This window comes from Catellatospora sichuanensis, from assembly GCF_007483665.1.
Classification (GTDB): Bacteria; Actinomycetota; Actinomycetes; order Mycobacteriales; family Micromonosporaceae; genus Catellatospora; species Catellatospora sichuanensis.
In genome coordinates this window covers 460,398-518,068 of record NZ_VIQO01000001.1, presented here as the reverse complement: position 1 = coordinate 518,068, position 57,671 = coordinate 460,398, and the positions used below count along the sequence as shown (strand labels likewise).

Sequence of the window (57,671 nt, the reverse complement as noted above, 5' to 3'; positions counted from 1 at the left end):
GTCGGAGGCGTCCATCAGGTCGTCGTGCATCAGCGCGCTCGCCTGCACCAGCTCCAGGGCGGCCAGCGCGGACACCACGTCGTCGCGGTCCTCGCCGCCCGCTCCGCGGTAACCCCAGTAGGCGAAGGCGGGGCGCAGGCGTTTGCCGCCGCCCAGCACGAACGCCTCCACGGCGTCTGCCAGCGGGCCGAGGCCGGCATCGATGCCCGCCATGTGCGCCCGGCGGTCGGCCAGGAAGACCGCCAGAGCCTTCTCGACCCGCGGACGCAGCGCGGCCCGGTCCACCGGGTGAATGGTCATGGGACGAACTTAGTTCACTCCCGGCCGTGTGGATGACCCCGGGAGGTATGACGTGAGCTGGGTGATCAGCTCACTCAAGTCACGCACCGCGCGGGTCTGCGTACGGGCCGCCAGCCGCACCGACAGTTCGCGGGTCTGCTCGGCTGCCCGCACCGACCCGGCCCGCACCGCCTCGACCGCTGCGTCCGCGCCGACCGCGCAGGCCTGCTCCACCTCGCCGACGCCGAGCAGGGCACGCGCCAGCCAGCCCGCGTAGACCGCGCGGGTGCGCGGCTGACCGCGGCGCGGCCGCCGCAGGCCCGGCTGCTCCAGCAGCGGCAGCGCCCGCACCGGCCGGTCCAGCACGACCAGGCAGCGGCCCGTCATCGCGGCCAGCTCGGTCTGGTCCAGCCAGTACAGCCAGGAGGGCTCATGCTCCGGCCGCACCCGGTCGCCGAGCCGCCGGGCGACCAGCAGCCCGTCGGCCGCGGCACGCCCGTCTCCGGCCCGCGCCGCGGCCAGCGCCGCCCGGTGCGCGAGCAGCGCCCGCAGACCGGGGCTGCCCACCCGGCGCGTGCCCGCCGCGGCGATCCGGGCCAGCCGCCAGGCCGCTCGCGGATCCGCCTCGCAGAGCAGATGGCTGGCCCCGCCCAGCACGTGCCCGCCCAGCGCAGTGTCGTCAGCCTCCATCGCCAGCACCAGCCCCGCCCGGTATGCCCGCAGCGCGGTCGCCCGGTCCCCGGCGTCGGCGGCGGTCCACCCGGCGAGCTGCGCCAGCTCCGTCGTGGGCCGCAACAGGCGCCGTCTGTCCGCGCCGCGCGCGCGGTGCAACCGGTCGGCCGCCTGCGACCAGCACCGGTGCGCCACCGGGGCCAGATCGGCCCCGCCCACGAGATCGTCCATCCGCCGCAGCTCGGCGATGTGCCGATCGAGCTGCGCGGCCTCCCGGTCGCCCGGCCGTACGAGGAACCGGCCCCACCCGGTGTGCACCGATCCGGCGGCAGCGTGGCCGGATCCGGCCGGCGATCGTGCGGCGCCCAGGTCTGCCAGGCGCCAGGACTCGCCCGGCGCGGCGTCGCCGTGCACGGCATGGCGCAGCCACTGCTCGGCGAGCCGGTGCAGCCGGGTGACGCCGTCGGTGGGAGCCGACCGGTCGACCGGCCGCGCGGCGGCGGCCAGCCAAGCGGGCGGCAGGTCGAGCACGAGCGCGAGCCAGGCCAGCCACTGCGCGCCGGGCAGCCGGTCACCCCGCTCCCAGCGGCTCACCTCGTGCCTGGTCACCGTGGTGACCTCAGCCGCCGCGCAGAGCAGCGCGGCGAGCCTGGTCTGGCTGTACCCGCGACGGCGTCGGGTCTCAGCGATCAGTCTGCCCAGTGGTGGACGGGACACGGCGGCCTCCAGGCTCGTCCCACGGCGTTACCGGACACAGCCGACCCCCGGCGCAGGCCCCCATGCGCCGACCCGTTTCTACCGTCCGCGTACGACACCGCGGCCTCGCCCCGAGATCGCCGCTTTCGCGATCGCTGTCTCGTGTCGGAAAACGCGCTCCGGCCTCACTTTCCGACACGCGACGGCGATCATCGCGCTGCGAGCCGCGTCGCCGCGAGTTGCCGGACCTCGGGTGTCTCGATCGGATCGTGGACAAGGCCGTCCAGCACCGTCCTGGTGAGTTCGTCGAGGTGGACGTGGGCAGCGGCGAACTCGCGCACACCGCTCTCGCTGTCGAACAGGCCCTGCACCAGCGGAACCTCGGCGGCCAGGGGGTCGACCGCCAGCAGCGCCCGCAGGCAGGCCGTCCGCTCGTACGAATGCGGAGTCCACTGCCACATCGCCCACAACCGCGGCACGGCATCGGCCGCGACAGCACCGAAGCGGGCGAAGCCGTCGGCCAGGGTGTCGAACCCGCACCACTCGTCGCCCTCCCACAACCTGTCCCAGGCTTCGATCAGCCGAGGGATGTCCTGCTCAGTGCCGTGCGCGGCGAGCAGGCCCGCGCCGAACCGGTGCATCCGCCCGTCCTGGGCCCACACCCTGGCGTGGCCGATCGCGGCCGGGCCCAGCCGGGAGACCGCACGGTGCAGCAGCGGCGTCCCGAAAAGGTCCTCGGCCAGATCCAGCAACCGCGGCTCCGGCGCGGATCGGGCCAGCTCCCGCACCGCAGCCGACCGCTCGCCGCGCGACGCCAGCGGGTCGGTCAGCACCGCGACCAGCACATCGTTGGGGCGTGGGGCGGGCGTCGGCGGGCGTGCGCTGCGTTCGGCCGTCCGCCGGGTCAGGTCGCGGATCCGGGGATGCCGCTGCGCCCAGGTGGTCCAGGGGTCCCGGAACCCCAGCACGTCGTCCTCGTCCTGCGGGGTCAACCGGGCGAGCACCACGGTGTCGAGGTCGTCCCAACTCTGCCTGGGCCACCGACCGGTGATCTCGTCGAGCACCGCCATCCAGTGGTCGGCCTCGGCAACGGCCTGCCGCAGCGCGGCCACCGCCCGGCGGTCACCCGCGTGACCGAGCGTCTCCAGCACCCTGAGCGTGACGTGGAAGGAGCCCTCGTCGTAGGAGGTCTCGTCGTCGAGGTCGAGGTCCCGGTCGGCTGTCCAGAAGAGATCGACGATCGGTGTGAGATCCATGTCCAGGTCGCGGACCAGGCGGGCGAGATAGTCGCCGCAGTCGTCGACCTGGCGGTCCCAGCGGTGGTCGCGCGCGATGCAGGCGAACACGGCCTCGGTCACGCTTGCGTCGCGTCGATCGCGGCGTGCCTTGAGCACGCCGCGCCCATGCCCGCGTTGCAGGCATCCCAGCAGGGTCCGGGGATGGTCGTAGTACCAGTGGTGTCCGTCGTCATCCGGTTCGGTCATCGTGGATCAGGATGGCCCCGCACAGCCGGCCGGCCAACTGAAATACCGAGTGATCGTCCGCCCATGGCCCGCCGCAGCGATGACCGTGTCGGAGGAGAGATCACCATCCCCCGTGGTGTCGTGGAGTGCGACTGTTCCGAACGACGGAGGGTCGTCCTGCGCGATGGCGGGCGAGCAACCGGCATACCGGCGGGTGGCGGATCAGCTGCGCCGACTCATCCTCAGCGGTGAGCTGGCAGAGGGGATACGCCTGCCTTCTCTGCGTGAGATCGCCGCACAGCACGGCGTCGCCGTGAGCATCGCGACGCGTGCGCTGGACGTGCTGCGCGCCGACGGCCTGGTGATGGCACGGCCCGGTGCGGGGACGTACGTGCGCCGGTTCGAGCGCATCGTGCGCAGCTCGCCGGGGCGGCCGGCCAGCGGTTACTGGGGTGCCGGCACGGCGATTCAAGACCATGACACGGGTCCGCGGGCGCGGGCCGTCACCTGATCGCGCATTTCGGCGACTGGGCTCTTGACAGCCGTTGACCTTGCGTGATGTCGAGCGTTCGGGCCGCGAAGTAGATATCCGCGCTGGTCGGAGCCGTGTAAGGACTCCAAGTCCCCTGGCCCCTTCACATCTTTGTGCTGGCCCCTCCCGTGCGGCGGAATCTTCGCTGTGATGAACGGGCTCGCGCTGGTGGACGGCACTCCCGACACCGGTGTGAGCCGCCGGGGCGGCGCGTCATCTCCCATGGCCTGCGTCGCCCCGGTGCCCTTCGTCGCGTACACCCTGGAGGGTCTGATGGATCTGCCCCCGATCGACTGGGAGAACCCGCCGCTGGACCCGCCGGAGCAGGTGGTGCAGCCGCTGATGTGGCGGCTGGCCGCGCGACTGCTGCACGACCACGTGCCGGGTGCGGGCTTCCGGCCGCCGGTGCACCGCTGCCGGGTGTGCGAGCTGCCGTGGCCCTGCCCGCCGCGGCGGTATGCCGAACGCGGGCTGCTCGCCGCCTGCCGGCACCCGGCGGTGGGACGCGGGTCGGCCTCGTTCGCGGACTGGTTCCTCACCGACGAGGAGCCGCGGTGAGCGCGCCGGCCCGGACGGGTGCGGATGAGACCAGAGGGGCCCGTGAGCACGGTCACGTGGGCGGGGCGCACCACGCACTGGGACGAAACCGCTCCTCAGACCGGTCGGCCGATAGAGTCGGCAGGGTGACGCTGCGTGCTCCATCCACCATGCCGGGACCCCGGCCGACCGTCCGCGAGCTGCTGGCGTCCGGGGAGCCGACGTTCTCGTTCGAGTTCTTCCCGCCCAAGACCGCCGACGGCGAACGCCTGCTGTGGCAGTCGATCCGGGAGCTGGAATCGCTGCAGCCGTCCTTCGTCTCCATCACGTACGGCGCGGGCGGCAGCACCCGGGACACGACGGTGCAGCTCACCGAGCGCATCGCGACCGAGACGACGCTGCTGCCGCTGGGGCACCTGACCGCGGTCAACCACTCGATCGGCGAGCTGCGCAACGTCATCGGGCACTACTCGGACGCGGGCGTGCGCAACATGCTGGCGCTGCGCGGCGACCCGCCGGGCAGCGACCCGCAGGCCGAATGGGTCGCCCACCCGCGTGGGCTGCACTACGCCGAGGAGCTGGTGCGGCTGCTGAAGGACAGCGGCGACTACTGCGTCGGCGTGGCCGCGTTCCCGGAGAAGCACCCGCGGTCGGCCGACTTCGCCTCGGACGTGCACCACTTCGTCCGCAAGTGCCGGGCCGGCGCCGATTACGCGATCACGCAGTTCTTCTTCGACTGGCAGGACTGGGCGCGGCTGCGCGACGCCGCCGCCGCGGAGGGCTGCGATGCGCCGATCATCCCGGGTGTCATGCCGGTGACCAACGTCAGCCAGATCGAGCGGATGGCGCAGCTGTCCGGCGCGGCGTTCCCGCCGGACCTGGCCGAGCGGCTGCGCGCGGTCGCCGACGACCCCCAGGCGGTGCGGGCCATCGGCGTCGAGGTGGCCACCGAGCTGAGCACGAAGCTGCTCGCCGAGGGCGCACCCGGCCTGCACTTCATCACGTTGAACCGGTCGACGGCCACCCGTGAGGTGTGGCAGCGGCTACGGGTGGGCGCCGCGGTGTAGCTCCCACCCGGGTGGCCTGCCAGGGCAGGCGGACCGGGAGTGGAGCATGGCGGCGCCGACGACGAACACGAGCTGGGACGGGTATGTCTCCGGCTGGTCGAACTCGCACGACGGGTACGACCCGCGCCATGCGGGCCCGCTGCTGCGCAAGTGGCTGCGGGCCGCGTTCACGGTCGGCGGGGTGCTGGCCCGGTTCGGCGCGCGGCCCGCGTACGCGATGACGGTCGCCGCGGCCTGCGCGGTGCTGGTGCCGGTCATCGCGGCCCGCGGCGGTTCGTGGCCCGCACTGGCCGCGCCGGTCCTGGTGCTGGGCCTGGCTGCGGACACGGTCGGGCAGACGCTGGCGGTGCTGCTGGGCCGGACCTCCCGGCTAGCCTCGTTCTACCGCACCATGATCGACCGGATGAGCGAGGTGTGCTGGCTGGTCGCGCTGGCGTCGCTCGGCGCGCAGCAGGCGCTGCTGCTGGCCTGCGGGGCGATGGTGTGGCTGCACGAGTACGTCCGGGCCCGGGCCGGTGCGGTCGGATTGCGCGCGGCGGGTTCGGCGACCATCGGCGACCGGCCCACCCGCGCCTGGCTGACCCTGCTGTCGTTGCTGCTGGCGGCCGCGGCGACCACGCAGGTCGGCCCCGATCTCGCCGCCGGCGTGGTGACGATGGTCCTGGTCCTGTGGTTCTCCCTGGCCGTGCTGGGTCTCGGCCAGCTCCTCGCCGTGGTCCGCAAGGTCCTCACCTGACCGCCGGCCTCCCTTCCGCCGCGGCACGGAGACCGTGGCCGGAAGGCCCGCGCTGAGGCGTCGCCCCTGCGGCATCGCGGCATCGGGTGACGGCGTCGCGGTGCGGTCGTGCACCAAGGTCACTCGACTTGCCAGGCAATCGGGCGAATGCGGGGTCAAGATACGCACAGGTGCCGGGCAAGTCGGATGATCAAGGGCGGCCGCGCCGCCGTACCCGGGCTGCGGCGGTGCGGTGCGGCGCGGTCAGCGGGTCATGGGGAGCGGGCGGCCGAGGACGGCGAAGGGGCGGGGGTCGCCGGGGAACAGCAGGTGGCGGGAGACGTCGACGAAGCCGGTGCGCCGGTACAGCCGCCAGGCGCGCGACGCCTGCTCGTCGGCCTCGGGGGTGGACAGCAGCGTGGTCGCCGCGCCGGTCATCGCCAGCAGCGCCCGCAGCTGTGCCTCGCCCAGGCCGTGGCCCTGCGCGGCCGGGCGCACGTGCAGCTCGACCACCTCGAAGCAGTCGGTCAGCCAGCGCTGCCGCGCGTCGGGGTCGAGCACCGCGCTGACCTGGTCGTGCCACCACTGGCCGGGCTCGGAGTGGTAGCCGTAGGCGAAACCGAGCAGCTGACCCATGTCGCTCAGGCTCGCGATGGCCCGGAAATGCGGCCGCTGCAGGTGCGTGGTGATGTAGCCGCGCCGTACGGCCAGGGCCTGGGGGTGGTAGGACATGGCCTCGCCGAACACGGTCAGCACGTCGTCCATGCGCCGGCCGAGGTCGTCCGAGGTCCAGGGGACCAGCCTCATGCGACCTCCGCCGGCGTCGCCGAGGTGACCCTCAGCAGCTCCGGATAGGTGATCGGGAAGACGGCCCGGGGCACCCCGCCGGCTGCCCAGATCTCGCCGTACCCGGCGAGCGCGGTGTCGATGAGCGTGCGCACCGGTTTGGGATGGCCGAGCGGGGCGACGCCGCCGATGGCCTGGCCGGTGTGCTCGCGTACGAACTCGGGCGTGGCCCGGCGCAGTTTGGCGACGCCGAGGTCGGCGGCGACCTTGGCGGTGTCCACCCGGTGCCCGCCGGAGGTCAGCACCAGCAGCGGCTCGCCGTCGACCTCGAAGATCAGCGAGTTGGCGATCTGTGCGGCCCCGACACCCAGGGCGGCGGCCGCGGCGGCGGCGGTGTGCACGCCGTCGTCCAGGACGATCACCCGGCAGCCCGCGCCGGTGTGGTCCCGGGCGTCGGCGGCGGCGAGCGCGTGCTGGACGGCGATCACGTTCGGGTGCGACAACATCACTCGATCCATGTCTTCGGTGGGGCACATCGGTCAGCGGGTGTGCACGCGATCACGTTCAGGCGCGACGGCACGGGCTTCATTCTGCCCCAGCGGTACCGGCTCGATCAGCGCCGCCACGGGCACCCGGGCGGTCTCGGCCAGCGCCACGCCGGTCAGCAGCAGCGCGCCGCCGGCGAGCTGCGCCGGATTGAGCCACTCGCCCAGGGTGAGCCAGGCGACAGCGGCGGCCAGCACCGGTTCGATCATGCCGAGGATGCCGACGCTGGTCGCGGGCAGGTGCCGCAGCGAACCGGCGATCAGCAGGTACGGCACGATGGTGCCGAGGATCAGCAGGTAGGCGCAGAGCAGCCAGAGCGGGGTGCCGCCGTCGGTGTGCCCGCCCAGCGCGCTCCAGTCCGGGGCGGTGCCGCTCGCGGCCCGGAAGAGCAGCCCGGCCACGGCCGACACGCCGAACGCCCAGCCGGTCAGCGAGACGGTGTCGCGGCTGGCCACGCCCTTCGCGCCGAGGATGAAGTACGCGGCGAGCAGCACCGCGGCGCCGAGCCCGGCGAGCACACCGACGCCGTCCAGGCTCAGGTCGCCCCAGACCTCGGCGACGCAGGCGAGGCCGAGCAGGCACAGCGCCAGGCCCGCCCACAGCCGCGGCCGCACCGGCCGGCGCTGGCCGAAACGGGCCCACAGCGCGACGAACAGCGGAGCGGTGTATTCGAACAGCAGCGCGACACCGACCGGCATGCGGGCGATGGCCACGAAGTAGAGCATCGGCACGGCGAGGAAACCGGTGATGCCATACGCGATGAGCAGCGGCAACTGGCGTGCGGTGAGGGCGAACCGGCGCAGCCCGGGGCGCAGCACCACGCCCAGCGCGATCAGCCCGGCGCAGGCGCCCACGGCGCGCAGCGTGGTGAGGTCGGGCGCGCTGACCCCGGCTCGCAGGATCAGTTTCGAGACGGTGCCGTTGACGGCGAACAGCAGGCTGGCCAGCGTGACCATGATGATGCCCAGAGCGGGCCGGGGACGGAACGGCACTGTTCGAGGCTACCTGTTGTCATGTGCGGATCAGCATTTGGTCCTTACTCTTTCGGTCCGGGTCGCGACACGGCGCGGGTCAGGGTTTACAACGCGATTTTTTCGAACTAACGTTCTACTCGTTGTTCGGACAAGTGTTCGATCATGTCTCGGGGGAAGCGGTTCGCAACCGCGAACCCCGGGCCGGTGTTCGCGGCACCGACCCAGGTCACCGGAGATTCGCGGCTCCGGCGGCCGACCAGGCGGGTGCCATCCGCTGCCCATCGACCCCCGGGCAGCGGATGGCCGCCCGACCGGCGAGCCGGTCCGGGCGTGGCGTGGGGAAGCTCCACGCCCGGCCGGCAAGCGCTACACCACGTTCTTCCTCCGTGGCTCGGAAAGCGGGCGGTCGCCCGGCCCGGAACGATCCGGGTCCGAGTGACAGCCCTGGGGTTCGGCCGGGTATAGGCCGACGATGGAGGGAGCCGCCGACATGAACGCCACGACGAAGGTGCCGGCCCATCTACTGCCGCACCGCACTCCGATCGAACTGATCGTCCTCGCCCGCCGCGGGCTCGCCGAGGCCCGGGAGACCGGGGGCCACGCGCAGCGCTACGCCACCGCCCACCTCGCCGCCCTGCGCGCCGCGGCCGCCGTGATCGCCGCCCGGGCCCTGCCCGCGCCCGTCCGGCGACGCCAGATCACCAGCGTGTGGGTGCTGCTGGCCATGGTCGCCCCCGAGATGAGCGCCTGGTCGTCCCTGTTCTCGTCCGGCGCAGCCAAGAGATCCGCCGCCGAAGCCGGCATCGCCCGGGTCACCGCCGAGGAGGCGGACACCCTGATGCTGCAGGCCGGCCACTTCGTCGACCTGGTGCAGGAAGCACTGGATCTCGCGATCCAGCCCGCCCTCGCCGGGTAGTACCGGGCCCGCGGGGGCGGGCCGAGTGCGCGCCCGGACAGGCGCGATCCGGACACGGCTCGTCCCCGCGTCGCCGCACCCGCGGCATGCCGGGACGAGCCACCGGTGGCAAGAGCAGGACGACCGATATCCACGCACGACGGGGGAGATGAACGCCATGACGGGGCTGAGCCAGGCCCGGTCAATGGAGTTGCAGCACGCTTCGGTGCGGCGAGCCAGCGACCTCACCGACGAGCAGGCCGGGCTGGGCACCGACCGGATGCTGCCGGTGCTGCCCGAGCTGCGCGAGCTGCTGCCCGGCCGAGGGCTGCGCCGGGGCAGCACGATCGCGGTGGCCTCGACCGACGCGCCCGGCTGTGGCGGCACCACCTCGCTGCTACTGGCCCTGCTGTCCGCCGCCTCGTCCGCCGGTTCCTGGTGCGCCGTGGTCGGGCTGCCGAGCCTGGGCCTGGCCGCCGCCGCGGAGATGGGCATCGCCCTGGACCGGCTGGCTCTCGTGCCACATCCCGGCCCGCAATGGACCACGGTCGTCGGCGCGCTGCTCGACGGGTTCGACGTGGTGGTGGCCGCCCCGACCGGGCCGGTGGCCGCGTCCGTACGCCAGCAGCTCGCCGCCCGCGCCCGCCAGCGCGGCAGCGTGCTGGTGCCGTTCGGCGGCGGGTGGGAGGGCGCCGACGTGGTGCTCTCCCCGGTCGAGGGCATGTGGCTCGGGCTGGGGCAGGGACACGGCCGGCTGCGCGCCCGCGAGCTGACCGTCTCGGCCCGGGGCCGGGGCGCCGCGGGCCGCCCGCGCCGGGTCACCATGTGGCTGCCCGCGTCGTCCGGCCCGTCCATCACCTCGCCCGAACCCGTGATCGTGTCGCCGTCGCGCCCGATGCACCACACCGAGGGGCCGGGCCGGGGTCACCTGCGAGTGGTGCAGGGATGACCGGGGCGCCGCACCCGGTGGGAAACGGCCGGGCGCGGCCGCCGGTGGTGCGTTGATGGGCGACGCCGCCCAGCGCACCATGCTCGTCTGGTGTCCGGACTGGCCGGTCATCGCCGCCGACCTGCTCGACGGGGTGCCGGCGCACCGGCCGGTCGCGGTGCTGCACGCCAACCGGGTCGTCGCCTCGTCCGCCGCCGCGCGTGCCGAGGGGGTGCGCCGCGGCCTGCGCAAACGCGAGGCGCAGGGCAGGTGTCCGCAGGTGATCACGATCGATTACGACCCGGTCCGCGACGTGCGGGCCTTCGAACCCGTGCTCACCGCGGTCGAGGAGATCGCCGCCTCGGTGGCGGTGCTGCGGGCGGGCGTCTGCGCGTTCGCCGCTCGCGGCCCGGCCCGCTACTTCGGCGGCGAGGAGGCCGCCGCCGAGCGCATCGTCGAGCAGGTGGCGCAGGAGTGCGGGGTGGAGGCCCAGATCGGCGTCGCCGACGGGACGTTCGCCGCGCTGCTGGCCGCCCGGGCCGGGCGGATCATCGCCCCCGGGCAGACCGCCGCGTTCCTGGCCGCGATGCCGGTGACCACCCTGGACCGGCCCGCGTTGACCAGCCTGCTGCGGCGGCTCGGCGTGCATACCCTCGGCGCCTTCGCCGACCTGCCGCCCAGTGACGTGCTGGCCCGCTTCGGGCTCGACGCCGCGCTCGCGCAGCGCCTGGCCGCGGGCCGCGACGACCGGCCGCTCGCGGTCCGCCAGACCCCGCCCGAGCTGGAGGTCGAGGAGCGCTACGACGAACCGGTGGACCGCGTCGACAGCGCCGCCTTCGCCGCGCGGGCGCTGGCCGAGCGGCTGCACGAGCGGCTCGCCGGATACGGCATGGCCGCCACCCGGCTGGCCATCAGCGCGGTCACCGCCGACGGCCGCGAGCTGCACCGGGTGTGGCGCCACGACGGGGTGCTCACCGCACACGCCATCGCCGACCGCACCCGCTGGCAGCTGGAGGGATGGATCACCCAGCGGCGCATGACCGCCGGGATCATCGCGCTGCGGCTCATCCCGGACGGCCTCGTCCGGCAGGCCGGGTTGCAGGCCGGGCTGTGGGGCGACGTCGGGCAGGAACGCGACCGGGCCCACCGGGCCCTGCACCGGGTGCAGGGCATCCTCGGCCCGGAGGCGGTGCTGACCGCGGTGCTCGGCGGCGGACGCGACCCCGACGCGCAGGCCACCCTGGTGCCCTGGGGCGACGAGCGGGTGCCGCAGCGGCCGGCCGGTCCGTGGCCCGGCCGGCTGCCGCCGCCGTCGCCGGCCGTGGTGCTGCCCGAGCCGGTGCCGGTGCAGCTGCTCGACGCCTCCGGCGAGGTGTTGCGGGTCAGCGCCCGGCTGGAGCTCAGCGCTCCGCCCGCCCGGCTGGTGTGGGAAGGCGGGAAGATCGAGGTGACCGGCTGGGCAGGCCCGTGGCCGGTGGAGGAGCAGTGGTGGGACGGCCGCCGCACCCACCGCGCCGCCCGCCTCCAGATCCTCCTCGCCACCGGCCGCGCACTCCTGCTCACCCTCGACGCCGGCCAGTGGTCGATCACCCTCCACTTCGACTGACCACCCCCTCCTACCGCGTTGATCATGAACTTATGGACGTGTTCGACGGCGTGTCGCTGCCATAACTTCATGGTCAACGGACTGGTCGGTCAGAGGACGTCGGTGGGAGCCGGGTTACCTGGCGGGATGGCGGCTTCGGGTGCCTGGCCTCCGGTCATGATCCGTTTTTGTGGACGCTGGACGTCGCCATAGCAGCACCCAGCGTCCACAAAAACGGATCATGAGCCCCTGGGGCGGCGTGTGGCTGGTCCGGGCTGCCGGCGCCGATCCGCGGTGACGCGCCGCGACCCGTTGGTAACGCGCCGATTCGGGCGGGCGGGCCGGGTCCGAGGCGGCCGACAGTTCGACCCTCGGGTGGTGGCTGGTCGACCAGCGGGGCCGCACGATAAGTCGATCATGAAGTTGGGGGTGACGACACGCCGTCGAACACGTCCATAAGTTCATGATCAACGTGGACCCTGGTGCGGGGGGTGAGCTGGGGGTTAGTACAGTTGTTCGAGTGGGGTTCGATAGTCAGAACCAGTTGCCTTGGGCGGAGCTCGAGCGGCGGATGCGGGGCGGCCAGGTGGTCGATCCGCTGGTCGCCGATGGAGGGGACGCGCCGGGGTTCTCGCGGAAGAGGGAGCCGTATCGGGCCGAGCGGATCGAAAGGCCGCGGAGCACCGTGCCGTACGCGGAGCTGCACTGCCACACCAACTTCAGCTTCCTCGACGGGGCCAGTGATCCGGAGGAGCTGGTCGCCGAGGCGGTGCGGCTGGGGCTGGAGGCGCTCGCGATCACCGACCATGACGGGTTCTACGGGGTGGTGCGCTTCGCGGAGGCGGCGCGCGAGCACGGGCTGCCGACGGTGTTCGGGGCGGAACTGAACCTGGCCGGTCTGCCGCGCGGCGGCGGAGCGCCGGACCCGGCGGGCACCCACCTGCTGGCGCTGGCCCGGGGGGCGCAGGGCTACGCGAACCTGGCCCGCACCCTGTCCGAGGCGCACCTGCTGGGCGGCGAGAAAGGGCGGCCGAAGTACGAACTGGAGAAGATCGCCGAGACGCTGAACGGGCAGGCGGTGATCCTGACCGGATGCCGTAAGGGCGCGGTGCCGCACGCGCTGCTCACCGAGGGGGTGGACGCGGCCGCGCGGGAGCTGGCCCGGCTGACCGACCTGTTCGGCGCGGAGAACGTGGTGGTGGAGCTGACCGACCACGCCGATCCGGCGGACGGGGACCGCAACGAGGTCCTGGCGTTTCTGGCGCAGCGGGCCGGGCTGCCCGTGCTCGCCACGAACAACGTGCACTACCACGCGCCGGCCCGGCGGCGGCTGGCCACGGTGACCGCGGCGGTGCGCGCCCGCACCAGCCTGGACCAGATCGACGGCTACCTGCCCGCGGCGGCGACCGCGCATCTGCGCTCGGGTGCGGAGATGGCGGCCCGGTTCGCGGCGATGCCGTATCCGGGCGCGGACCGCGCCGTGGCGTACGCGGCGGAGCTGGGCAAGGAACTGGCGTTCGACCTGCGGCTGGTCGCGCCGAAGCTGCCGCCGTTCACCGAGCCGGACGGCACCCGCGTCGACGAGGTGGCCTTCCTGCGGGCACGCACCTACGAGGGGGCCGCGCAGCGGTACGGACCGCCCGCGGCGTACCCGGAGGCGTACGAGCGCATCGAGCACGAGCTGAAGATGATCGAGCAGCTGGAGTTCCCGGGCTACTTCCTGGTGGTGTGGGACATCGTCCGGTTCTGCCGGGAGGAGAAGATCTACTGCCAGGGGCGGGGGTCGGCGGCGAACTCGGCGGTCTGCTACGCGCTGCGGATCACCAACGTGGACCCGGTCGGCGGCGAGGGCGGGCTGCTGTTCGAGCGTTTCCTGGCCCCGGAGCGGGACGGGCCGCCCGACATCGACGTGGACATCGAGTCCGACCGGCGCGAGGAGGTCATCCAGTACGTCTACCGGCGCTACGACCGGCAGCACACCGCACAGGTCGCCAACGTGATCTCGTACCGGCCGCGTTCGGCGGTGCGTGACGTGGCCCGCGCGTTCGGCTTCTCGGCCGGGCAGCAGGACGCCTGGAGCAAGCAGATCGACCGCTGGCACGGGGTGTCGGCCAAGGACGTCGACGGCATTCCGGAGCACGTGCTGGAGTACGCCAACGAGCTGCTCAACGCCCCTCGCCACCTGGGCATCCACTCCGGGGGCATGGTCATCTGCGACCGGCCGGTGATCGAGGTGTGCCCGGTGGAGTGGGCGCGCATGCCCGGCCGCACCGTGCTGCAGTGGGACAAGGACGACTGCGCGGCGGTCGACCTGGTCAAGTTCGACCTACTGGGGCTGGGCATGCTGTCGGCGCTGCACTACGCCTTCGACTTCCTCGGCCAGGAGCTGGACCTCGGCGACCTGAAGCCGGACGACCCCGAGGTGTACGAGATGCTGTGCCGCGCCGACACCGTCGGGGTGTTCCAGGTGGAGAGCCGGGCGCAGATGTCGACGCTGCCGCGGCTGCGCCCGGAGCGCTTCTACGACCTGGTGGTGGAGGTGGCGCTGATCCGGCCCGGCCCGATCCAGGGCGGTTCGGTGCACCCGTTCATCCGGCGTAAGAACGGGCTGGAGCCGGTGGACATCCCGCACCCGCGCATGCACAACTCGCTGGCCCGGACCCTGGGCGTGCCGCTGTTCCAGGAGCAGATGATGCAGCTGGCCATCGACGTCGCCGACTTCACCCCGGTGGAGGCCGACCAGCTGCGCCGGGCGATGGGCTCCAAGCGGTCCATGGACAAGATGGAGCGGCTGCGCGAGCGCCTGTACGAGGGCATGGCCGGCAACGGGATCGGGGCGGCGCTGGCCGACGACATCTTCGCCAAGCTCGCCGCGTTCGCCAACTACGGTTTCCCGGAGAGCCACGCGATCAGCTTCGCCTACCTGGTGTACGCCAGCGCCTGGCTCAAGCGATACCACCCGGCGGCGTTCTGCGCGGCGCTGCTCGGGGCGCAGCCGATGGGCTTCTACTCGCCGCAGTCGCTGGTCGACGACGCCCGGCGGCACGGGGTGCAGGTGCGCCGCCCAGACGTCAACGCGAGCCTGGTCAAGGCCAACCTGGAGTGGGCGCCGGGGGATCGTTCCGGCAGCGTGCCGGGGGAGCAGCCGTCGCAGTGGGGGCTGGGCGGCCCGGCCGTGCGGCTCGGCCTGGACAGCGTGCGCACGCTGGGGGAGGACGTCGCGAAACGTATCGTCGAGGAGCGCGAGCGCGGCCCGTACGCCGACATGAGCGATCTGGCCCGGCGGGCCTGCCTGCCCGCGACCCAGCTGGAGGCGCTGGCCACCGCGGACGCCTTCGCCTGTTTCGGCCTGGACCGGCGGGCGGCGCTGTGGGCCGCGGGCGCGGCCGCCACCGACACCCCGGACCGGCTGCCCGGCACGGTCGTCGGCGTGCACGCGCCGACCCTGCCCGGCATGGACGCGGTGGACAAGCTGGTGGCCGACGTGTGGGCGACCGGGCTGTCCCCGGACGACCACCCGATCCGGCTGGTACGCGAGCGGCTGACCGCACAGGGGGCGCTGCCGATCGCGCGGCTGACCGGGGTCGAGCACGGCTCCAGGGTGCTGGTCGGCGGCCTGGTCACGCACCGGCAGCGGCCGGCCACCGCGGGCGGGGTGACCTTCCTCAACCTGGAGGACGAGACCGGGATGCTCAACGTGGTCTGCTCGCCCGGTCTTTGGCTGCGTCACCGCCAGGTGGCCCGGGGCAGCGCCGCGCTGCTGGTCCGGGGGCGGCTGGAGTCGGCGTCGGGGGTGCGCAACCTGGTCGCGGATCACCTTGCGCCGCTGCCCGTGGCGACCCCGGTCGCCTCCCGGGATTTCCGTTAGTAGCGCGCCGATTACTCGTGGTCCATAAAGGACGACCGTACGTCTTGTGTGGACGAGAATCTGCCGATAGCGTTCGCTCGACCCATCACCCCTGGGACGAACGGACACCAGATGCGGAAAACGTCGTCGATCGTGGCCGGTTGCGGCCTGATGCTGGCCACACTGGTCACCTCCCTGCCCGCCCAGGCCGTGCCGGCGCTCACCGTGGACTGCAAGGTCGCCGCGCCGCCCGCCGGGCTCGCCGCGAGCCTGACCGCCGACCGAGCGCCCGCCTACGGGCAGTGGCTCGACACCGAGCCGGCCCGCCAGGCCAACCATGCCGTCCAGCAGGCCGCGCGGCAGGCCCTCGGCGTGACCGGGGGCAAGGAGCGCATCGCCGACCAGGTGCGGCGCGGATACATCGGCACCGCGATCGACCACAACACGCAGACGGTGACCATCGTGGTGACCCCGGAGCAGCGCACCCGGGCGGCCACCCTCGACAGCGGCCTCTCCACGGCGGCGCTGGCCGCCGACGGCGCGACCGGGATCAAGACGGCCGTCAAGGTCGGCTGCTTCTCGGCCGACCGCCTGGCCGCCGCCGACGAACTGCTCGCCGGCCGCGCCTGGCATCCCGACGCCGCGCGGGCGACGTTCAGCTACAGCCTGCGCGCCGCGGACTCCCGCTACCAGGTCACCTTCGACCCGCGTTACCCGGCGGCCGCGCAGGCGCTGCGGGACGCGCTGGGCGAGGTCGCCGACGTCACCATCGACACCGCCGCGCGCACCGGCCGGCTCAACGACGGCGAGGCCCACTTCGGCGGCGCCGGCGTACGGGTCAACTCCGGCGCGACGAACACCTGCACCACCGCGTTCGTCGCCCGCCGCAAGTCGGTCACCGGCGACACCGCGGTGTACAGCGGCGGCATCAGCGCCGGGCACTGCTTCGGCAACGGGCAGAACATCTACTCCTCGACGCAGTACTGGGGCACCGGCTCGCGCAAGAAGGACTACCCGGCGTACGACATGCTGTTCGTGGGCTCCGCCGCGGAGACCTACGACAACGTCATCCATACCGACCCGTGCTGTCCGACCCAGCGCAACATCACCGCCAAGCGCAATCCGCTGGTCGGCGACGTCGTCTGCCTCAGCGGCATGGTCACCAAGGCCACCTGCGGCGTCACCGTGATCGGCCTGAACGCCATGATCTGCGACGCCGAGGGCTGCACCGGGGGGCTCATGGAGGGTGGCCGCAACGGCGACATCATCGTGCGCACCGGCGACTCCGGCGGCCCGGTCTACATCAGATCCGGCGCCAGCAACGCCATCGCCCTGGGGATGATCGTCGGCTGCACGAGCGGTTGCCGCGGCGTCGTCGCCGAGCAGCTGACCAACATCGAGTCCCACCTCAACGCCACCATCCTCACCTCCTGAGGCCGGGCGGCACGCCACGTACGAAAGGGCTGGACATGAGCGGACAGCGGAGCTGGCCGGCGCGGGTCACCGCGCTCGTGCTCGCCGGTGCGGTCGCCGGGTGCGCCGCGCGCAACCAGCCGCCCGCGGACGTGCCGGAGCCCTCGGCCGACGCCGTGGTCGTCACGACCCGGGTGCCGCAGGTGGTGGACAGCGCCATCGGGCTGCTGGACAAGGAGTTCGGCAAGGCCGGTCTGGTGCCCCTGGTCAAGTACGAGCCGGGGCTGCTGCTCGAGCGCGGCGTCGTCGCGGTGACCGACCCGCCCGGCGGCACCAGCCTGCCCCGGGGCAGTGTGGTCCGGGTCGTGGTGGCGGGTGAGCCGGCCAGCCTCGACGAGTACATCCGCGGTCACTGGGAGACGTTCGTCGGCACCGGGATCGACGCGAAGGGCACCGTCGTGCTCGGCGTGCACGAGGGCAACGGGCTGCCCGGCGTCGTCGAAGGCGTCAAGAAGTACGTGAAGGGCAAGCCCTACCGCCTGGTGACCTGCCCGCACTCGCGGGTCGAGCTGGAGCGGGTGGTCGTCGAGCTGAGCGAGCGAAGGTTCCTGCCGACCGCAGCCTCGCTGAAGTTCTCGTTGGCCGTCGACGGATACGCCTGCGCCGTGCAGATGCGCGCCGACCTCAGCGACGAGGAGACGGCCCAGCTGATGGAGCAGTTCGGTGCGAAGCTGGTGATCGAACGCGGCCCGGTCGAGGGCAGGTTACGTGGCGACAGCTGACCTCCGCCGGTGGCTCGGCTCGGTGGCCCGTCTGGACGGCGTGCCCCGGCGCCCGCCCACCGGCGGCCGCTAGGCTCGGCGACGTGGAGCGAACTGTGGCGCAAGCCCGCATTGCGGGACCCCGTACCGCCGTGATCTGGTCGGTGCTGCGCGGTGAGCTGGCCGGACAGGACGGTCGCCCGCTCAGTGTCGTCGACGTCGGCGGAGGCACGGGCGGGTTCGCCGTGCCGTTGGCCGAGGCCGGGCACACCGTGACCGTCGTCGATCCCAGCCCCGACGCGCTGGCGTCACTGCTGCGCCGGGCCACCGACGCGGGTGTGGCCGAACGGGTGCGCGCGCTGCAGGGCGACGCAGACTCGCTCGGCGACCTCGTTCCGCCGGCCGCGGCCGACCTGGTGCTGTGCCATGCCGTGTTCGAGTTCGTCGACGATCCCGACGCGGTCGCGCAGGCGCTGCACGACGCGCTGCGGCCGGGCGGCGCGGCCAGCATCCTGGTCGCCAACCGGGCCGCCGCCGTGCTGTCCCGCGCGCTCGCCGGGCAGTGGCAGGCTGCGGCCGCGCTGCTGGACGCTGGTGGGGAGTCCGCGGAGGCCCGCCGTCCGGGCGGGCCTTCGACACGAGCCACCAGCGGAGAGGTGCAGGCCAGGGCCACCGGGCGGGACACGGTGCGGCGCCGGTTCGACCTCATCGGCGCGGAGGCGCTGCTGGCCGAGGCCGGGCTGCACGTCGAGCAGGCGCACGGGGTGCGTGTGATCGCCGACCTGGTGCCCGGTGTCGTCGCCGACGCCGACCCGGAGGCGCTGCTGGCCTTCGAGCTGGCCGCGTCGGCCGTGCCGCCGTACCGGGACGTGGCGACCCAGCTGCACCTGCTGGCCCGCCGCCGCGGCCACGCCGACCACTGACCCGCCGGGAGGCCGCCGTGTTCGTCCCACCGAACTACGACGAGGGCACGCTCGCCGACGTGCTGCCCGGCGCGCTGGCCGCGCTCGGCGCGGCGGGTCTGCCCGACCGGCTGGGTCTGGCCGCCCGCCTCGACGGTGTACGCCGCATCGCGGTGCTGCTCGTCGACGGGATGGGCCATCACCAGCTGCCCGCGATGGCCCCGGTCGCGCCGGTGCTCGCGGCGACCCTGCGCGGCGAGCTCGGCCTGGCGCTGTCGACCACCTGCGGTTTCCCGTCGACCACCCCGACCAGCCTGGTCAGCCTCGCCACCGGCGCGCTGCCGGGCGCGCACGGTGTGCTGGCGTTCAACACCATCGTGCCGGGAGCCGACCGGGTGCTCAACCACACCCAGTGGGCCGACGATCCGCCACCGCGGCAGTGGGTGCCGGTGCCGCCGCTGTACGCCGCCGCGGCTGCCGCCGGGATCGACACCACGGTGGTGAACCGCCCCGAGTACGCCGGCAGCGGCCTGACCACGGCCACCAGCGCGGGTGCCCGTTACGTGCCCGCGGTCGACGTCGACGAACTCGCCACCGGCATGCTCACGGCGCTGAAGGAGGCCCCGGGGCGTGCCCTGGTCCACGGCTACCACCCGCACCTGGACAAGGCAGGCCACGAGCACGGCCTCACCTCGGCCGAGTGGGCCGCGGCCGCCGCCGAGGTGGACAACCTGCTGGCCCGGCTCGTCGGCGGCCTGCCCGAGGACGCCGCGCTGCTGGTCACCGCCGATCACGGTCAGCTCGACGTGCCCGCCGACCACCGCATCGACGCCCACGCCGACCCGGCGCTGTCAGCGGGGGTGCGCGTGGTCACCGGCGAACCACGGGTGCGCTACCTGCACACCGCGCCCGGCGCGACCGCGGACGTGCTCGCCGCCTGGCAGGCGCGGGCCGGGCACGCGGCCTGGATCGGCACCCGCGACGAGGCGATCGCCACGGGCTGGTACGGACCCATGGGCGAGCGCCACGCGGCCCGCCTCGGCGACGTGGTCGTGGTCTGCCGCGACGACTGGGCGGTCCTGGCCACGGCCACCGACCCGCCCTCGGTCGCCCGCCTGATCGCCATGCACGGCTCCCTCACCGAACCCGAAATGCGCATCCCACTGCTGGTGTACCGCCCCTGAACCGTTCCGTAGCGACGGCCGCCCGCGCCCGCAGCTCGGCGAGGGCCCGGTGCCGATCCAGCGCCAGCGCGAACCGTCCGCGACGGCGTGCTCGAATCAGGACGCTTAAGCGTCCCGATTCGAGCACGCCGTCGGAGTAAACCCTTCCGCTCCGGTCCCGCTGCGGTGCCGGCGGGGATGTCCCACCTCAGCGGTACCGTCATGGCCGTGGGACGTGCTTCCGGGGGTGGTGCGCCGAAGGGCTTCGGGCCGGACGGCGACGATTCCGGCTGCCCGTTCCTGCACATCGACATGGACGCCTTCTTCGCCTCGGTCGAGGTGCGTCGGCGTCCCGAGCTGCGCGGGCTGCCGGTGGTGGTCGGCGGCACCGGCGGGCGCGGGGTGGTCTCCTCGGCCAGCTACGAGGCGCGGGCATACGGCGTGCGCAGCGCGATGCCCACGGCGGTGGCCCGCAACCGCTGCCCGCAGGCGATCTTCATCTCCCCGGACATGAACGCGTACGCCGAGGCGTCCCGCGCCGTGATGGCGGTGTTCCGCGACATCACGCCGCTGGTCGAGCAGCTGTCGGTGGACGAGGCGTTCCTCGACGTGTCCGGCAGTCGCCGCCTGTTCGGCCGGCCGGTCGAGATCGCCCGCCTCATCCGCGCGCGCATCGCCGACGAGCAGCAGCTCAGCTGCTCGATCGGGGTGGCGCCGAACAAGTTCCTGGCCAAACTCGGCTCCACCCGGGCCAAGCCGGACGGCCTGCTGGTCATCCCCGCCGACAAGACGCTGAAGTTCCTGCGCCCGCTGCCGGTGTCGGTCCTGTGGGGCGTCGGCGAGCGCACCGAGGAGGCGCTGCACCGGCTGGGCCTGCGCACCGTCGCCGACGTCGCGGACGCCACGCCCGGCCTGCTGCGGGCCGCGGTGGGGCAGTCCCTGGCCGCGCATCTGCACGAACTGGCCTGGGGCCGCGACCCGCGCCAGGTCAGCACCGAGCACCAGGAGAAGTCGATCGGTGCCGAGGTGACCTTCGACACCGACCTGGGCGACCCGGAGGCGCTGCGCAAGACGATGCTGGCGCTGGCGCAGAAGGTCGCGGGCCGGGCCCGTGCGGCAGGCCAGGCCGGGCGCACGGTGTCGATCAAGGTGCGGTTCGCCGACTTCCGGACCATCTCCCGCTCGCGCACACTGCCCGGCCCGACAGACGTGGCCCACGACATCCTCGCCACCGCCTGGGAGCTGTTCGAGGCGGTGCGGGCCCAGCAGCGCATCCGGCTGGTGGGCGTGCGGCTGGAGGGGCTGCTGGCGGCCGAGGGGGCGGTGCGGCAGCTGGCCCTCGGCGAGGAGGAAGACGGCTGGCGGGAGGCCGAGGTGGCGAGCGATGCTGTCATCGCCCGGTTCGGTCGCGGGGCCGTCCGACCGGCCAGTCTTCTCGGTACGACACGGCGTTCTGCGGGTGCGACGGCGTCACGGCCGCAAAATCCCGCTCCGGGCATGGTCGTCCCGCTTTCCGACCCGCCACCGCCCTCGTAGACTGACGGGTAGCAGTCGTCCGGCTGCAACACGTATTCACGGTTTGGCGATCTTCATCTGGGGAATCGGCGCTCTGTCGCACCCTGGAGAGGGAACGCCGACCTGGCGGACCGGGGAGGAGAGCCGTGCCGCTATCCGAGCACGAGCAGAGGCTGTTCGAGCAGATCGAGCGGTCGCTGTCCGAAGACCCGAAGTTCGCTTCGGCCGTCCGCCACAGCGATCCCAAATTCCACGCCCGCCGGCGGATCATCATCTCCGCCGTGCTCATCCTCGCCGGCCTGGGCCTGGTCGTCTACGGCGTCGCCGACAGCGAGAAGCTGTGGCTGGGCGTCGTCGGCTTCGTGCTGATGCTCGGCGCGGCGGCGTTCTGGATGCTGGCGCACAAGCGCAGCCAGAACGCCGAACTGCGCTCCGTGGGCGGCACCGCGACCCGCCGCACCCGAGGCGGCAGCCGGAGCGGCCGCACCGGCGGCATCATCGACCGCCTCGAGAACCGCTGGCGCGAACGCGGCGACTTCGACCGCTGACCCCACCGCCGGCGTGCCTTGCCGGCGCCAAAACGAACGGCGAGGGCCGCCCCGGAAGGGGCGGCCCTCGCCATGTTCGTGCTGGTGCGCGGGTCAGCGCATCAGCCGTCCGGGCCGCAGCGGCCGCAGCACGCGCTTGCCGAAATCGCTCACCCGCGACATCCGCACCGACAGCGTGGTGAACCCGCTGTACGCCGCGTTGCGCCAGCGCAGCAGCACCGACGGCGGCATCAGCAGCGCCGCCAGGCGCACGCCCCGGTCGGCCTCGCCCGCGATGGCCCGGCGCACCGCCCGGACGGCCGGGGTGAGGCGCTCGGCAGACAGCGGCACCGGCGCGTACCTGGCCCGCTCTTCGGCCATGCCGAGCAGGCGTGCCTGCTCCACGGCCACCGACGCGGGCAGCGCGGTGCTGATCAGCCGCTCGACCGTGGCCCGCGGCGTCTCCGCCGGGTCGACCACCAGCCGGTGGTCGATCATCGTGTCGATGAGCTCGTCCCAGGCCGCGTGGGCCTGCCGCCGGGCCGTGTCGACGTCCCCGACCACGGTCATGGTCAGGTCCGCCGCGGATATGCCGACCTCGGTGAAGCTGCCGGAGGCCGCCACCGCGGCCCGCACGCCCCGCCGCCGGCGCAGCATCGTCCGCCGCAGCGCCGGGGTGATCAGCAGTGCGAACAGCAGCAGGCCGCCGCCGGTCGCCACCCACACCCAGGTGGGCAGCTCGTCGTCGACGACGATCGGGCCGATCAACCCGCCCTCGGGGTCGATCGGGTCACGCGTCGGCCCACCCGGCCCGTCCGGGCCGCCGCTCGTGCCCGGGCTCAGCGAGGGGCGTACCCCGTCCGGGGTCTGGTCGGGCGCGTCCACGTCCGGGGCCCACGCCGTAGGAGCCGAGCCGACCACGTACGTCGACGGGGTCGCGTCGAACGGCACCCAGCCGTATCCGGAGAAGTAGACCTCGGTCCACGCGTGCAGGTTGCGGTTGGTGAGGGTGCGTACGCCGTTGTCCGGCGCGCCGCCCAGCGTGAAGCCGAACGCCACCCGGGCCGGGATGCCCGCCGTGCGAACCATCCAGGCCAGCGCCGCGGCGTACTGCTCGCAGAAGCCGCGCTTGTTGTTCAGGAAGTCGACGATGGCCGCGCCAGAGGTGCCCGCCGGGGCGGCCACGTCGTACTTGAAGCCGTTCTTGGCGGAGAAGTGGTCGTAGAGCGCGCGGACCCGGTCGTAGTTGTTCGCCTTGCCCTCGATCAGCTTGTCCACCAGGGTGCGCACCTGGGGCACCCCGGGCACGTTGCTGTACTGACGCTGGTTCGCGTCGGACGCGGCCATCGTCGGCGCGGTGCGCAGCTGGTCGGGGGTGAACTCCGCGCGCACGTAGTCGAACTCGTACGAGTGCCCGGCGGAGTTGGCCCGCTGTGAGTAGACGATCTGCAGGCCCGGGTCGTACGACCACGCGGCGTCGAGCCCGCGGATCGACGTCGGCGCCGAGTAGACCGGCAGCAGCGGCATGGCGAAGTTCTCGGTGATCTCGACGCGGGCCGTGGCGGCCTGCGAGCGCACCGCGCTGAGGTCCAGCCCGGCCGGGTCGGGCAGGTCGTCGCTGACCGGCTGGCCGGTGGGCTGGTGGCTGGCGAAGCCGCCGCCGCTGATCTGGTCGGCGACCCCGAAACGCATGTAGAACGGGTCCGGGTCGTTGGTGGTGACCTTCACCATGTCCTGCACACCGGCCTGCTTGAGCCGTCCGCTCAGCTCGGCGAACAGGTCCACCCGGCCGTTGCCGCGGGGGCCTTTGCCGGCCTGGCCGAGGCCGTCGCCGCTGCCGAATTCGCCGAGGAAGCCCGCGCTCATCGCGGGCACGGCCAGCGGCAGGGCCACCGCCACCAGCACACCGATCACGGCCAGCCGCCGCCCGGCGGAGGCCAGCGGGGACGGTTCCCAGACGTCGACGCCGCGGCCCTCGCCGGTGAACCGGCGGCCGAAGCGGCGTACCCGGTCGACGTTGTCGCTGACCAGCAGCCACAGGAAGCCGATCGAGCCGACGACGAACGGGATGGGCGACAGCGAGTCCACGTAGACCGCGACCGGCACCGAGTAGATGGCCAGCATCGGCAGGCCCGCCAGCGCCGGGCGGCGCAGCCCCACCGCGCACAGGTCCACCAGGATCGCGACCGAGCCCATGCCCAGCGCGCTGACGAACAGCAGCCCGTCCAGGTCGGGCACCGGCACGTAGCTCTTCTGGACCTCCTCGCCGGCCAGCGCGAACAGCTTGCCGAACTGGGCGAACGTGTCCGGCGTCGGGATCAGCCCGAGGATCGCGGTGTCCTCGCCGAACAGCCAGGTCAGGCCGATCAGCAGCGCGGCCAGCATGGCCAGCAGCTGGGCCCAGAGCCGACCGCGCAGCGAGCGTGCGCCCAGCGCCGCCCCGGTCACCATCGCGACCATGAGCCCGCCCTCGAACAGCCAGCTCCAGCCGGCGAAGATGTCCGAGATCGGAGCCGAGGCGAGCACCGTGGCCGCGCCCGCGACCAGGCCCAGATGACGTCGTGAGTTCATCGGCCGCCTCCCATGGTGACCGTCTCGGCCATCGCCGCACGTACCGCGAAGCCCTGCTGGCCCCGGGCCGCCTGCGGCCACAGCGTGGGCAGCTGGTCGCCGTGCTTGACCCGCACGACCCGCCAGCCGCTCTGCATCAGCGACAGCGCCGCCGCCGCGTGCTCGTGCTCGGCCGCCTCGCGCGCCTGCGCGGGCAGGTTGAGCCAGGTGCTGGCGTCCAGGAAGAACGCCACGCAGGTGGTGCCGCTGGTGCGCAGGGCGAGCAGCAGCCGGGCCTCCTCTGCGGTGAGCAGGCCCAGCACCGCGATGATCAGGCCGCCGTCGGCGCGCCGGCGGGTGTGCTCCACCAGGCTGCCCACGTCGCCGCGCGGCGAGGCCTTCACCTCGGCCAGGTGGTCCAGCAGCATGCCGTCGCCCACGCCCTCGGTGGCGTCGATGTCGGCGCCGGTGTCGGTGACCAGGCGCAGCCGGTATCCGGCCTGGCGCAGGTGCACCGCGATGCTGGCCGAGGCCGACACCGCCCACTCGAAGCTGGCCGTCGGGCCCTCGCCCCGGTGCGCGCCCAGCCGCGTGTCGAGCAGGACCGTGGCCCGGCTCTCCCACGGCTGCTCCTCGCGGCGCACCATCAGCTCGCCCACCCGGGCGGTGGAGCGCCAGTGCACCCGGCGCAGGTCGTCGCCGCGGCGGTACTCCCGGGTCGCGGCGTCGTCCTCGCCGTGCACGGCGACCGAGCGGGCGCGGCTGTCGCCGGTGCCCGAGTACTCCCCGGCCAGCCGTACCAGCTGCAGCGGCGACACGTTCGGGATCACGGTGAGCTTGTCGGCGCTGGGGAACGAGCGGGTCAGCTCGCACAGTCCGAACGGGTCCGTCATGCGCAGCGTCAGCGGGCCGACCTCGTAGCGCCCGCGTAGCTCGGCGCGCACCGTGTACGCCACCGAGCTGGCCTGCTGCGCGCCGAGACGTTCCAGCACCAGCCGGGGCCGGCTGCCCAGTGCGTACGGCAGCCGGTCCTCCAGCAGCAGCGTGCCGGTGGGCAGGCGGGACATGTTCTGCAGCCGCAGCAGCACCCGCGCGTTGCCGCCGGCCTGCACGCGGTACGGGTCGAGGCTGCGCGTGCAGGCGAGCTTGTAGCGCGCCCGGCCGACGTACATCGCCGCCATCAGCGGCAGCGCCACGAGCAGCACCGCCACCCGCATCAGGTCCTTCTCGCCGAGGGCGAGCGCGCACAGCAGCGCGGCCGCCCCCGCGGCGAGGAACGAGCGGCCGCGGGTGGTGAGCCCGCGCAGCGCCTCACGCATGGGTCAGCCCCGCCGGTCGTAGAAGGAGTTGGGCGGCGTGGCCGGGCGGGTGTCGTAGGGGGAGCGCCCGCGGTCGTGCGGCACCGGCAGCCGGTGCACCAGCTCGGACAGGATCGCGTCGGTGGTGCGCCGGGCCAGTTGCGCGTCGGCGGTGGGGATGACGCGGTGCGCGAGCACCGGCACGGCGAGGGTCTGCAGGTCGTCGGGCACGACGTAGTCACGGCCGTCGAGCGCGGCGACGGCCTTGGCCGTGCGCAGCAGCTGCAGCGTGGACCGGGGGGACGCGCCCAGGCGCAGCTCGGGGGCCTCGCGGGTGGCGGTGACCAGCTCCACGGCGTAGCGCTTGACCGCCTCGGCCACGTGCACGCTGCGCACCGTGGCGATGAGCCGCCGCACGGTGCCGCCGTCGACGACCGAGGTCAGGTCCTCCAGCGGGTCGTGCGAGTGGTAGCCGTCGAGCATGGCGTACTCGGCCGCGGCGTCCGGGTAGCCCATCGCGATGCGGGCGGTGAACCGGTCGCGCTGCGCCTCGGGCAGCGGGTACGTGCCCTCCATCTCGATCGGGTTCTGCGTCGCGACCACCATGAACGGGATCTCCATGGCGTACGTGACGCCGTCCACGGTGACCTGGTGCTCCTCCATGCACTCCAGCAGCGCCGACTGGGTCTTCGGCGAGGCCCGGTTGATCTCGTCGCCGACCACCAGGTTGGCGAAGACCGCGCCCGGCTTGAACTCGAAGTCGCGCGTCTCCTGGTTGTAGACGCTGACCCCGGTGACGTCGCTGGGCAGCAGGTCGGGGGTGAACTGGATGCGCCGTACGGAGCAGTCGATGGACCGGGCCAGGGCCTTGGCCAGCTTGGTCTTACCGACGCCGGGCACGTCCTCGATGAGCAGGTGGCCCTCGGCCAGCAGCACGGCCAGGGCCAGCCGCACGGTGGCGGTCTTGCCCTCGATGACCTGCTCGATGTTGGCCACGATGGCGTTCGTCGTGGCACGGAACTCGTCGACCGTCATGGGGTCGGTGAGTTCGCCCCCACTGCGTTGCGTGGTCACATGTCCTCCTGTAGTTCGCAACTGCGGGGCCTGGCCCCCGTGGGACGGGCGCTTCCTGCGCTCACCCTGGCCTCCCACCATTCTGATCACTGCGCCCCGACAGAACGCCGACCTCCGTCGGGGAGGTTGCTTCGCTGGGCAAGTACCGGGCCGGACGGCCGGCACGGCGCGCCGGGCGGCTCGCAGCGGAGTGAGAGCCTTGTCCGCAGTGTTCCGTAGGTGCGGCGCATGCGGCAATGGCAGGGATCCGGTCGTCGTCGACGCGCCGGATCGGCCGGTGTGCGAGCTATGCGAGATGCGGGGGCCGCGCGCCCGGGGGTATCATGCGGTCATGGCTTGGGCCCTGGCGCTCCTTAGTGAGCCGTGCTGACGCGACGGAGCGCGCGTGAGCACGGCGACCCCTCCTGCGTGAGGGGCTTTTTTGTGCCCTAGGACGCGCCCACGAACGCGCTGCGGCGTTCCGTACCGCCCGATGACTTTGATCTTGATCTGACTCGTGAGGACCTGGACATGAGCGAGCACGCCGAGACCCCGGCCGACATTCCCCCGTATCGCTACACCGCCGCCACCGCGAACGCCATCGAGGCGCACTGGCAGGACTTCTGGCAGGAGCACGGCACCTTCCACACGCCCAACCCGGCCGGGCCGCTGGCCGACCCGACGCACCCGCGCTCGGGTGCCCCGAAGCAGTTCGTCCTGGACATGTTCCCGTACCCGTCCGGTTCGGGGCTGCACGTGGGCCACCCGCTGGGCTTCATCGGCACCGACGTGTTCGCCCGCTTCCAGCGCATGGCGGGCTTCAACGTGCTGCACACGATGGGCTTCGACTCCTTCGGCCTGCCCGCCGAGCAGTACGCGGTGCAGACCGGCACCCACCCGCGCATCACCACCGAGCGCAACGTCGAGCGCTACCGCGCCCAGCTGCGCATGCTGGGCCTGGGCCATGACGACCGGCGCTCGGTGGCCACCACCGACGTCGCGTTCTACCGCTGGACGCAGTGGATCTTCCTGCAGGTCTTCAACTCCTGGTACGACGCCGAGCAGGGCAGAGCGCGGCCGATCAGCGAGCTGGTCGAGAAGCTGGCGCAGGACCCGGCCTGGGCCGCGAAGTCCGCCACCGAGCAGCGCGCGATCATCAACGAGCACCGGCTGGCGTACGTCTCCGAGGCGCCCGTGAACTGGTGCCCCGGCCTGGGCACGGTGCTGGCCAACGAGGAGGTCACCTCCGACGGGCGCAGCGAGCGCGGCAACTTCCCGGTCTTCAAGCGGAGCCTGAAGCAGTGGATGATGCGTATCACCGCGTACGGCGACCGCCTGATCGACGACCTGGACACGCTGGACTGGCCCGAGCCGATCAAGGCGATGCAGCGGAACTGGATCGGCCGCTCGACCGGCGCGCACATCGCGTTCGGCGTCGAGGGGAGTGCCGAGAGCATCCGCGTGTTCACCACGCGCCCCGACACCGTGTACGGCGCGACCTACATGGTCGTCGCGCCCGAGCACGAGCTGGTCGACGACATCGTGCCCGCGGCCTGGCCCGAGGGCACCCACGAGGTGTGGACCGGCGGGCACGACACCCCGGCCGCCGCCGTCGCCGCGTACCGCGCCGAGGCCGCGGCCAAGACCGAGATCGAGCGCCAGGCCGACGCCAAGGTCAAGACCGGCGTCTTCACCGGTGCGTACGCGGTCAACCCCGTCAACGGCGCGCGCGTGCCGGTGTTCATCGCCGACTACGTGCTGGCCGGCTACGGCACCGGCGCGATCATGGCGGTGCCCGGCCAGGACGAGCGGGACTGGGAGTTCGCCGAGGTCTTCGAGCTGCCCATCATCCGCACCGTGCAGCCGACCGAGGGTTTCGACGGCAAGGCGTTCACCGGCGACGGCCCGGCGATCAACTCCGGCATGCTGGACGGCCTGGGCATCGCCGAGGCCAAAGAGAAGATCATCGCCTGGCTGGAGGCGAACGACCACGGCCAGGGCGCGACCACGTACCGGCTGCGCGACTGGCTGTTCAGCCGCCAGCGCTACTGGGGCGAGCCGTTCCCGATCGTGTACGGCGCCGACGGCCAGGCCATCGCGCTGCCCGAGTCGATGCTGCCGCTGGAGCTGCCCGAGGTCGACGACTTCTCGCCGAAGACCTTCGAGCCCGACGACGCGACCTCTTCGCCGGAGACGCCGCTGTCGCGCGCCAAGGAGTGGGTCGAGGTCGAGCTGGACCTGGGCGACGGCCCGAAGTCCTACATCCGCGAGACCAACACCATGCCGCAGTGGGCCGGCTCCTGCTGGTACCAGCTGCGCTACCTGGACCCGACCAACGAACTGGCCTTCGTCGACCCGGCCAACGAGGCGTACTGGGTGGGCCCGCAGTCGGCCGGCGACTCCGGCGGCGTCGACCTGTACGTCGGCGGCGTCGAGCACGCGGTGCTGCACCTGCTGTACGCCCGGTTCTGGCACAAGGTGCTGTTCGACCTGGGGCACGTCAGCAGCTACGAGCCGTACCACCGGCTGTTCAACCAGGGCTACATCCAGGCGTACGCGTACCGCGACCACCGCGGCGCGCACGTCCCGGCCGAGGAGGTCGCCGAGGAGCAGCCGTCCGTCTTCACCTGGAACGGCGAGAAGGTCGACCGCGAGTACGGCAAGATGGGCAAGTCCCTGAAGAACGTCGTCACGCCCGACGAGATGTGCGAGCGGTACGGCGCCGACACCTTCCGCGTCTACGAGATGTCCATGGGCCCGCTGGAGGTGTCCCGGCCCTGGGAGACCCGGGCGGTCGTCGGGGCGTACCGCTTCCTGCAGCGGGTCTGGCGCACCGTGGTCGACGAAGAGACCGGCGGCGTCACGGTGGTCGACACCCCGGCCTCCGACGACCTGCGCCGCCTGCTGCACCGCACCATCGCCGGAGTCCGCGAGGACATGGCCGCGCTGCGCTTCAACACCGCGATCGCGAAGCTGATCGAGCTGACCAACGCGCTGACCAAGGCCGGCGCGACCCCGCGCGAGATCGCCGAGCCGCTGGTGCTGATGCTGGCCCCGGTCGCCCCGCACATCGCCGAGGAGCTGTGGTCCAAGCTGGGCCACGACGGCTCGCTGACCTTCGCCGACTTCCCGGCCGCCGACCCGGCGCTGCTGACCGCCGACCTGGTCACCTACCCGGTCCAGATCAACGGCAAGGTCCGCGGCCGGATCGAGGTGGCCGCCGACGCCGCCGAGGACGAGGTCCGCGCCGCCGCCCTGACCGAGGTCGCCGCCTCCCTGGCCGGCAAGGACCCCAAGAAGGTCATCGTCGTCCCCGGCCGCCTGGTCAGCATCGTCGCCTGATCTGGACGAAGGAAGGGCACCTTCTTAACGCTATGCGTTGTAGAAGGTGCCCTTCTTAACGGGACGGCTGCGCTGACCTGTGGCTTGTCGCGGCGTAGTGTTCTGCGCTGCGCGCTGGACCCGCTCTGCCATGTCGACCCCGCTCGGTTGCCCGCACGTTTTGGCGTTTGGATCCTGTTCCGAGCCGGCGGTCGAGGCGCATGATCTGTTTTTGTGGACGATGGACGTTGCTATGACGACGTCCATCGTCCACAAAAACAGATCATCAGCCGGGCCAGCCTGCGGCGCGCAGCGCGGCCCGGACCGATTCGAGTACTTCGTCCGGCTGGTTCCGCACCGCCCAGGCCGGGAAGCGCAGCACCCGCTCGCCGCGTACCCACAGGGCGTTCTGCCGCCGCATGTCCGCCCAGTAGGCGCGTACGTCGAGGTGCTGGGCACCGTCGATCTCGGCGTGGACGCCGTACTGGTCGAAGAGGGCGTCCAGGTAGCGCTGCCGTCCGTCGGTGTCGCGGCGGCTGACCTGGAGTTTCGGCCGGGGCAGGCCGCCACGGCGACACAGCGCGAGGAACTGCGCCTCGGGCAGCGACCCGGCTCCACCGGCAGCGTCGTTGACCGCCTGGGTGATCACCGGTCGCCGTCGCACTCCGCTCATCCTGGCCAGCACGGCTCGCACCTCGGGTGGCCCGACCAGGCGCTGCTGCAGGGTGGCGGCCACGATGGCGCGGGCTTCGTCGTCGGAGCGCGCCCACTGGGCCGCGTCGACGACCGAGCGGGCGGGCATGGTGCACGGCGGGCTGCCGAGATCGTGTACGTCCGCGACGGGGTCCAGGAGGCGGGCGCGGTGCACGATCACGTCGTGCGGCGTGTCCCGGTCGCGGACCGTGGCGGGCATGAGCAGGTGAATCGCGGTCACGGCGAACCCGCGTAGTCCGAGTTGCGTCAGCGCGGTGCGCCCCGCGGTCACGGTGCCGGGCGGGCCGGCGAGGACGGCGATCCAGCGCCGCTGGTCGTCGTCGCGGGGTGCAGGTTGCAGCACGTACACGCCCCGGCGCGGCCGCTGCCAGCGCCCCACTGCGACCCGGTGCCGGATCGCGGCGTCGGTGTAGTGGGCCAGCGCCTGCGCCCGGCTCAGCACGTCATGCTGGCGGAAGAGCAGGAAGTCGAGGTCCGAAGAGTCGTCACGCGGCAGCTCACGCACGTCCGCCGAGCTTAGACCGTCCAAACAAGATTCATTTCTGTGGACGCTGGACGCTGCTGGAGCGACGTCCAGCGTCCACAAGAACGAATCAAGACGGTCAGGCGGTGGCCGGGCGGGCGGTGGCGCGGGTCTGGTGGCGCCAGTGCAGGGCGGCGGCGGCGCTGATCAGGATGCCGGTCGCGGCCGGGATGAAGGTGAGCCAGCTCAGCGAGTGCGGTGCGATCGCGGCCGCGCCGATGGTGGCGTAGCTGAACGAGGACGGCAGCCCGCCCAGCGCGGTGCCCAGCAGGTAGTGCCGGAAGCGCACCGAACTGGTTCCGTACGCATACCCGACCAGCCCGAACGGGGCGATCGGCTGCAGCCGCACGACGATGACGGCCAGCAGGCCGCGCCGGGCCAGCCAGCGGTCGAGCCGGGCCAGCCGGTCACCGGCGTGCGCGGCGACGAAGTCGCGCCCCGCCCAGCGCCCGGCGGCGTAGGTCACGGTCGCGGCGAGCAGCGCCGCGGTGAGCGACCAGGCGGCCCCGCCGACCGCGCCGAACAGCGCGCCGCAGCCCAGCGAGATGGCGGTACGCGGCACCAGCGCGCACAGCAGCACCGCGCAGACCAGCACCGCGACCGCGGGCGCGGCCGGGCCGAGCTGGTCCACCCAGGCGGGCAGCTTGTCCAGGGGCAGCTTCCACGCGGCGACACCGGCCAACCCGACCAGCACCGCGAGCGCGACCAACCGCAGCCGGTGCGTGCCCGCCGCCGTGACGGCGGACCGACTTGCGCCCGCCGGAGCCGTCATGGGCGGAGCCGAATCAGCGGGCCTTGCGCCGGGCTGCCCCGGGCCTGCTGGCACCGTCGCGGGCGGAACCGCATCAGCCGATCCGGTGCCGGGCTGCGCTATGCCTGCCGGTGCCGATCCTGGTCGAGCCGAACCGGCTGCCGTGGTGTCGGCTTCGGCGCCGGGCGCTGCTGAGGCCGCGGATCTGATGCCGGACGACGCGGTCACACGAGTCCCGCGGCGCCGAGGCGCTCGCTGCGCAGCCGGGTGTGCCAGGTGTCGTCGGCGGCGGCGAGGGTCTCCTCGCCGGTCGCCCAGCGCAGCAGCAGGTCGGCCAGCGCCGGGTTGCGCGACAGGGCGGGGCCGTGCGAGTACGTGCCGATGACGGTGCCGGACCACGCGCCCTCGGTCGCGCCGTCGTTGCCGATACCGGTGCGGACCTTGGCCAGCGGTTTCACCTCGGGGCCGAGGTGGGTGCGGCCGCCGTGGTTCTCGAAGCCGGTGAGCATGGGCAGGCCCAGCGCCGGGTCGATGTCGCCGGCCAGCTCGCCGACGGCCCGGGTGGGGCCGCGGTCGGAGTGCAGGTCGAGCAGGCCGAGGCCGTCGCACTTGGCGCCCTTGGCGAAGAAGCTGTTGCCGAGCAGCTGGTATCCCGCGCAGACGGCGAACACCACCGCGCGCCGGTCGACGGCGCGGTGCAGGCCGCGGTCGGCCTGCAGCCGCTGTGCGGCCAGGGCCTGCGGGCCGTCCTCGCCGCCGCCGATGAGGTAGATGTCGCCGTAGGGCAGCGCCTGGTCGGAACGCACCTCGACGGTCTCGGCGGGGATGCCGCGCAGCTTGGCGCGGTGCGCCAGGATCAGCATGTTGCCGCGGTCGCCGTAGGTGGACAGCAGGTCCGGGTAGATCCAGACGATCTGGAGTGCGCTAGACAACTCGATCCAACTCCGCTCGGATGTCCTGGAACGCGGTGTAGTTCGCGATCACTTCCAGTCTGCCGGGCGGCACCGCCGCGACAGCCTCGTCGAACGACTTCACGTGGGTGAAGGCGACGTCGTTGACCTGCAGCCGTACGGCGAGGTCGAAGGCCCGGTCCCCGGTGATCAGGACCTGGCGGCCGCGCAGCGGCGCGAAGTCGACGTCGAACAGCCAGCTGGTGTCGAAGCCGTCGGGGTCGCGCGCGTTGATCGACAGCAGGGTGGGCTGCTCCTCGGCCATGTCGAAGGCCTCCAGCCAGCTGGCCGGGTTCTTGGCCAGCAGCAGGCGGATGTTGCGCCCGTCCCGGTCGACCTGGGCGTAGCGGCCGGCCACGCTGGCGACCTCGGCGAGCTTGGGCGCGGCGTCGGCGGGGGAGACCCCGAAGCGGTGCGCCACGGCCAGCGCGGTCGCCGCGTTGCCGACGTTGACCTTGCCGGGCAGCTGGAGCTTGACCTCGTGCCGTACGCCCTCGGGGTCGATCACGGCGGACTCGTCGACGGTCCACTGCGGGGCCGGGCGGGTCAGGTCGCCGGTGGCGCAGCGCCAGGAGTCCTCGTCGGTCTCGTCGCGCTCGATGTGCGCGCCGCAGGCGGGGCAGACGTGTGCGTCCTCGCGCCAGCGCTGGCCGGCGGAGAACCAGGTCACCCGTCCTTCACCCGCCGCGGCGTGCGCGGCGGCGGCGTACACGACCATCGGGTCGTCGGCGTTGGCGACCACGTGCACGCCGGGGTGGTCGGCGAGGGCGTCGCGCCACAGCTGCGCCATCATCGCCACCTCCTTGGCCCGGTCGAGCTGGTCGCGGGACAGGTTCAGCAGCGCCACGACCAGCGGCGTGGTGGCCCTGAGCACCTGCGCGAGGTAGTGCTCGTCGACCTCCAGCACGGCGTACGGCGTGGTGCCGGCGCGGGCCAGGGCGGAGGTGTGGCCGGTGGGCATGTTCGCGCCGAACGAGTTCGTGGCGACGTCGCCCAGCACGCCGACCGCCGCCGCGGTGAACCGCGTGGTGGTGGTCTTGCCGTTGGTGCCGGAGACCAGGGCTATGCGCCGCCCGGCCGCCAGGTGGGCGAGCAGATCCGGGTCGATCATCATGCCTAGTCGCCCGCCGATGACCGACCCGTCGCCCCGGCCGGTGGCGCGTGAGAGCGCCGCGGCGGTCCGCGAGACCGATGCCGCGAGCGAGGCGCGCAGCGGCAGCTTCTTCTCCGTCACGCGGGAGAGGCTACCTGACTCCCGGACGGCGTCAGGCCTGTGGCGTGAACCACTGCCTGGCTTCCTGTTTTGCCTGCGTATTGCGCGAATCGGGTCTGAAGGGGTAAAACGATACAGCAGCCGCGCGTCTGCGCGGCGACTTCCGGCGTCGCCCGCCGGCGCCCCCGGAAGGCTGCACCCCTGGAAGGACATCGCTTTGCTCGAACTCCCTGAGCGGCGACCCGCCCGGTTGTTGCTGGGCCTGGGCGCGGGTATCGCCGCGGTCAGCCTGCTCGGCGCCCCCGCCGCCAAACCCGCCCCGACCACTGCCAAGACCTCCGCCAGCGCGTCCGCCCAGCCCGACGGGCAGTCGCGCCGCGACCAGCGCCGCCCGTCCGGCGAGGACCCGGAGGCCGGCCCGGAGTCCGCCGCCCGGCCCGAAGAGCTCGGCGACGACGCCGAAGCGGACGCCGCCGAGGATTGACCGGCGCACCGCTCGCCGGACGCCGGGGACTGCGCGCGACGATCGCCGCTGAGCCGTCGGGGACCTGCCCGGGCACGCCGCCGCGAACGCTGATCGCCGTCTGCGCCGGTCGGACCTGCCCGGTCCGGCTGCCGCGAGCTACGGATCGATGGTCATATCACTGAGTAGTACCAAGAGGCAGCTGTCAAGCACCCTCTGTCACCGCATTGCCACCTACGGGTGACTGCGTGGAGACGGAGGGTGCTTTTTGCTGCGGCGACTCCGGGTGTCAAAAAGATGACCTTGGTAACGCGCCGCGCCGCCCTCCACCGGTCGTTTGCGGCCATGAGCTGCGCCTATGTGGAGCGAAACCGCACCCGGAAGGCTGAATCCGCATTGACCGTGGAGGGAAGTGGAGTAAAGTGGGGCGCAATGGCGGGCCGGACGGTCCGCCGGCCCCGGGGGCAACGCACGCCGACTCGTCCGCGAAACGAGACGGCGTCGGTGTCGGTGCTGGAGGGGGTGGGGGCCGATGTTCCTGGGCACCCATACTCCCCGGCTCGACGACAAGGGCCGGCTGATCCTGCCCGCTCGGTTCCGTGACGAGCTGGCAGGAGGTGTCGTGATCACCAAAGGGCAGGAGCGCTGTCTCTACGTCTTTCCGACGCCGGAGTTCCAGCGCATCGCGGGCCAGTTGGCCGAGGCTCCGATGACGCACAAGGCGGCCCGTGCCTACAGCCGGGTCTTCTTCGCCAGCGCGCACGACGAGATCCCCGACAAGCAGGGCCGGGTGACCATCCCGGGCCACCTGCGGGAGTACGCGGGACTGGAGCGGGACCTCGTGGTCATCGGCGCCAGCACCCGGGTCGAGGTCTGGGACAGGCAGGCGTGGGACGCCTACCTCGAGGCGAACGAAGACGAGTTCGCCGACATCGAGGAGGGGGTGCTGCCCGGCGGTCTGTGAGGACGGGGGTCCGGCACCGTTCACGGCCGGGCTCGGAGTCGTACCGCGAGATCTCCACCCGCTCCGGCACCTGGCGTCACTTCCCCGACGCCAGGCGCATCGCTCTCATCCTCGGCCGCGACGAGGGTGGGAACGGGGAAGCGGTTGGGGATCTGGCGGTACGACGAGGCACAGCGAAAACAGGGGGGTCGAGATGGTGGAACCACGTGGCGTACACGTGCCGGTTCTGCTTGATCGATGCCTGGAGTTGCTGGCCCCCGCCCTGGACCGGCCCGGACGCGCACCCGGCGGACGCACGGTCTATGTCGACGGCACCACCGGGCTCGGCGGTCACGCCGAGGCCGTGCTGCTGGCGCACCCGAACACGATCCTGGTCGGGCTCGACCGAGACACCGAGGCGCTGGCGCACTCACAGCGGCGGCTGGAGCGGTTCGGCGACCGGGTGCACCTGGTGCACGCGGTCTACGACGAGCTGCCGCAGGTGCTGCCGAAGCTCGGCCTCGAGCAGGTCGACGGGATCCTGTTCGACCTGGGTGTGTCGTCGCTGCAGCTGGACGAGGCGGACCGCGGGTTCGCCTACGCCCAGGACGCGCCGCTCGACATGCGCATGGACCAGACCCGGGGCGTCACCGCCCAGGAGATCGTCAACAGCTACTCCCACCCGGACCTGACCCGGATCCTGCGGGTCTACGGGGAGGAGAAGTTCGCGTCGAGGATCGCGGCGGCGATCCTGCGCGAGCGTGCCAAGGCGCCGATCACGTCATCGGCCCTGCTGGCCGAGCTGGTGCGGGACTCGATCCCGGCACCGGCCCGGCGTACCGGGGGACATCCGGCCAAGCGGACGTTCCAGGCGCTGCGCATCGAGGTAAACGGCGAGCTGTCCACGTGGGAGCGTGCCCTGCCCGCCGCGATCGACGTGCTGGCGCCCGGTGGACGGGTGGTGGTGCTGTCGTACCACTCGCTCGAGGACCGGATCACCAAGCAGGCCTTCGTGGCCCGCGCCCGCAGCACGGGACCGGTGGACCTGCCGGTCGAGCTGCCGGGTACCGGGCCGACGCTGCGCCTGCTGACCAGGGGCGGGGCCGAGATGGCGTCGGAGGCCGAGGTGGCCCGCAATCCGCGGGCGGCGTCGGTGCGCCTGCGGGCCGTGCAACTGATCGAGCAGGACCAGGGTCCCTGACCAGGGGCCGGCAGGCTGCGAGCAAAGGGGGTAGGGATGAACGTGACACCGCTGCGGGCATCGCGCCGCAGCACAACGCCGTCGCAGGGGGCGTCGCGACCGGGGGGTCGGGCCGTGACGAACGAGGCGAAGGCGAATGATCAAGGCCGTTCGGGTGATCGCTACCGGACGGTGGGCAGTGCCGCGCTGGCGGTGCAGCCGGAGCCCGCGACGCCGCAGCAGGCGCGGCGACCGCGGCTGCGGCTGGCCCCGCCGGTGCCGGTGGCGGCGCCGCGAACGCCGTTCGTGCTGCTCATCGTGCTGGTCGTGGTCGCCGGGGTGCTCGGCATCCTGGTGCTCAACACCAAGATCGCCGAGGGCGGCATCCAACTGACCGATCTGAAGAAGCAGCAGGCACAACTCGACCTGCGCGAGCAGCAGATCACCCAGGAGATCACGGAGGCGGAGTCGCCGGGTCGCCTGGAGGCGGCGGCCAAGCGGCTGGGCCTGGTGCCGGCGGGTGCACCCGCCTTCATCCGGCTGCCCGACGGCAAGATCATCGGGGTGCCGCAGCCGGCCACCGGCAAGCCGAGCATCACCAGCCAGTGAGCATCGGGCTCCGGCATGGCTCCCTACGCGGAGCCGTGCCGGAGCCTGCCTGCATGAAGGCATAGAAGGGGCGACGATGGCGCGACGCGACACCGACGAGCCGGAGGACCGGGGGCGCAACCGCCGCAGCGGCATCGGCGACGCACGCGCCTTCACCCCGCGCGGGCGGACCACCCGCGACGGCGGTTCCGGCGACGGCCCGGACTCCGCACCGGATCCGCAGGCCGAGGCCGAGTTGCAGCGCCGCCGTGCCGAGCTGCGCATGGTGCGCGGCGGCCGGGCCGAGGAGGGCCGCCCGCCGCAGCGGCTCGGCCGGGTCACCGGCGCACCGAGCCGGCGACCGGCCCGTCCCGACGAGGGCGACTTCGACGTCGACGAGGCGCCGCGCCGCCGCACGGCTGCCGCGGGTCGCGGCCGGGCCCCGGTCCGGGCGGACCGCGAGTTCGCCGGGCGTACGCAGGCCGCCCGTGCCCGGAACCCGTACCGCGACGACCGGCTGCCCGCGGGCCGCGGCCGCCCGCAGGATCGGCGGCAGCGCCCGGTCGCGCCGCCGCCGGACCCGCCGAAGATGGGCGAGCCGCGCCGACGGCTGCGCCTGGCCACCGCCCTGTCGCTGCTGCTGTTCGCCGCGATCGGGGTGCGCCTGGTGCAGTTCCAGCTGGCCGACGCGCCGGCGTTCGCCGCACAGGGGCTCGAGGACCGGCTCGACACGGTCAAGCTGCCCGCGCCGCGCGGCGCGATCTTCGACCGCACCGGCGCCGTGCTGGCCAAGAGTGTGGAGGCGCGGTTCATCGCGGTCGACCCGGAGCTGGTCGTGGAGCCGAAGACGACGGCCGGGCTGCTCGCGCCGCTGCTGGGCAAGGCCCCCTCGGAGATCGAGCCGCTGCTGCAGAAGGGCAAGCAGGAGGTCAGCGGCAAGCCCATCCGCTTCCGGTGGCTGCTGCGCGGGCTGAGCGTGGACACCGCGAACATGGTGCGCGCGCTCAAGCTGCCCGGCATCATCGTCGATCGGGACGAGCGGCGGGACCTGCCGGGCGACGACCTCGCGGCCAACCTCATCGGCTTCACCGGCACCGACCTCAACGGCCTGGCCGGCATCGAGGCCCGCTACGACCAGCTACTGCGCGGCCGCAACGGGCAGCTGCAGTACGAGACCGGCAACGGCAACCTGAACAAGCCGATCCCGGGCGGCTTCCGCCGGGAGACCAAGGCGCAGCCGGGCAGCTCGCTGACGCTCACCATCGACCGTGACGTGCAGTTCCATGCGCAGCACATCCTGTTCGAGAACATGCAGAAGGTGAAGGCGGTCTGGGGCGCCGCGGTGGTGCTGGACGCGCGCACCGGCGAGGTGGTCGCCCAGGCGAGCATCCCGACGTTCAACGCGGCGAACCCGGGCGCGGCCAAGCCGGCGGAGCTGGCCGACAACGCCACCTCGGTGGTGGTCGACCCCGGTTCGGTGCACAAGGCGATCGTGCTGTCGGCGGCGCTGCAGGAGAACGTGGTCGAGCCCGACTCGACCGTGAAGATCGGCCCGTCGATCAAGAAGGGCGACCAGGTCTACTGGGACACCCACCAGTTCGCCGAGGGCACCAAGATCACCTTGCCGGGCCTGATGGCGTTCTCCTCGAACGTGGCCACCATCAAGATCGCCGAGAAGCTGGGCGCGGAGAAGCTGTACGAGTACCAGAAGCTGTTCGGGCTCGGCCAGCCCACCGGGATCGGGGTGCCCGGCGAGTCGTCCGGCCAGCTGCAGGCCCCGGAGGACTGGAGCGGCACGTCGCACGGCTCGATCCCGATCGGGCACGAGATGGCGGTGACGCCGCTGCAGATGGCGGCGGCGTACGCGGCGATCGCCAACGACGGCGTCTGGGTGCAGCCGCACCTGATCAAGCAGACCATCGCGCCCGGCGGCAAGGTGACCGAGCCCGCGCCGCCGAAGTCGCACCGGGTCATCAGCGCCGAGAACGCCGCGGCGCTGCGCGAGATCATGGAAGCGGTGACCACCGTCGACCAGGCCACCGGCCGCTCGGCGGCGCTGCCCGGCTACCGCATCTCCGGCAAGACCGGCACCGGCTCGCAGGTGCTCAACGGTAAATACGTCAAGGGCGAGGTCGGCTCGTTCATCGGCATGGCGCCGGCGGAGAATCCGCGCTACGTCATCGCGGTGTTCGTCAAGACGCCCGGCGTCGGGGCGGGCGGCAAGGTGGCCGGTCCGGCGTTCCGCGACATCATGGCGTACACGCTGCGGCACTTCAAGGTGCTGCCGAGCACCGTGGGCTCGCCCAAGTTCGTCACCTATTACTGATCCATGTCACTAGAAGTCAGACACAGCGGGCACAGGTGTGCGGCGGGTCATGGGCCAGCGGGTAAGGTCTGACGCCGTGCCCGGGAAACTCAGCTCCACCACCGCCCCGCTGCGGCCGGCCCGCGTGGCGCCGGTCGGTCTCGCCGCGCTCGCGAGCCTGTCCGGGGCCGACTGCGCGGCCCCGCCGGACGCGCTCGCGGCCGAGGTCACCGGCATCACCCACGCCAGTGACCAGGTGCGCCCCGGCGACCTGTACGCGGCGCTGCCCGGCGCCCGCCGCCACGGCGCGGAGTTCGCCCCCGCGGCACTGGCCGCCGGCGCGGTCGCCGTGCTGACCGACGCCGCCGGCGCGGCACACCCGGCGCTCGCGCCCGCGCTCGCGGCCGGGGTGCCCGTGCTCGTCGTCGCGGACGCCCGCGAGGCGCTGGGGCCGGTCGCCGACGCCGTCTACGGCTCGCCCACCTCCGCGCTGACCGTCATCGGGCTGACCGGCACCGCCGGCAAGACCTCCACCGCGTACCTCGTCGAATCCGGCCTGCGCGCCGCCGGTCACGTGACCGGGCTGATCGGCACCGTGGAGACCCGCCTGGGCGACGTCCGGGTGACCAGCGTGCGCACCACCCCCGAGGCGACCGACCTGCACGCCCTGTTCGCGCTGGCCCGGGAGAACGGCGTCACCGCGGTGGTGATGGAGGTGTCCAGCCACGCCCTGGTGATGGGCCGCGTCGGCGGGGTGCGCTTCGCCGTCGGCGGCTACACCAACTTCGGCTCGGACCACCTGGACTTCCACACCGACTCCGACGACTACTTCCAGGCCAAGGCGCGGCTGTTCGACGGCCGCTGCCGCACCGAGGTGCTCAACCTCGACGACGCGGCGCTGCGCCCGCTGCTGCGCCCGGCCACGGTCACCTACTCCGCCCTCGGCGACCCCGCCGCCGACTGGCGTGCCGCCGACGTCGTCGAGCAGGACTTCGGCCAGCGGTTCACCGCGGTCGGACCGGCCGGGCCGGTGCCCGCCGGGGTACGGCTGCCCGGCCGCCACAACGTGGCCAACGCGCTGCTGGCGCTGGCCTGCCTGACCGCGGTCGGGGTCGACCCGCGCACCGCCGCCGACGGCATCGCCGCGTGCCCGGGTGTGCCCGGCCGACTGGAGCAGGTCGACGCGCCCGGCCCGGTGGTGGGCGTCGTCGACTACGCGCACAAGGTCGGCGCGATCGAGGCCGCGCTGCTGGCGCTGCGCTCGCTGGCCGACGCCCGGGGCGGCCGCCTGATCTGCGTGCTGGGTGCGGGCGGCGACCGGGACACCGGCAAGCGTCCGCTCATGGGCGCGGCCGGTGCGCACGGCTCCGACCTGCTCATCGTCACCGACGACAACCCGCGCACCGAGGACCCGGCGGCGGTCCGGCAGGGCGTGCTCGCGGGCACCGCAGGATCCGCGGCCGAAGTCGTCGAGATCGCGGGCCGCCGGGCGGCCATCGCCGAGGCGGTGGAGCGGGCCAAGGACGGCGACGTGATCGCGCTGCTCGGCAAGGGCCACGAGACCGGCCAGGAGATCGGCGGCGAGGTGCTGCCCTTCGACGACCGCATCGAACTCGCCGCCGCGCTGAGCGCCCGCTTCGGGCGCCACGAGGCCGCCGAGCAGGAGGAGGGCCGATGATCCCGCTGACCCTGGCCGAGATCGCCGCCGCCGTCGACGGCACGCTGCACGGCGGCGACCCGCAGGCGCGGGTGACCGGCACCGTCGAGTTCGACTCACGCAAGATCGGGCTGGGCGGGCTGTTCGTCGCGTTCGCGGGGGAGAAGGCCGACGGGCACGACTTCGCCCCGGCCGCCGCGGCCGCCGGCGCGGTGGCGGTGCTCGGCACCCGCGCGGTGCCCGAGCTGCCGACGATCGTGGTCGCCGACCCGCTGGTCGCGATGGCCCGGCTGGCCCGCGCCGTGCTGGACCGCCTCGACACGACCGTCGTGGCGATCACCGGCTCGTCGGGCAAGACCACCACCAAGGACCTCATCGGCGGGCTGCTGGCGGAACTGGGCCCGACGGTCGCGCCGCCGGGCACTTTCAACAACGAGCTGGGGCTGCCGTACACCGTGCTGCAGGCCGGAGCGGACACCCGCTTCCTGGTGCTGGAGATGGGCGCGCGCGGCGTCGGCCACATCAAGGACCTCTGCGAGATCGCCCCGCCGGGCATCGGCGTGGTGGTCAACGTCGGAGTGGCGCACATCGGCGAATTCGGCTCGGTGGAGGGCATCGCCCTGGCCAAGTCCGAGCTGGTGCAGGCGCTGCCCGCGGACGGGCTGGCCGTGCTCAACGCCGACGACCCTCGGGTGGCGGCGATGGCGGGCGTCACCGCCGCGCCGTCGGTGCTGGTGGGTCAGGCCGAGGGCGCGGACCTGCGGGCCGTGGACGTGGTGCTGGACGGGCGCGGGCGTCCCTCGTACACCGTGGTACGAGGAAACGAGTCCGCGCGCGTGGAGCTGGGTCTGACCGGCGCGCACCAGGTGGGCAACACGCTGCTGGCGGCTGCCGTCGCGCTGCGCTGCGGCCTGCCGTGGGCCGAACTGCCCGCGGCGCTGGCCCGGTTGCGCGCGGTCTCGACCCGAAGGATGGATGTTTTCGACCGTGCCGACGGTGTCACGGTCATCGACGACTCGTACAACGCGAACCCGGCCTCGACCGCGGCGGCGCTGCGCGCGCTGCACACCCTGGGTGGCGCAGGTCAGCCGGGACGGCGCACCGTCGCGGTGCTCGGTTATCACGCCGAGCTCGGTCCGGCGGAGCGCGACGGCCATGCCGAGGTGGGAGCGCTGGCGGCTACGCTCGGCGTCGGCCTGCTCATCGTGGTGGGCGAGTCAGCCGCGCCGATCCTCGACGGCGCGGCCTCGGTGCGGCATTGGGAAGGTGAGTCGGTGCTGGTCAGCGATCAGGCCGCGGCGATCGGCGTGCTGCGGGAGCGGCTGCGGTCCGCAGACGTCGTGCTGGTGAAGGGTTCGCGCTACCGAACCTGGGACGTGGTGGACGCACTGCGCGAGACACGTGCCCTCGCGGGCGCGAGTGACGGAGACGGCCACCGATGAGATCCATCATCGTCGCGATCCTGGTGGCGTTCGCGGTATCCCTCTTCGGCACCCCCATAGCCATCAAAGCCTTCACGCGGCTCAAGGCCGGGCAGCCCATCCGCACGGACGGGCCCCAGTCCCACCTGGTCAAGAAGGGCACGCCGACGATGGGCGGCGTGGTGTTCATCTTCGGCACGGTCATCGCGTACGTGGTGGCGCACCTGAGCCTGACCACCCTGCCCGAGAAGCAGATCGCCCAGATCACGCCGACCATCACCGCACTGGTGCTGCTCGGCCTGTTCGTGTTCTCCGGCGCGGTCGGCTTCATCGACGACTTCCTCAAGATCCGCCGGCGTAACAGCGGCGGCCTGAACAAGCGTGGCAAGCTGCTCGGCCAGCTGCTGGTCGGCGCGGTGTTCGGCATCATCGCGCTGAGCGACCCCGGCTCGAACACCGAGACCGTCGGCTCCACCAAGATCTCTTTCATCCGCGACATCGACTGGCTGGACATCGGCAAGGTCGGCGCGATCATCCTGTTCGTGGCGGTGGTGCTCGGCGCCACGAACGGCGTGAACCTGACCGACGGCCTCGACGGTCTGGCCACCGGCACGTCGGTGATGGTGCTGGGGGCGTACAGCTTCATCGCCGCCTGGCAGTACCAGCACTGGTGCGCCGACACGTCCGGATACGCGTCCAACGCCAACAACTACTGCTACGCGGTGCGGGATCCGCTGGAGGTGGCGATGATCGCCGCCGCGGCGGCCGGGGCGCTCGTCGGCTTCCTGTGGTGGAACACCTCGCCGGCGCGCATCTTCATGGGCGACACCGGCTCGATGGCGCTGGGCGGCCTCATCGCGGGCCTGGCCATGTCGACGCGCACGCTGATGCTGCTGCTCATCATCGGCGGCCTGTTCGTGATCATCACGATGTCGGTGGTGATCCAGGTGATCTCCTTCCGGACCACCGGAAAACGTGTCTTCCGCATGTCGCCGCTCCAGCACCACTTCGAGTTGGCAGGCTGGAGCGAGGTCAACATCGTCGTCCGCTTCTGGATCGTCGGCGGCATCGGGGTGGCGATCGGCCTGGGCATCTTCTACAGCGACTTCCTGCGCGTGATGGGGTGACATCGATGTACGAGGGCCGTTCGGTGCTGGTGGCCGGGGCGCGGGTGGCCGGAGCCGCCTGCGCCACCGCCCTGGCGGGCCTCGGCGCCAAGGTGACCGTCGTCGACCGGGCGGCCTCCGCCGAGACCGAGCGGCTCGCGGGCCAGGGCATCGCCGTCGTGATCGGCGAGCCCGACCCGGGGCAGCTGCTGGCCGGGGTCGACGACCTCGTCGTGTCCCCGGGCTTCCCGCCGCACCACCCCCTCGCCCTGGCCGCCGCGGCGTCCGGCATCGAGGTGTACAGCGAGCCGGAGCTCGCCTGGCGCCTGCGCAAACCGGACGGGCCCCGCTGGCTGGCCGTCACCGGCACCAACGGCAAGACCACCACGGTCACCATGCTGGCCGCGATCCTGGGCGCGGCCGGCCTGCGCACCGCGGCGCTGGGCAACATCGGCACCCCGCTGGTCGACGCCCAGTCGGGCGGCCCCGCCGGATACGAGGTGCTGGCCGTCGAGCTGTCCAGCTTCCAGCTGCACTGGTCCTCGACCATGGCCCCGCACGGCGGCGCGCTGCTCAATCTGGCCGACGACCACCTGGACTGGCACGGCGGCTTCGACCACTACGCGGGGGCCAAGACGGCCGTGTGGCGCTCCGTGCGCACCGGGGGCACCGCGGTCGGCAACCTCGACGATCCGCGCGTCAGGGCGCTACTGGAGGGGCTGCACGCGGCCCGGGTGCCCGGCCCGCTGGTCGGCTTCACCCTCGACGTGCCGCCGCCCGGCTGCGTGGGCGTGGTCGAGGACGTGCTCGTGGACCGCACCGGCGACGGCGACGCCCACGAACTGGCCACCCTGGCCGACATCCGCCCGGTCGGCGCGCACAACGTCGCCAACGCCCTGGCCGCCGCCGCGCTGGCGCTGTCGGTGGGCGTGTCGCACGAGGCGATCCGGCGGGGCCTGGCCGGCTACGTGCCCGAGCCGCACCGCAACGCGCGTGTTGCCGAGGTCGGCGGCGTGACCTGGGTCGACGACAGCAAGGCGACCAACCCGCACGCCGCCCAGGCGTCGCTGACCTCGTACGAGCGGATCGTGTGGGTGGCGGGCGGGCAGCTCAAGGGCGTCGACATCGACGAGCTGACGGCCCGCGTCGCGCCTCGGCTGGCCGGCGCGGTGCTGCTCGGCGTGGACCGCGCCGAGATCGCCGCGGCACTGGCACGACACGCGCCGCACCTGCCGGTGGTGGACGTGGCCCGCACGGATGATGGGGCGATGGCGGAGGTCGTGCAGGCGGCCGCCCGGCTGGCCGAGCCGGGCGACACCGTGCTGCTCGCCCCCGCCGCCGCGTCACTGGACATGTTCCCCAGCTACGCCCGCCGCGGCGACGCCTTCGCCGAGGCGGTCCGCGCCCTGCCCGCCACCACGGCCGGCTGAGTGCGACCACCCCGTTTTTAATCGACGTCGGCCTATTACATCGAATAAAAGAAGATCGAAGTCGATGTGATAGGCCAACGTCGATCGCAAGGCGGGGCGGCCGTGCCGGCTCGCCGGAGTGGGACAGGCAGCACGGCACAACAGAACAGCACCCCGTCCGCAGCGGCCGAGATCGGAGTCCTCTCGATGACCGGTGACGCCCGTACGGCAGCCCCGCCCGCCGAGGCGGACACGCCGGCTCCCCGCGCGCTGCGGGTGGACCTGTTCACCTGGCTGGCCGCCCTGCGCGGGCTGCTGTCGCGGCCACTGGCCTCGTACTACCTGCTGCTGGCCAGCGCCGGTCTGCTGCTGGTGATCGGGCTGGCGATGGTGTACTCGGCGACCAGCGTCGCGGCGTACAGCGCCAGCGGGAACGCGTTCGCGGTCATCGCGCAGCAGGTCATCGCCGCGGTGGTGGGCCTGGCCGCGTTCTGGGTCTGCCAGCGCCTGCCGCGGCGCACCTTCCGGGCCATGGCGCCGGTGGCGCTGACCGTGTCGATCGTGCTGCTGGTGCTGATGGACGGCATCGCGCTGCTGCACGCCTCCAAGGCGCTGCCCGAGCCCCGCATCGGCTTCATCCACTCCGAGACGCTGTGGCTGTACATCGGGCCGATCCAGCTGCAGCCGTCGGAGCTGGCGAAGTTCGCGCTGGTGCTGTGGGGCGCGGACGTGCTGACCCGCAAGGGCAACTCGATCGTGCGCCTGCGCGAGCTGCTGTCTCCGCTGTTCCCGCTGGTGGGCCTCCTGTTCGTGCTGGTCGGCTACACCGATCTGGGCACCATGCTGTGCCTGCTCATCCTGTTCATCGGCCTGCTCTGGGCGGCGGGCACGCCGATGCGCTACTTCGGCATGCTGATCGGCACCGGCCTGGCCGGTATCGCGCTGCTGATCGTCGCGCCCGGCCTGGGCGGCTACCGGTCGGACCGGTTCGGCGCGTTCTTCCAGACCGATGCCGAGGTCATCACCTGCACCGCCAACGACGACACGTGCTACCAGTCCAAGCAGGGGCTGCTGGCGATCTCCGACGGCGGCTGGTTCGGGGTCGGGCTGGGCAAGAGCAGCCTGAAGTGGAACTGGCTGCCCAGCGCGCACAACGACTTCATCTTCGCGGTGATCGCCGAGGAGCTCGGCGTGGTGGGCTGCCTGGTGGTGCTGTCGCTGTTCGCCGTGCTGACCTTCACCGGGCTGCGCATCGCCCGCCGGGTCAACGACCCGTTCCGCCGGATGGCGGCCTGCGCGGTGACGCTGTGGCTGGTGGCGCAGGCGGTCATCAACATCGGCGGGGTGGTCAAGCTGCTGCCGATCACCGGCCTGCCGCTGCCGTTCATCTCCGACGGCGGCACGGCCCTGGTGGTGACCCTGGCCGCGGTCGGCATGCTGGCGTCGTTCGCCCGCGCGGAGCCGGACGCGGCGCGAGCCCTGCATGCCCGTCCGGCCCCGAAGTGGGCCCAGCTAGTGTGGGCGCCGTTGCCACCTCTGCCGTCTCCGGCGCGACCCGCCGACGCGGCGGCGTCGCCGACCGCGGCGACGGGGGTGGCCAAGGCGCGCACAGCGCAGCCGAAGGACGTGCAGACGAAGGAGCCGGCGCCGCGCACCGGTGGACAGTCTTCGGGGGACCGCCGATCGGGCGGGTCGCCGGGACGGTCCGGCAACGCAGGTGGTCCGGGTGAGAGGAGACGGTGATGGTGTCAGGTGACGGTCGGTTGCGGTCGGTGGTGCTGGCCGGTGGAGGCACCGGTGGGCACATCTACCCGCTGCTGGCGTTCGCGGACTGTCTGCGCCGCCACGATCCCGAGGTGCGGATCACGTGCCTGGGCACGCCGCGCGGCCTGGAGACGGAGCTGATCCCGGCGGCCGGCTACGACCTGCGGCACATTCCGGCATACCAGCTGCCGCGTTCGGTGAACATGAACCTGCTGCGCACCCCGGACCGGATGTTCCGGTCCACCAAGGCGGCGCGCGCGGTCATGGACGAGGTCGAGGCGGACGCGGTCGTCGGCTTCGGCGGGTACGTCTCCGTCCCGGCCTACCTGGCCGCGTGGCGCCGGCACACGCCGATCGTGATCCACGAGGTGAACGTGCCGGCCGGGGTCGCCAACAAGCTGGGCATGCGCTTCACCGAGAACGTGGCGGTGGGCTTCCCGCACCAGCCGCGCCAGGACGAGTCGCTGCGCGGCGCGTCCGTGGTCGGCGTGCCGCTGCGCCAGTCCATCACCACGCTGGACCGGGTCGCGCTGCGTGAGCGGGCCCGCGCCCACTTCGGGCTGGACCCGCACCGCCCGACCCTGTTCGTCTTCGGCGCGTCGCAGGGCGCCCGCTCGATCAACCTGGCCGTGGCCGCCTCGGCGAAGGCGCTGACCTCGGCGGGCGTGCAGGTGCTGCACGTGATCGGCGCGCGCAACGAGGACTTCGAGGTGCCCAGCGACCTGGCCGCGCCGTACGTGCGGGTCAAGTTCATCAACGAGATGGAGCTGGGCTACGCCGCCGCCGATCTGGCGCTGTGCCGCGGTGGCGCGATGACCTGCGCGGAGACCGCCGCGCTCGGGGTGCCCGCGATCTACGTTCCGCTGCCCTACGGCAACGGCGAGCAGCGGCGCAACGCGCTCCCGGTCGTTGAGGCTGGTGGTGGACTTATCGTGGACGACGCCGAGCTGACCCCGCAGTGGATCGAGCAGAACGTGCTGCCGCTGGTGACGGATCCGGCCCGGTTGGCCACGATGGGCTACGCGGCCGCGGCGTACGGCCGGCGGGACGGCGACGAGCAACTGCGGGCGTTCCTGCTGAACGCGCTGGCGTCGGCGAAGCGAAACTAGGGAGGCGTGCAGTGGAGACGGCGGAGATGATCCCGGCGGGTGTGCTCACCGCGGAGGACCTGGGCCGGGTACACATGATCGGGGTGGGCGGCGTCGGCATGAGCGGCCTGGCCCGGCTGCTGCTGACCCGCGGCGTGCCGCTGTCCGGTTCGGAGCTGCGCGAGTGGCCCGCGCTGGCGGCGCTACGGGCGCTGGGCGGCACGATCTACATGAGCCACGACGTGTCGAACCTGGACGGCGTGGACACGGTCATCTACTCGACCGCGATCCCGGCCGACCACGTGGAGCTGGCCGAGGCGCGCAAGCGCGGGCTGCGCGTACTGCACCGCTCGGAGGCCCTCGCGGCGTCGATGACCGGGCGGCGCACCATCGCGGTGGCCGGCACGCACGGCAAGACCACCACCACCTCGATGATCACCCTGATCCTGCAGCAGGCGGGGCTGGCCCCGTCCTTCGTGATCGGCGGCGAGATCTCCGAGGTGGGCTCGAACGCCCACCACGGCACCGGCGAGTTCTTCGTCGCCGAGGCCGACGAGAGCGACCGGTCGTTCCTGCTGTACCGGCCACACGTGTCGATCATCACGAACGTGGAGGAGGACCACCTCAACACGTACGGCACGCTGGCCAACCTCGAGGACGCCTTCGTCGAGTTCGGCACGCTGGTCGAGCCGGACGGCTTCGTGGTCACCTGCGCCGACGACCCGGGCGCGATGCGGGTCACGGCCCGGCTGCGCGAGCTGGGCCGCACCGTGTTCACGTACGGCGAGTCGCCCGAGGCGGACCTGCGGCTGAGCGACATCACCACGACCGCCGCGGGCGTGCGCTACCTGGCCACGCTGGACGGGCAGGAGCTGGGCGAGTTCTCGATGCCGGTGCCCGGCCGGCACCTCGGCCTCAACAGCGCCTCGGCCGTGCTCACCGCGCTCAAACTGGGCGTGGATCCCGAGGTGGTGGCTGCCGGGCTGGCCGCGCACCCGGGCGTGCGCCGCCGCTTCGAACTCAAGGGCATCGTCAACGGCGTACGCGTCTACGACGAGTACGCGTACCACCCGACCTCGATGACCGCCGCGCTGCACACGCTGCGCGAGGTGGCGGGGGACGGCCGCCTGGTGGTGGTGTTCCAGCCCTACCGCATGTACCGCACCCGGGACCTGCAGGAGGAGATGGCCACCGCGCTGGCGCTCGCGGACCAGGCCGTGATCATGGAGGTCTTCGGCCCCGGCGAGGTGCGTGAGCCCGGCGAGGGCGGGGTGGCGCTGACCGCCGCGGTGCCGCTGCCGCCCGAGCAGAAGATCTTCGTGCCGTCCTGGGAGGACGTGCCGGGTGAGGTGGTCCGCCGGGCCCGCGAGGGCGACGTGGTGGTGACCATGGGGGCGCCGCCGATCTCGCTGATGGGCGACGAGCTCATGGCGGCCCTGTCGGAGCGCACCGACCCGGTCTCCCCGAACGGGTACGTCGCCCGTCACGCCTCACCGGACGCGCGAGAGCCGGCCTGATGCCGGAGGGCCCCGAGGACGGATCGCGGCGGCGCTGGCGGCTCGTGCGGGCCGGCACCGACGCCGTCCCGCCGTGGGTCCGGCAGTTCATGCGGCGTACCCGCATCCCGCTTTCCGGGGCCGGCCGGGTGCGCCGCAACCGGCAGATCGTGGCCCGGCTGGGCCTGGCCGCCGGTGCGCTGGTGGTGGTGAGCCTGCTGGGCTGGCTGGTCTTCGTCTCCCCGGTGCTCGGGGTGCGTGAGGTCTGGGTGGAGGGCGCCCTGATCCTGGAGCCCGACCAGGTGCGGGCCGCGGCGGGGGTGGCCGACGGCACGCCGCTGGCCCGGGTGGACACCGACGCGGTGCGCGCCCGGGTGGCGGCGCTGCCTCCGGCCCGGGAGGTGACCGTCTCCCGCAATTGGCCGTCCACTCTCGTCATCGAGGTGGTCGAGCGGACGCCGGTCGGTGCGGTGCCCAACGGAAAGAAGTACGATCTTTTCGATGATCATGGTGTGATCTACCGTACGGTCTCCGGCGTCCCGTCCGGTGTCGTGCGGGTGCAGTTGGCCACGCCGGGTCCCCAGGACGTCTCCACCCAGTCGGCGCTGACGGTTCTGCGGTCGCTGACCAAGCGGCTGCGGTCCGAACTGGTCACCCTGATCGTGGAAGGGCCGGCCCGGATCCGGCTGGAAATGTCCGGGGACAGGGTCGTGACCTGGGGCGACGCTGAGGAGAGCGAGATGAAGGCGAAGGTGGCGGACGCCCTGCTGGCCAAGCCGGACAAGCGCATCGACGTCAGCGGCGTGCCGGAGGTCGTGACCCTCGGCTGAGCCGGTCCGGCGGCTCGCCGCCGCGGTGGCGTGCGCGAGGTCTCCATAGTGGAGTACGAGACACGCCGCAGTGGTCCTTGGATCACAGCGTGCCGACGCTTACGTTTCCGTACAAGACAATGATTGACATAACCGTAAGGCTCTAGTAGAGGTTTAGGGTTCCCGCCCCGAACCGCTGCCGGAGCGGCACCGGCCGGAGGTCCGCCTCCGCCGTTGCGGCAAGCAAGGCCGGGTGGGGGCGCAGCCCTCGCCCTTGTGGCACAAGAGCCTCGAAGGAAGGGTCCGATGACACCTCCGCACAATTACCTCGCGGTCATCAAGGTCGTCGGCATCGGCGGCGGTGGCGTCAATGCCGTCAACCGCATGATCGAGGTCGGCCTCAAGGGCGTGGAGTTCATCGCCATCAACACCGACGCGCAGGCGCTGCTGATGAGCGACGCCGACGTCAAGCTCGACGTGGGCCGGGAGCTGACCCGCGGGCTCGGCGCCGGGGCCAACCCGGACGTCGGCAAGAACGCCGCCGAGGACCACCGCGACGAGATCGAGGAGGTGCTCAAGGGTGCCGACATGGTCTTCGTGACGTGCGGCGAGGGCGGCGGCACCGGCACCGGCGGCGCGCCCGTGGTGGCCAACATCGCCCGCAAGCTCGGGGCGCTGACCATCGGCGTGGTCACCCGGCCGTTCTCCTTCGAGGGCAAGCGCCGCCAGGTCCAGGCCGAGTCCGGGATCGAGGAGCTGCGCAACCAGTGCGACACGCTCATCGTGATCCCCAACGACCGGCTGCTGGCGCTGGGCGACCGCGGCATCACCATGATGGACGCGTTCCGGCAGGCGGACCAGGTGCTGCTCTCCGGTGTCCAGGGCATCACCGACCTGATCACCACGCCGGGTCTGATCAACCTCGACTTCGCCGACGTCAAGAGCGTCATGAGCGGCGCAGGCAGCGCGCTGATGGGCATCGGCAGCGCCCGGGGCGACAACCGCGCGGTGGAGGCGGCCGAGCGTGCCATCTCCAGCCCCCTGCTGGAGCAGAGCATGGACGGCGCACGCGGCGTGCTGCTGTCCATCGCGGGCGGCTCCGACCTGGGCCTGTTCGAGATCAACGACGCGGCGCAGCTGGTCACCGACGCGGCCCACCCGGACGCGAACATCATCTTCGGCGCGGTCATCGACGACGCGCTCGGCGACGAGGTGCGGGTGACCGTGATCGCGGCCGGGTTCGACGGCGGCTCGCCGTCCTACAAGCCGGTGGAGATCCCGCGCAAGGTCACCCCGCCGGTGGAGGCGCCGACCCTGCGCCACCCGACGCCGACCAGCACGCCGCCCGCGCAGTCGCAGCGCAAGGTGCTGTTCGACGACGTGGACGTGCCGGACTTCCTGAAGAACGGGTCTTAGTTCGGCAAGAAGCAGTCGGCATAGTTTGAAGACCGGGTCCGCGAGCGGCCCGCCTCTCGTGATCGAAGCTCCGGCCATGCGGTAAGAACAGCATGACCGGAGCTTCTTTCGTACCTGGAGTGGATCTTGACTGACCAGCAGCGGCGCGAGCAGATCGCGGCGAACCTGGCGGCGGTGCGCGAGCGCATCGCCGCGGCCGCGGCGCGGGCCGGGCGTCCCCCGAGCGAGATCACCCTGGTCGCGGTCACCAAGACCTACCCCGCGTCCGACGTGCTGCACCTGGCCGCGCTCGGGGTGGCCGACGTGGGGGAGAACCGCGACCAGGAGGCCGCCCCCAAGGCCGCCGAGACCGCCGCGGCAGGGGTGGACCTGCGCTGGCACTTCATCGGGCAGCTGCAGCGCAACAAGGCCCGTTCCGTGGCCTCCTACGCCGCGATGGTGCACTCGGTCGACTCGGTGCGGCTGGCGACGGCGCTGGCGGGCGCGGCGCAGCGGGCGGCCGAGGAGGGCCGGCCGGGACCGCTCGACGCGCTGGTGCAGATCAGTGTGGACGGTGCCGCGGAGCGGGGCGGCGCGCTGGCCGTCGGCGAGGATCCTGATCGGGCGCTGCTGCGCGTGGCGCAGGCCGTGGCGGCCTCGCCCGCGCTGCGGCTGCGCGGCGTGATGGCGGTGGCCCCGCTCGACTGGGCGCCCGAGCGAGCCTTCGCCGAGGTGGCCCGGTGCGCCGCGCTGATCCGGGCGGAACATCCTGATGCGACGGTGGTCTCCGCAGGCATGAGCGACGATCTGGACGAGGCCGTGGCGTGCGGCGCGACACATGTGCGCATCGGCAGCGCATTGCTCGGAATGCGACCACCCCTGCGGTAGCCTGGCGGCTGGCACCGAAATTACACGAGTGTGGTTAACCCACGTGAGTGAAGATGAAGTGCAGCAGGCACCGGCTTGGTGGCGGGCTTTGATAGAGAGCTGGTGTCTGCGCGAGAGCGGCACAGGCACGGGGGTTTGTGCCGCACGGCGGACGGAGGGGCGCGGCAATGGGCGCACTGCGGAAGGCGGGTGTCTGGCTCGGGCTGGTCGAGGACGATGACGAGCACGAGTACGACGAGCCTGCCTACGACAAGGGGTATTCCTCCGGTTACCGCGACCGCGGGGGTCGCCGCGGCGACCGGGCGGAGGACCGCTACTCGCGTGACGGGGGCCGGTACAACGACGACTTCGAGGACGACGACGACCTGGACGAGGCGCCGGCGGTCCCGCGTACCCGGATGGCGGCCGACCGCAGCGGTTCGGCGCGCCTGGAGGCGGCGCGCGAATCGGCGCGGGCGGAGGCCACCCGGCTGAACGTGGAGGCGCGCCTGGAGGCGGCGCGGGCCGAGCGGGCCACGGTCCGTCCGATCACCCGTCCGCTGACCGCGGCGCCGGCCACGGCGTCGACCACCACCGCGACACGCGACAACCTGGCGCTGGCGCCCCAGGCGCAGCCGCAGCAGCGGGTGGCGGCGACGGCCGAGGACGACCGGCGTCCGCAGATCACCACGCTGCATCCCACCACGTACAACGAGGCGCGGCAGATCGGGGAGCGGTTCCGGGACGGCACACCGGTGATCATGAACCTGACGGAGATGGACGAGGCGGACGCCAAGCGTCTGGTTGACTTCGCTGCGGGACTCGCATTCGGGTTGCGGGGTACGATCGAGCGCGTCACCAACCGGGTGTTCCTGCTCTCACCGGCCAACGTCCAGGTCACCGCCGAGGACAAGGCCAAGATCGCCGAGGGCGGGTACCTCAACCAGAGTTAGTCCTACCGAGGGACTCCGACTGTCGTGTTTTCGCCTGTGCTGCAGGTCGCGTATCTCGCGATCTACGTGTTCTACCTGGTGCTCCTGGCCAGGTTCGTGATGGGTTACGTGCTCTCGTTCAGCCGGCGCTGGCAGCCGGTGCGAGGGTCGGCCGCCGCGCTCGAGGTGGTGTGGAGCGTCACTGATCCGCCTCTCAAAGCGTTGAGGCGTGTGATCCCACCGTTGCGCATTGGTACCGTGAGCATCGACCTGAGCTCCATCGTCCTGTTGATTATCCTTTACGTGCTGATGATTATCGTCGGGCGACTGATCGCCGGGTGACCCCCACCCGGTGACCGGTTCCCAACGCGGCCGCGACTGACCCGAGGAGTTTCGATGCCGCTCACCCCGGCCGACGTGCACAACGTCGCCTTTAAAAAGCCTCCGATCGGCAAGCGGGGGTACGACGAGGAGGAGGTCGACGCCTTCCTCGATGAGGTCGAGCGCGAACTCGCCCGTTTGATCGAAGAGAACAGCGAACTGCGCATGCAGGTCGAGCGTGGCGGCGGTGGCCGTCAGCCGGTCGGCCCCGGCGGCCCCGACCCGCGTCTGGCGGCGGAGCTGAACGAGATGAAGGCCCAGCTCGACCGCATGCAGCGCGACAAGTCCGCGGCCGAGCAGGCTGCGCGCGCGATGCAGAACGAGCTGGAGCAGCTGCGCGGCGGCGGCATGGCGGCCGCGGCGGCGATGTCCGGCCCCGAGGGCGAGCAGCAGGCCCTGCGCGTGCTGATGATGGCCCAGCGCACCGCCGACGACCACGTGTCGGATGCCCGACGCGAGGCCGACAAGGTGCTGTCCGAGGCCCGTTCCAAGGCCGAGGAGGTCACCCGGGACGCCCGGGCGAAGGCCGACGCGCTCGAGCGCGACGCCCGCCAGCGCCACCAGGAGGCGATCAGCGGCCTGGACGCCAAGCGCACCGCGCTGCAGCAGCACATCGACACGCTCAAGCAGTTCGAGCGGGAGTACCGCACGCGCCTGAAGGCGTACCTGGAGAGCCAGCTGCGCGACCTGGAAGGCCGCGGTCAGAGCCTGGAGGCCGAGATCGGCCGCGAGGACCGTCCGGCCGGCGGTGGCCTGGCCGCCGCGGGCTCGGGTTCGGGTTCGTTCAACGGCCGCTGAGGCGGCTGCGTCACCGGCGCCACGACCGGCGTCCCCGGGCGGTCCGTTTCGGCGGACCGCCGGGGCGCGGCGGCAGGTCCCGGCGGCATGTTCCACCACCTGTACCACCCCTCACGCACAGCCAGAGTCACCGCGGCAGCCTCACCCCTCGTCGCTGCCGTCGCACCGCAGATAGAAAACGAGCCTGGGTGCCTCCGAGCCGTGACACGGCCGGCGCCCCGGGTTCGCCGGTGCGGGACCATCCCGCGCCGGTAGCGAGACGGCGGGTTCGTGAGCGCTTCCCCCCGGGTGATGCCCAGGAGCGTGTCCCGGACCAGCCGAGACCTGGATCTAGCCGACGCGGCGGGGGTGAGCTGTGATAGTCGCAAGTCTGCTGCTCATCCTCGTTGCCGTTGTGCTGCTCGTGCTGGGCCTCACGGACGGATCGAGCGGTCTGCTCGTCGGTTCGATCGGCACCAGCCTGCTGGCCGCGGTCGCCCTTGTGGTGGGCGCACGCCAGGCTGCTGCCGCGCGAGCCGCGGCCGGGCTCCTCGACGAAGACGAGGACGAGCAGTTCGACGGTGACGAGGATGACGAACCGGTCGGCCGGCGTGCCGGCGGCCGGTCTGTGGTGCCGCCCCGGGTTCCCGAACGGGACGACTGGGACGACGAGCCGGCGCACCAGCCGGTGCTCGGCCGCACCGACAGCGAACAGATGTCTGCTGGATACCAGCAGACCGAGGTGATGCTGCCGGCGCAGGGCGCGGGCGGGCGAGCCGACGATTTCGACGACGAGGACCCACCGGACGAGCCGGTTGCGCAGCGGGTCTCCCCGGCTGACGCGGCGCGTATCGCCCGGATGTCGGCGGACGTGCTGGTGATCGACGGACGGCCGCGCTACCACGTGGCCGGGTGCGTGCACCTGCTGGGACGGCCGTACGAGCCGCTCCCGGTGTCCGAGGCCGTGGACCTGGGCTTCAGCCCGTGCGGCCTCTGTGAGCCGGACAGCGCCCTGCTGGCCGACGCCCGCCGGGTCTGACCGGCCCGGTCCTCCGATGCACCCGCTGATCTTCTCGGGCGGGGCGATCGACCGCTCGGCGCGCCGCCTCACGGGGCGGCGCGCCGGGGCGGGTCGGTGATCCCGGGCGGGACACCGGAGGTCCTGTCACATGGCCGGAAGGGGCTTCCGGCACAATGGGTCATGGCACGTGATCGGTCCTCCTCGGTGACGGAACCCGCCGTGGTCGCGGTCCGGGTCAAACCGGGCGCGGGACGGACCCGGGTCGGCGGCGCCTATCCGGGGCCGCACGGCATCGCGGTGATCGTGGCGGTGCAGGCGCCCGCCGTCGACGGCCGCGCGACCGAGGCGGCCCGCCGCGCGCTGGCCGACGCGCTGTCGCTACCCGCGGCCAGCGTCTCGCTACGCACCGGCCTGGCCAGCCGGGACAAGCTCTTCCTGATCGAGACGCCGCCCGCCGACCTGGCGGCCCGCCTGACCGCACTGCACGAGGCGGGTCGGTGATCGCGCACCTGGACATGGCCCTGCTGATCGGGGCCGCGGTGCTGCTCGTCGCGGTGGCCGCCGTGCGCTGGTCCACCCGCCTCGGGGTGCCGAGTCTGCTCGTCTACCTGGCCATCGGCGTGCTGCTGGGCTCGGTGTTCGGCCTGCGGTTCGACAACGCCGAGCTGGTGCGCCTGCTGGGCACCTGCGCCCTCGTGCTGATCATTGCCGAGGGCGGCCTCACCGCCCGCTGGACCACGCTGCGCCCGGTGCTGGGGCTGGCCTCGACGCTGGCCACGCTGGGCGTGGTGGTGAGCGTGGTGGTGGTCACCGTGGTCTGCCATTTCCTGCTGGGCTGGGACTGGCGCACCGCGGCGCTGATCGGCGCGGTGCTGTCGTCCACCGACGCGGCCGCCGTCTTCTCCACCCTGCGCCGGCTGCGGCTGCGCCCGCGCCTGGTCGCCACGCTGGAGGCGGAGTCGGGCATCAACGACGCCCCGGTGGTGCTGCTGGTGATCCTGCTGTCGAGCCCGGCGGGCATCGGGCCGTGGTGGCAGGAGGCCCTGCTCATCGCGTACGAGCTGGCGGCCGGCGCGGTGATCGGTCTGCTGGTCGGTGTGGTGGGCCGGGAGCTGCTGCGCCGGGCGGCGCTGCCCGCGGCGGGCCTCTACCCGCTGGCCGCGGTCGGCCTGACGGTGCTGGCGTACGCCGGCGGCGCGGTCCTGCACGCCTCGGGCTTCCTCGCCGTCTACGCCGCGGGAGTGGTGCTCGGCAACTCGCGGCTGCCGCACCGCCAGGCGATCCTCGGTTTCGCCGACGGCCTGGCCTGGCTGTCCCAGATCGGCCTGTTCGTCCTGCTCGGCCTGCTGGTCTCGCCGCCGGGCCTGGTGCAGATGCTGGTGCCCGCGGTGCTGGTGGGGGTGGTGCTGACCTTCGTCGCCCGCCCGCTGTCGGTGCTGGCCAGCGCCACTCCGTTCGGGGTGGGCTGGCGCGAGCAGCTGTTCCTGTCCTGGGCGGGGCTGCGCGGCGCGGTGCCGATCGTGCTGGCGACCATCCCGCTCGCGCAGGGCGTGCCGGGCGCCGAGGCCCTCTTCAACATCGTGTTCGTGCTGGTGGTGGTGTTCACCATGGTGCAGGCGGGCACGCTGCCCGCGGTGGCCGTCCGGCTGGGCGTGACGGCCCCGGGGGAGGCCACCGAGCTGCGGGTGGAGACGGCGCCGCTGGACCGGATGCACGCCGAGCTGCTGCAGATCGAGGTGGCGCCGGGCTCCGGTCTGGCCGGCGTTCACCTCGACGAGCTACGGCTGCCGGTGGGCGCGTCGGTGACTCTGGTGCTGCGGGACGGTGTCGGATTCGTACCCGATCGCGACACAAGGTTGCGAATGGGTGACAGTCTGCTAATCGTTGCCACCG

The 57,671-nt window shown here is 72.7% G+C and carries 49 protein-coding genes (2 of these 49 cut by a window edge); 36 read left to right on the top strand and 13 right to left on the bottom strand.

Features of this window, described 5'->3' with window-relative positions:
- From FLL47_RS17180 to FLL47_RS17170, 3 genes are all read right to left on the bottom strand, one after another.
- Nucleotides 1–300, bottom strand: the 5' portion of a protein-coding gene (locus FLL47_RS17180) for a polyprenyl synthetase family protein (protein ID WP_144121501.1). It extends 771 nt beyond the left edge of the window; the window shows 300 of its 1,071 coding nt (coding positions 1–300); its start codon is at nucleotides 298–300; its stop codon lies off the left edge, out of view.
- A 9-nt stretch (nucleotides 301–309) separates the two neighbouring features.
- The gene (locus FLL47_RS17175) at nucleotides 310–1,668 is read right to left on the bottom strand and encodes an NsdA family TPR-like regulatory protein (protein ID WP_144121500.1); all 1,359 of its coding nucleotides are present in this window, start codon (nucleotides 1,666–1,668) and stop codon (nucleotides 310–312) included.
- A gap of 188 nt (nucleotides 1,669–1,856) precedes the next feature.
- Entirely contained in the window at nucleotides 1,857–3,131 is a 1,275-nt protein-coding gene (locus tag FLL47_RS17170; protein ID WP_144121499.1) for a hypothetical protein, read from the bottom strand.
- Between the two features lie 163 nt (nucleotides 3,132–3,294).
- Here FLL47_RS17170 and FLL47_RS17165 point away from each other — a divergent pair, with 163 nt between their 5' ends.
- The 4 genes from FLL47_RS17165 to FLL47_RS17150 all read left to right on the top strand — a co-directional run bounded on the left by FLL47_RS17165 (nucleotide 3,295) and on the right by FLL47_RS17150 (nucleotide 5,982).
- Nucleotides 3,295–3,621: a GntR family transcriptional regulator gene (locus tag FLL47_RS17165; RefSeq protein WP_186315772.1), complete on the top strand. Its 327-nt coding sequence runs from the start codon at nucleotides 3,295–3,297 to the stop codon at nucleotides 3,619–3,621.
- Between the two features lie 171 nt (nucleotides 3,622–3,792).
- Nucleotides 3,793–4,200, top strand: a complete 408-nt coding sequence (locus tag FLL47_RS17160) for a hypothetical protein (protein WP_144121497.1) — start codon at nucleotides 3,793–3,795, stop codon at nucleotides 4,198–4,200.
- Nucleotides 4,201–4,325: 125 nt separating this feature from the next.
- Nucleotides 4,326–5,246, top strand: a complete 921-nt coding sequence (metF, locus tag FLL47_RS17155; RefSeq protein WP_144121496.1) for a methylenetetrahydrofolate reductase [NAD(P)H] — start codon at nucleotides 4,326–4,328, stop codon at nucleotides 5,244–5,246.
- Between the two features lie 46 nt (nucleotides 5,247–5,292).
- Entirely contained in the window at nucleotides 5,293–5,982 is a 690-nt protein-coding gene (locus tag FLL47_RS17150; protein WP_144121495.1) for a CDP-alcohol phosphatidyltransferase family protein, read from the top strand.
- A gap of 243 nt (nucleotides 5,983–6,225) precedes the next feature.
- On the opposite strand, the gene FLL47_RS17145 is transcribed toward FLL47_RS17150, so the two are convergent.
- From FLL47_RS17145 to FLL47_RS17135, 3 genes are read right to left on the bottom strand one after another with little or no spacing between them, the layout of a single operon-like run.
- A complete protein-coding gene (locus tag FLL47_RS17145; protein WP_144121494.1) occupies nucleotides 6,226–6,768 on the bottom strand; it encodes a GNAT family N-acetyltransferase in 543 nt (180 codons plus the stop codon).
- Nucleotides 6,765–7,253, bottom strand: coding sequence for a YbaK/EbsC family protein (locus tag FLL47_RS17140; protein ID WP_144121493.1), 489 nt, complete (start codon nucleotides 7,251–7,253; stop codon nucleotides 6,765–6,767). The genes FLL47_RS17145 and FLL47_RS17140 overlap by 4 nt, the downstream gene beginning before the upstream one ends.
- A gap of 33 nt (nucleotides 7,254–7,286) precedes the next feature.
- Complete coding sequence (locus FLL47_RS17135; protein WP_222106097.1) at nucleotides 7,287–8,285, bottom strand: EamA family transporter; 999 nt, start codon at nucleotides 8,283–8,285, stop codon at nucleotides 7,287–7,289.
- Nucleotides 8,286–8,757: 472 nt separating this feature from the next.
- Between FLL47_RS17135 and FLL47_RS17130 the strand changes: the two genes are divergently transcribed.
- From FLL47_RS17130 to FLL47_RS17085, 10 genes are all read left to right on the top strand, one after another.
- Complete coding sequence (locus FLL47_RS17130) at nucleotides 8,758–9,183, top strand: SAV_6107 family HEPN domain-containing protein (RefSeq protein WP_144121492.1); 426 nt, start codon at nucleotides 8,758–8,760, stop codon at nucleotides 9,181–9,183.
- 157 nt (nucleotides 9,184–9,340) lie between these two features.
- On the top strand, nucleotides 9,341–10,111 hold the full coding sequence (locus FLL47_RS17125) for a hypothetical protein (RefSeq protein ID WP_342780327.1): 771 nt from the start codon (nucleotides 9,341–9,343) through the stop codon (nucleotides 10,109–10,111).
- Between the two features lie 55 nt (nucleotides 10,112–10,166).
- A complete protein-coding gene (locus FLL47_RS17120) occupies nucleotides 10,167–11,696 on the top strand; it encodes a DNA polymerase Y family protein (protein WP_144121491.1) in 1,530 nt (509 codons plus the stop codon).
- Between the two features lie 550 nt (nucleotides 11,697–12,246).
- The gene (locus tag FLL47_RS17115) at nucleotides 12,247–15,543 is read left to right on the top strand and encodes an error-prone DNA polymerase (protein ID WP_425457716.1); all 3,297 of its coding nucleotides are present in this window, start codon (nucleotides 12,247–12,249) and stop codon (nucleotides 15,541–15,543) included.
- 111 nt (nucleotides 15,544–15,654) lie between these two features.
- The gene (locus tag FLL47_RS17110) at nucleotides 15,655–16,956 is read left to right on the top strand and encodes a chymotrypsin family serine protease (protein ID WP_144121489.1); all 1,302 of its coding nucleotides are present in this window, start codon (nucleotides 15,655–15,657) and stop codon (nucleotides 16,954–16,956) included.
- Nucleotides 16,957–16,991: 35 nt separating this feature from the next.
- Nucleotides 16,992–17,717, top strand: coding sequence for a hypothetical protein (locus FLL47_RS17105; RefSeq protein ID WP_144121488.1), 726 nt, complete (start codon nucleotides 16,992–16,994; stop codon nucleotides 17,715–17,717).
- An 83-nt stretch (nucleotides 17,718–17,800) separates the two neighbouring features.
- A complete protein-coding gene (locus FLL47_RS17100; protein ID WP_144121487.1) occupies nucleotides 17,801–18,619 on the top strand; it encodes a methyltransferase domain-containing protein in 819 nt (272 codons plus the stop codon).
- Complete coding sequence (locus FLL47_RS17095) at nucleotides 18,616–19,782, top strand: alkaline phosphatase family protein (protein WP_144121623.1); 1,167 nt, start codon at nucleotides 18,616–18,618, stop codon at nucleotides 19,780–19,782. Before FLL47_RS17100 ends, FLL47_RS17095 begins: the two co-directional genes overlap by 4 nt.
- A 207-nt stretch (nucleotides 19,783–19,989) precedes the next feature.
- The gene (locus FLL47_RS17090) at nucleotides 19,990–21,297 is read left to right on the top strand and encodes a DNA polymerase IV (protein ID WP_281286725.1); all 1,308 of its coding nucleotides are present in this window, start codon (nucleotides 19,990–19,992) and stop codon (nucleotides 21,295–21,297) included.
- A gap of 125 nt (nucleotides 21,298–21,422) precedes the next feature.
- Nucleotides 21,423–21,824: a DUF3040 domain-containing protein gene (locus FLL47_RS17085; RefSeq protein WP_144121485.1), complete on the top strand. Its 402-nt coding sequence runs from the start codon at nucleotides 21,423–21,425 to the stop codon at nucleotides 21,822–21,824.
- Between the two features lie 93 nt (nucleotides 21,825–21,917).
- Here FLL47_RS17085 and FLL47_RS44755 read toward each other — a convergent pair whose 3' ends face one another.
- From FLL47_RS44755 to FLL47_RS17070, 3 genes are read right to left on the bottom strand one after another with little or no spacing between them, the layout of a single operon-like run.
- Nucleotides 21,918–24,374 (bottom strand): transglutaminase TgpA family protein, encoded by a 2,457-nt coding sequence (locus tag FLL47_RS44755; RefSeq protein ID WP_144121484.1) that lies wholly within the window; start codon nucleotides 24,372–24,374, stop codon nucleotides 21,918–21,920.
- Entirely contained in the window at nucleotides 24,371–25,672 is a 1,302-nt protein-coding gene (locus FLL47_RS17075; protein ID WP_144121483.1) for a DUF58 domain-containing protein, read from the bottom strand. The genes FLL47_RS44755 and FLL47_RS17075 overlap by 4 nt, the downstream gene beginning before the upstream one ends.
- Before the next feature lie 3 nt (nucleotides 25,673–25,675).
- Nucleotides 25,676–26,686 carry an AAA family ATPase gene (locus FLL47_RS17070; RefSeq protein ID WP_120321374.1) on the bottom strand — a complete coding sequence of 337 codons (1,011 nt, stop codon included), beginning with the start codon at nucleotides 26,684–26,686 and terminating at the stop codon, nucleotides 25,676–25,678.
- Nucleotides 26,687–27,235: 549 nt separating this feature from the next.
- Here FLL47_RS17070 and leuS point away from each other — a divergent pair.
- Entirely contained in the window at nucleotides 27,236–30,046 is a 2,811-nt protein-coding gene (gene leuS, locus FLL47_RS17065; RefSeq protein WP_144121482.1) for a leucine--tRNA ligase, read from the top strand.
- A gap of 265 nt (nucleotides 30,047–30,311) precedes the next feature.
- Here the strand turns inward: leuS and FLL47_RS17060 are convergent, their stop codons facing one another.
- From FLL47_RS17060 to FLL47_RS17045, 4 genes are all read right to left on the bottom strand, one after another.
- Nucleotides 30,312–31,244, bottom strand: coding sequence for a type IV toxin-antitoxin system AbiEi family antitoxin domain-containing protein (locus tag FLL47_RS17060; protein WP_246158046.1), 933 nt, complete (start codon nucleotides 31,242–31,244; stop codon nucleotides 30,312–30,314).
- Nucleotides 31,245–31,341: 97 nt separating this feature from the next.
- Complete coding sequence (locus tag FLL47_RS17055) at nucleotides 31,342–32,034, bottom strand: TVP38/TMEM64 family protein (RefSeq protein ID WP_144121481.1); 693 nt, start codon at nucleotides 32,032–32,034, stop codon at nucleotides 31,342–31,344.
- Between the two features lie 203 nt (nucleotides 32,035–32,237).
- Entirely contained in the window at nucleotides 32,238–32,945 is a 708-nt protein-coding gene (locus FLL47_RS17050) for a type 1 glutamine amidotransferase (protein WP_425457705.1), read from the bottom strand.
- Complete coding sequence (locus FLL47_RS17045; RefSeq protein ID WP_144121621.1) at nucleotides 32,938–34,182, bottom strand: MurT ligase domain-containing protein; 1,245 nt, start codon at nucleotides 34,180–34,182, stop codon at nucleotides 32,938–32,940. The genes FLL47_RS17050 and FLL47_RS17045 overlap by 8 nt, the downstream gene beginning before the upstream one ends.
- Before the next feature lie 211 nt (nucleotides 34,183–34,393).
- Here FLL47_RS17045 and FLL47_RS17040 point away from each other — a divergent pair, with 211 nt between their 5' ends.
- From FLL47_RS17040 to FLL47_RS16940, 21 genes are all read left to right on the top strand, one after another.
- Nucleotides 34,394–34,660 carry a hypothetical protein gene (locus FLL47_RS17040; protein WP_144121479.1) on the top strand — a complete coding sequence of 89 codons (267 nt, stop codon included), beginning with the start codon at nucleotides 34,394–34,396 and terminating at the stop codon, nucleotides 34,658–34,660.
- A 511-nt stretch (nucleotides 34,661–35,171) separates the two neighbouring features.
- Nucleotides 35,172–35,603 carry a division/cell wall cluster transcriptional repressor MraZ gene (gene mraZ, locus FLL47_RS17035; RefSeq protein ID WP_144121478.1) on the top strand — a complete coding sequence of 144 codons (432 nt, stop codon included), beginning with the start codon at nucleotides 35,172–35,174 and terminating at the stop codon, nucleotides 35,601–35,603.
- 193 nt (nucleotides 35,604–35,796) lie between these two features.
- Nucleotides 35,797–36,783, top strand: a complete 987-nt coding sequence (rsmH, locus tag FLL47_RS17030) for a 16S rRNA (cytosine(1402)-N(4))-methyltransferase RsmH (protein ID WP_144121477.1) — start codon at nucleotides 35,797–35,799, stop codon at nucleotides 36,781–36,783.
- A 114-nt stretch (nucleotides 36,784–36,897) separates the two neighbouring features.
- On the top strand, nucleotides 36,898–37,371 hold the full coding sequence (gene ftsL, locus FLL47_RS17025) for a cell division protein FtsL (RefSeq protein WP_246158044.1): 474 nt from the start codon (nucleotides 36,898–36,900) through the stop codon (nucleotides 37,369–37,371).
- A gap of 76 nt (nucleotides 37,372–37,447) precedes the next feature.
- Entirely contained in the window at nucleotides 37,448–39,676 is a 2,229-nt protein-coding gene (locus FLL47_RS17020) for a peptidoglycan D,D-transpeptidase FtsI family protein (RefSeq protein ID WP_246158042.1), read from the top strand.
- Nucleotides 39,677–39,713: 37 nt separating this feature from the next.
- Nucleotides 39,714–41,333: a UDP-N-acetylmuramoyl-L-alanyl-D-glutamate--2,6-diaminopimelate ligase gene (locus FLL47_RS17015; protein ID WP_425457704.1), complete on the top strand. Its 1,620-nt coding sequence runs from the start codon at nucleotides 39,714–39,716 to the stop codon at nucleotides 41,331–41,333.
- Nucleotides 41,330–42,754 (top strand): UDP-N-acetylmuramoyl-tripeptide--D-alanyl-D-alanine ligase, encoded by a 1,425-nt coding sequence (locus tag FLL47_RS17010; protein WP_144121474.1) that lies wholly within the window; start codon nucleotides 41,330–41,332, stop codon nucleotides 42,752–42,754. Before FLL47_RS17015 ends, FLL47_RS17010 begins: the two co-directional genes overlap by 4 nt.
- The gene (gene mraY / locus FLL47_RS17005) at nucleotides 42,751–43,860 is read left to right on the top strand and encodes a phospho-N-acetylmuramoyl-pentapeptide-transferase (RefSeq protein WP_144121473.1); all 1,110 of its coding nucleotides are present in this window, start codon (nucleotides 42,751–42,753) and stop codon (nucleotides 43,858–43,860) included. Before FLL47_RS17010 ends, mraY begins: the two co-directional genes overlap by 4 nt.
- A 5-nt stretch (nucleotides 43,861–43,865) precedes the next feature.
- The gene (gene murD, locus FLL47_RS17000; protein WP_144121472.1) at nucleotides 43,866–45,269 is read left to right on the top strand and encodes a UDP-N-acetylmuramoyl-L-alanine--D-glutamate ligase; all 1,404 of its coding nucleotides are present in this window, start codon (nucleotides 43,866–43,868) and stop codon (nucleotides 45,267–45,269) included.
- Nucleotides 45,270–45,455: 186 nt separating this feature from the next.
- Nucleotides 45,456–46,991: an FtsW/RodA/SpoVE family cell cycle protein gene (locus tag FLL47_RS16995; RefSeq protein ID WP_144121471.1), complete on the top strand. Its 1,536-nt coding sequence runs from the start codon at nucleotides 45,456–45,458 to the stop codon at nucleotides 46,989–46,991.
- Nucleotides 46,991–48,121: an undecaprenyldiphospho-muramoylpentapeptide beta-N-acetylglucosaminyltransferase gene (gene murG / locus FLL47_RS16990; RefSeq protein ID WP_144121470.1), complete on the top strand. Its 1,131-nt coding sequence runs from the start codon at nucleotides 46,991–46,993 to the stop codon at nucleotides 48,119–48,121. Before FLL47_RS16995 ends, murG begins: the two co-directional genes overlap by 1 nt.
- A 26-nt stretch (nucleotides 48,122–48,147) precedes the next feature.
- Nucleotides 48,148–49,617, top strand: coding sequence for a UDP-N-acetylmuramate--L-alanine ligase (gene murC, locus FLL47_RS16985; RefSeq protein WP_144121619.1), 1,470 nt, complete (start codon nucleotides 48,148–48,150; stop codon nucleotides 49,615–49,617).
- Nucleotides 49,617–50,426: a cell division protein FtsQ/DivIB gene (locus tag FLL47_RS16980; protein WP_144121469.1), complete on the top strand. Its 810-nt coding sequence runs from the start codon at nucleotides 49,617–49,619 to the stop codon at nucleotides 50,424–50,426. The genes murC and FLL47_RS16980 overlap by 1 nt, the downstream gene beginning before the upstream one ends.
- A gap of 285 nt (nucleotides 50,427–50,711) precedes the next feature.
- Nucleotides 50,712–51,821, top strand: a complete 1,110-nt coding sequence (ftsZ, locus tag FLL47_RS16975; RefSeq protein ID WP_144121468.1) for a cell division protein FtsZ — start codon at nucleotides 50,712–50,714, stop codon at nucleotides 51,819–51,821.
- Between the two features lie 123 nt (nucleotides 51,822–51,944).
- Nucleotides 51,945–52,688, top strand: coding sequence for a YggS family pyridoxal phosphate-dependent enzyme (locus FLL47_RS16970; RefSeq protein WP_144121467.1), 744 nt, complete (start codon nucleotides 51,945–51,947; stop codon nucleotides 52,686–52,688).
- A gap of 167 nt (nucleotides 52,689–52,855) precedes the next feature.
- Nucleotides 52,856–53,620, top strand: coding sequence for a cell division protein SepF (locus FLL47_RS16965; RefSeq protein WP_144121466.1), 765 nt, complete (start codon nucleotides 52,856–52,858; stop codon nucleotides 53,618–53,620).
- Nucleotides 53,621–53,644: 24 nt separating this feature from the next.
- Nucleotides 53,645–53,941 carry a YggT family protein gene (locus FLL47_RS16960; RefSeq protein WP_144121465.1) on the top strand — a complete coding sequence of 99 codons (297 nt, stop codon included), beginning with the start codon at nucleotides 53,645–53,647 and terminating at the stop codon, nucleotides 53,939–53,941.
- Between the two features lie 54 nt (nucleotides 53,942–53,995).
- The gene (locus FLL47_RS16955) at nucleotides 53,996–54,778 is read left to right on the top strand and encodes a DivIVA domain-containing protein (protein ID WP_144121464.1); all 783 of its coding nucleotides are present in this window, start codon (nucleotides 53,996–53,998) and stop codon (nucleotides 54,776–54,778) included.
- A 355-nt stretch (nucleotides 54,779–55,133) separates the two neighbouring features.
- Entirely contained in the window at nucleotides 55,134–55,796 is a 663-nt protein-coding gene (locus FLL47_RS16950) for a hypothetical protein (protein ID WP_144121463.1), read from the top strand.
- 162 nt (nucleotides 55,797–55,958) lie between these two features.
- Nucleotides 55,959–56,279 carry a DUF167 domain-containing protein gene (locus FLL47_RS16945; RefSeq protein ID WP_144121462.1) on the top strand — a complete coding sequence of 107 codons (321 nt, stop codon included), beginning with the start codon at nucleotides 55,959–55,961 and terminating at the stop codon, nucleotides 56,277–56,279.
- A 14-nt stretch (nucleotides 56,280–56,293) separates the two neighbouring features.
- Nucleotides 56,294–57,671, top strand: partial view of a potassium/proton antiporter gene (locus FLL47_RS16940; RefSeq protein ID WP_425457715.1) — the 5' portion only. Its footprint extends 101 nt past the window's final position; the window shows 1,378 of its 1,479 coding nt (coding positions 1–1,378); the start codon lies at nucleotides 56,294–56,296; its stop codon lies off the right edge, out of view.

Bases quoted from the DNA above. Each gene is read 5' to 3' on its own strand.
- FLL47_RS17170 (WP_144121499.1), bottom strand. From the start codon at position 3,131: ATGACCGAACCGGATGACGACGGACACCACTGGTACTACGACCATCCC.
- FLL47_RS17165 (WP_186315772.1), top strand. From the start codon at position 3,295: ATGGCGGGCGAGCAACCGGCATACCGGCGGGTGGCGGATCAGCTGCGC.
- FLL47_RS17160 (WP_144121497.1), top strand. From the start codon at position 3,793: ATGAACGGGCTCGCGCTGGTGGACGGCACTCCCGACACCGGTGTGAGC.
- FLL47_RS17150 (WP_144121495.1), top strand. From the start codon at position 5,293: ATGGCGGCGCCGACGACGAACACGAGCTGGGACGGGTATGTCTCCGGC.
- FLL47_RS17145 (WP_144121494.1), bottom strand. From the start codon at position 6,768: ATGAGGCTGGTCCCCTGGACCTCGGACGACCTCGGCCGGCGCATGGAC.
- FLL47_RS17140 (WP_144121493.1), bottom strand. From the start codon at position 7,253: ATGTTGTCGCACCCGAACGTGATCGCCGTCCAGCACGCGCTCGCCGCC.
- FLL47_RS17130 (WP_144121492.1), top strand. From the start codon at position 8,758: ATGAACGCCACGACGAAGGTGCCGGCCCATCTACTGCCGCACCGCACT.
- FLL47_RS17125 (WP_342780327.1), top strand. From the start codon at position 9,341: ATGACGGGGCTGAGCCAGGCCCGGTCAATGGAGTTGCAGCACGCTTCG.
- FLL47_RS17120 (WP_144121491.1), top strand. From the start codon at position 10,167: ATGGGCGACGCCGCCCAGCGCACCATGCTCGTCTGGTGTCCGGACTGG.
- FLL47_RS17115 (WP_425457716.1), top strand. From the start codon at position 12,247: ATGCGGGGCGGCCAGGTGGTCGATCCGCTGGTCGCCGATGGAGGGGAC.
- FLL47_RS17110 (WP_144121489.1), top strand. From the start codon at position 15,655: ATGCGGAAAACGTCGTCGATCGTGGCCGGTTGCGGCCTGATGCTGGCC.
- FLL47_RS17105 (WP_144121488.1), top strand. From the start codon at position 16,992: ATGAGCGGACAGCGGAGCTGGCCGGCGCGGGTCACCGCGCTCGTGCTC.
- FLL47_RS44755 (WP_144121484.1), bottom strand. From the start codon at position 24,374: ATGAACTCACGACGTCATCTGGGCCTGGTCGCGGGCGCGGCCACGGTG.
- FLL47_RS17075 (WP_144121483.1), bottom strand. From the start codon at position 25,672: ATGCGTGAGGCGCTGCGCGGGCTCACCACCCGCGGCCGCTCGTTCCTC.
- FLL47_RS17070 (WP_120321374.1), bottom strand. From the start codon at position 26,686: ATGACGGTCGACGAGTTCCGTGCCACGACGAACGCCATCGTGGCCAAC.
- leuS (WP_144121482.1), top strand. From the start codon at position 27,236: ATGAGCGAGCACGCCGAGACCCCGGCCGACATTCCCCCGTATCGCTAC.
- FLL47_RS17055 (WP_144121481.1), bottom strand. From the start codon at position 32,034: ATGACGGCTCCGGCGGGCGCAAGTCGGTCCGCCGTCACGGCGGCGGGC.
- mraZ (WP_144121478.1), top strand. From the start codon at position 35,172: ATGTTCCTGGGCACCCATACTCCCCGGCTCGACGACAAGGGCCGGCTG.
- rsmH (WP_144121477.1), top strand. From the start codon at position 35,797: ATGGTGGAACCACGTGGCGTACACGTGCCGGTTCTGCTTGATCGATGC.
- FLL47_RS17020 (WP_246158042.1), top strand. From the start codon at position 37,448: ATGGCGCGACGCGACACCGACGAGCCGGAGGACCGGGGGCGCAACCGC.
- FLL47_RS17010 (WP_144121474.1), top strand. From the start codon at position 41,330: ATGATCCCGCTGACCCTGGCCGAGATCGCCGCCGCCGTCGACGGCACG.
- mraY (WP_144121473.1), top strand. From the start codon at position 42,751: ATGAGATCCATCATCGTCGCGATCCTGGTGGCGTTCGCGGTATCCCTC.
- murD (WP_144121472.1), top strand. From the start codon at position 43,866: ATGTACGAGGGCCGTTCGGTGCTGGTGGCCGGGGCGCGGGTGGCCGGA.
- FLL47_RS16995 (WP_144121471.1), top strand. From the start codon at position 45,456: ATGACCGGTGACGCCCGTACGGCAGCCCCGCCCGCCGAGGCGGACACG.
- murG (WP_144121470.1), top strand. From the start codon at position 46,991: ATGGTGTCAGGTGACGGTCGGTTGCGGTCGGTGGTGCTGGCCGGTGGA.
- murC (WP_144121619.1), top strand. From the start codon at position 48,148: ATGATCCCGGCGGGTGTGCTCACCGCGGAGGACCTGGGCCGGGTACAC.
- FLL47_RS16980 (WP_144121469.1), top strand. From the start codon at position 49,617: ATGCCGGAGGGCCCCGAGGACGGATCGCGGCGGCGCTGGCGGCTCGTG.
- ftsZ (WP_144121468.1), top strand. From the start codon at position 50,712: ATGACACCTCCGCACAATTACCTCGCGGTCATCAAGGTCGTCGGCATC.
- FLL47_RS16965 (WP_144121466.1), top strand. From the start codon at position 52,856: ATGGGCGCACTGCGGAAGGCGGGTGTCTGGCTCGGGCTGGTCGAGGAC.
- FLL47_RS16955 (WP_144121464.1), top strand. From the start codon at position 53,996: ATGCCGCTCACCCCGGCCGACGTGCACAACGTCGCCTTTAAAAAGCCT.
- FLL47_RS16945 (WP_144121462.1), top strand. From the start codon at position 55,959: ATGGCACGTGATCGGTCCTCCTCGGTGACGGAACCCGCCGTGGTCGCG.